General features: G+C 68.6%; 39 protein-coding genes and 1 pseudogene. 16 read left to right on the top strand and 24 right to left on the bottom strand.

Going from position 1 to position 54,334, the window contains the following annotated elements:
• Positions 1 to 137: 137 nt before the first annotated feature.
• Entirely contained in the window at positions 138 to 506 is a 369-nt protein-coding gene (locus IAE24_RS24235) for a YbaN family protein (protein WP_049801494.1), read from the bottom strand.
• Between the two features lie 289 nt (positions 507 to 795).
• On the opposite strand from IAE24_RS24235, the gene def reads away from it, so the two are divergent.
• Positions 796 to 1,335, top strand: a complete 540-nt coding sequence (gene def, locus IAE24_RS24230; RefSeq protein ID WP_199961910.1) for a peptide deformylase — start codon at positions 796 to 798, stop codon at positions 1,333 to 1,335.
• 289 nt (positions 1,336 to 1,624) lie between these two features.
• Entirely contained in the window at positions 1,625 to 3,118 is a 1,494-nt protein-coding gene (locus tag IAE24_RS24225) for a nucleobase:cation symporter-2 family protein (protein WP_012206653.1), read from the top strand.
• A 70-nt stretch (positions 3,119 to 3,188) separates the two neighbouring features.
• Here the strand turns inward: IAE24_RS24225 and IAE24_RS24220 are convergent, their stop codons facing one another.
• A complete protein-coding gene (locus IAE24_RS24220) occupies positions 3,189 to 5,822 on the bottom strand; it encodes a [protein-PII] uridylyltransferase (RefSeq protein ID WP_013801514.1) in 2,634 nt (877 codons plus the stop codon).
• A gap of 89 nt (positions 5,823 to 5,911) precedes the next feature.
• A complete protein-coding gene (gene map, locus IAE24_RS24215) occupies positions 5,912 to 6,727 on the bottom strand; it encodes a type I methionyl aminopeptidase (protein ID WP_034396030.1) in 816 nt (271 codons plus the stop codon).
• Positions 6,728 to 6,904: 177 nt separating this feature from the next.
• On the opposite strand from map, the gene purL reads away from it, so the two are divergent.
• Positions 6,905 to 10,939 carry a phosphoribosylformylglycinamidine synthase gene (purL, locus tag IAE24_RS24210; RefSeq protein WP_013801515.1) on the top strand — a complete coding sequence of 1,345 codons (4,035 nt, stop codon included), beginning with the start codon at positions 6,905 to 6,907 and terminating at the stop codon, positions 10,937 to 10,939.
• A gap of 77 nt (positions 10,940 to 11,016) precedes the next feature.
• Here purL and IAE24_RS24205 read toward each other — a convergent pair whose 3' ends face one another.
• A complete protein-coding gene (locus tag IAE24_RS24205) occupies positions 11,017 to 11,856 on the bottom strand; it encodes a TIGR03915 family putative DNA repair protein (RefSeq protein WP_199961909.1) in 840 nt (279 codons plus the stop codon).
• A gap of 15 nt (positions 11,857 to 11,871) precedes the next feature.
• On the bottom strand, positions 11,872 to 13,191 hold the full coding sequence (locus tag IAE24_RS24200) for a putative DNA modification/repair radical SAM protein (protein ID WP_017404179.1): 1,320 nt from the start codon (positions 13,189 to 13,191) through the stop codon (positions 11,872 to 11,874).
• Between the two features lie 477 nt (positions 13,192 to 13,668).
• Between IAE24_RS24200 and IAE24_RS24195 the strand changes: the two genes are divergently transcribed.
• From IAE24_RS24195 to IAE24_RS24160, 8 genes are all read left to right on the top strand, one after another.
• Positions 13,669 to 15,114 carry an SWIM zinc finger family protein gene (locus IAE24_RS24195; protein ID WP_071956466.1) on the top strand — a complete coding sequence of 482 codons (1,446 nt, stop codon included), beginning with the start codon at positions 13,669 to 13,671 and terminating at the stop codon, positions 15,112 to 15,114.
• Positions 15,111 to 16,883: a DUF5691 domain-containing protein gene (locus tag IAE24_RS24190; protein ID WP_199961908.1), complete on the top strand. Its 1,773-nt coding sequence runs from the start codon at positions 15,111 to 15,113 to the stop codon at positions 16,881 to 16,883. The genes IAE24_RS24195 and IAE24_RS24190 overlap by 4 nt, the downstream gene beginning before the upstream one ends.
• 70 nt (positions 16,884 to 16,953) lie before the next feature.
• Positions 16,954 to 18,036 carry an AAA family ATPase gene (locus tag IAE24_RS24185; protein WP_012206645.1) on the top strand — a complete coding sequence of 361 codons (1,083 nt, stop codon included), beginning with the start codon at positions 16,954 to 16,956 and terminating at the stop codon, positions 18,034 to 18,036.
• Between the two features lie 51 nt (positions 18,037 to 18,087).
• Positions 18,088 to 20,682 carry a DUF5682 family protein gene (locus IAE24_RS24180; RefSeq protein WP_199961907.1) on the top strand — a complete coding sequence of 865 codons (2,595 nt, stop codon included), beginning with the start codon at positions 18,088 to 18,090 and terminating at the stop codon, positions 20,680 to 20,682.
• The gene (locus tag IAE24_RS24175) at positions 20,679 to 21,911 is read left to right on the top strand and encodes a VWA domain-containing protein (protein ID WP_199961906.1); all 1,233 of its coding nucleotides are present in this window, start codon (positions 20,679 to 20,681) and stop codon (positions 21,909 to 21,911) included. The genes IAE24_RS24180 and IAE24_RS24175 overlap by 4 nt, the downstream gene beginning before the upstream one ends.
• Before the next feature lie 128 nt (positions 21,912 to 22,039).
• A complete protein-coding gene (locus IAE24_RS24170; protein ID WP_012206642.1) occupies positions 22,040 to 23,017 on the top strand; it encodes a DUF808 domain-containing protein in 978 nt (325 codons plus the stop codon).
• Between the two features lie 308 nt (positions 23,018 to 23,325).
• Positions 23,326 to 23,934 carry a hypothetical protein gene (locus IAE24_RS24165; RefSeq protein ID WP_065346618.1) on the top strand — a complete coding sequence of 203 codons (609 nt, stop codon included), beginning with the start codon at positions 23,326 to 23,328 and terminating at the stop codon, positions 23,932 to 23,934.
• Between the two features lie 32 nt (positions 23,935 to 23,966).
• On the top strand, positions 23,967 to 24,929 hold the full coding sequence (locus tag IAE24_RS24160; protein ID WP_233626349.1) for a hypothetical protein: 963 nt from the start codon (positions 23,967 to 23,969) through the stop codon (positions 24,927 to 24,929).
• Between the two features lie 750 nt (positions 24,930 to 25,679).
• Here IAE24_RS24160 and IAE24_RS24155 read toward each other — a convergent pair.
• From IAE24_RS24155 to IAE24_RS24135, 5 genes are all read right to left on the bottom strand, one after another.
• A complete protein-coding gene (locus IAE24_RS24155) occupies positions 25,680 to 26,300 on the bottom strand; it encodes a glutathione S-transferase family protein (RefSeq protein WP_034396003.1) in 621 nt (206 codons plus the stop codon).
• 117 nt (positions 26,301 to 26,417) lie between these two features.
• Positions 26,418 to 27,941 (bottom strand): hypothetical protein, encoded by a 1,524-nt coding sequence (locus tag IAE24_RS24150; protein ID WP_199961905.1) that lies wholly within the window; start codon positions 27,939 to 27,941, stop codon positions 26,418 to 26,420.
• A 279-nt stretch (positions 27,942 to 28,220) separates the two neighbouring features.
• Complete coding sequence (locus IAE24_RS24145; protein ID WP_199961904.1) at positions 28,221 to 30,692, bottom strand: TonB-dependent siderophore receptor; 2,472 nt, start codon at positions 30,690 to 30,692, stop codon at positions 28,221 to 28,223.
• Between the two features lie 103 nt (positions 30,693 to 30,795).
• Positions 30,796 to 31,833, bottom strand: a complete 1,038-nt coding sequence (locus tag IAE24_RS24140) for a FecR family protein (RefSeq protein WP_199961903.1) — start codon at positions 31,831 to 31,833, stop codon at positions 30,796 to 30,798.
• Positions 31,830 to 32,345, bottom strand: a complete 516-nt coding sequence (locus IAE24_RS24135; protein WP_199961902.1) for a sigma-70 family RNA polymerase sigma factor — start codon at positions 32,343 to 32,345, stop codon at positions 31,830 to 31,832. The genes IAE24_RS24140 and IAE24_RS24135 overlap by 4 nt, the downstream gene beginning before the upstream one ends.
• Positions 32,346 to 32,575: 230 nt before the next feature.
• Between IAE24_RS24135 and IAE24_RS24130 the strand changes: the two genes are divergently transcribed.
• From IAE24_RS24130 to IAE24_RS24115, 4 genes are all read left to right on the top strand, one after another.
• On the top strand, positions 32,576 to 33,190 hold the full coding sequence (locus IAE24_RS24130) for an OmpW/AlkL family protein (protein WP_013801530.1): 615 nt from the start codon (positions 32,576 to 32,578) through the stop codon (positions 33,188 to 33,190).
• Between the two features lie 388 nt (positions 33,191 to 33,578).
• Positions 33,579 to 34,637 carry an L-histidine N(alpha)-methyltransferase gene (gene egtD, locus IAE24_RS24125; protein WP_013801531.1) on the top strand — a complete coding sequence of 353 codons (1,059 nt, stop codon included), beginning with the start codon at positions 33,579 to 33,581 and terminating at the stop codon, positions 34,635 to 34,637.
• Positions 34,624 to 35,922 carry an ergothioneine biosynthesis protein EgtB gene (gene egtB, locus IAE24_RS24120; RefSeq protein ID WP_097201727.1) on the top strand — a complete coding sequence of 433 codons (1,299 nt, stop codon included), beginning with the start codon at positions 34,624 to 34,626 and terminating at the stop codon, positions 35,920 to 35,922. Before egtD ends, egtB begins: the two co-directional genes overlap by 14 nt.
• An 86-nt stretch (positions 35,923 to 36,008) precedes the next feature.
• The gene (locus IAE24_RS24115; RefSeq protein WP_199961901.1) at positions 36,009 to 37,061 is read left to right on the top strand and encodes a hypothetical protein; all 1,053 of its coding nucleotides are present in this window, start codon (positions 36,009 to 36,011) and stop codon (positions 37,059 to 37,061) included.
• Between the two features lie 63 nt (positions 37,062 to 37,124).
• Here the strand turns inward: IAE24_RS24115 and IAE24_RS24110 are convergent, their stop codons facing one another.
• Entirely contained in the window at positions 37,125 to 38,414 is a 1,290-nt protein-coding gene (locus IAE24_RS24110) for an O-acetylhomoserine aminocarboxypropyltransferase/cysteine synthase family protein (RefSeq protein WP_071956456.1), read from the bottom strand.
• Positions 38,415 to 38,729: 315 nt separating this feature from the next.
• On the opposite strand from IAE24_RS24110, the gene IAE24_RS24105 reads away from it, so the two are divergent.
• Complete coding sequence (locus IAE24_RS24105; protein ID WP_013801535.1) at positions 38,730 to 39,908, top strand: GGDEF domain-containing protein; 1,179 nt, start codon at positions 38,730 to 38,732, stop codon at positions 39,906 to 39,908.
• On the opposite strand, the gene IAE24_RS24100 is transcribed toward IAE24_RS24105, so the two are convergent.
• The 13 genes and pseudogenes from IAE24_RS24100 to IAE24_RS24040 all read right to left on the bottom strand — a co-directional run bounded on the left by IAE24_RS24100 (position 39,905) and on the right by IAE24_RS24040 (position 54,271).
• Positions 39,905 to 40,807: a 3'-5' exonuclease gene (locus IAE24_RS24100; RefSeq protein ID WP_199961900.1), complete on the bottom strand. Its 903-nt coding sequence runs from the start codon at positions 40,805 to 40,807 to the stop codon at positions 39,905 to 39,907. The genes IAE24_RS24105 and IAE24_RS24100 overlap by 4 nt on opposite strands.
• Before the next feature lie 260 nt (positions 40,808 to 41,067).
• Positions 41,068 to 41,880 carry a crotonase/enoyl-CoA hydratase family protein gene (locus IAE24_RS24095; RefSeq protein WP_013801537.1) on the bottom strand — a complete coding sequence of 271 codons (813 nt, stop codon included), beginning with the start codon at positions 41,878 to 41,880 and terminating at the stop codon, positions 41,068 to 41,070.
• A gap of 17 nt (positions 41,881 to 41,897) precedes the next feature.
• Complete coding sequence (locus tag IAE24_RS24090) at positions 41,898 to 42,788, bottom strand: SDR family oxidoreductase (RefSeq protein ID WP_063325883.1); 891 nt, start codon at positions 42,786 to 42,788, stop codon at positions 41,898 to 41,900.
• Between the two features lie 77 nt (positions 42,789 to 42,865).
• On the bottom strand, positions 42,866 to 44,014 hold the full coding sequence (locus IAE24_RS24085) for an acyl-CoA dehydrogenase family protein (RefSeq protein ID WP_017406341.1): 1,149 nt from the start codon (positions 44,012 to 44,014) through the stop codon (positions 42,866 to 42,868).
• Positions 44,015 to 44,042: 28 nt separating this feature from the next.
• Positions 44,043 to 45,602 (bottom strand): annotated as a pseudogene (locus IAE24_RS24080) (long-chain-fatty-acid--CoA ligase); the annotation flags it as partial.
• 9 nt (positions 45,603 to 45,611) lie between these two features.
• Positions 45,612 to 46,694, bottom strand: a complete 1,083-nt coding sequence (locus IAE24_RS24075) for a CaiB/BaiF CoA transferase family protein (protein ID WP_199961899.1) — start codon at positions 46,692 to 46,694, stop codon at positions 45,612 to 45,614.
• 12 nt (positions 46,695 to 46,706) lie between these two features.
• Positions 46,707 to 48,362, bottom strand: a complete 1,656-nt coding sequence (locus tag IAE24_RS24070; RefSeq protein WP_199961898.1) for a long-chain-fatty-acid--CoA ligase — start codon at positions 48,360 to 48,362, stop codon at positions 46,707 to 46,709.
• 35 nt (positions 48,363 to 48,397) lie between these two features.
• Positions 48,398 to 49,606, bottom strand: a complete 1,209-nt coding sequence (locus IAE24_RS24065) for an ABC transporter substrate-binding protein (protein WP_199961897.1) — start codon at positions 49,604 to 49,606, stop codon at positions 48,398 to 48,400.
• A gap of 156 nt (positions 49,607 to 49,762) precedes the next feature.
• On the bottom strand, positions 49,763 to 50,623 hold the full coding sequence (locus IAE24_RS24060) for an enoyl-CoA hydratase-related protein (protein ID WP_199961896.1): 861 nt from the start codon (positions 50,621 to 50,623) through the stop codon (positions 49,763 to 49,765).
• Between the two features lie 30 nt (positions 50,624 to 50,653).
• Positions 50,654 to 51,682: a branched-chain amino acid ABC transporter permease gene (locus tag IAE24_RS24055; RefSeq protein ID WP_199961895.1), complete on the bottom strand. Its 1,029-nt coding sequence runs from the start codon at positions 51,680 to 51,682 to the stop codon at positions 50,654 to 50,656.
• A 177-nt stretch (positions 51,683 to 51,859) separates the two neighbouring features.
• Positions 51,860 to 52,732 (bottom strand): branched-chain amino acid ABC transporter permease, encoded by an 873-nt coding sequence (locus tag IAE24_RS24050; protein ID WP_012206619.1) that lies wholly within the window; start codon positions 52,730 to 52,732, stop codon positions 51,860 to 51,862.
• A gap of 5 nt (positions 52,733 to 52,737) precedes the next feature.
• A complete protein-coding gene (locus IAE24_RS24045; RefSeq protein ID WP_034395959.1) occupies positions 52,738 to 53,463 on the bottom strand; it encodes an ABC transporter ATP-binding protein in 726 nt (241 codons plus the stop codon).
• Positions 53,447 to 54,271 (bottom strand): ABC transporter ATP-binding protein, encoded by an 825-nt coding sequence (locus IAE24_RS24040; RefSeq protein ID WP_199961894.1) that lies wholly within the window; start codon positions 54,269 to 54,271, stop codon positions 53,447 to 53,449. Before IAE24_RS24040 ends, IAE24_RS24045 begins: the two co-directional genes overlap by 17 nt.
• Between the last annotated feature and the right edge of the window lie 63 nt (positions 54,272 to 54,334).

Below are 54,334 nucleotides of genomic sequence, written 5' to 3'. Positions count from 1 at the left end.
GGGACCTACGGATTAACAGTCCGGCGCTCTACCAACTGAGCTATTGAGGAACAAGACCTAGATTATATGACGTAAAAAACACGTCACAGAAAACTCGGGGGAATTTTTTCAGGAAGGCCGGCTGCAGGCCTTCATTCTCACGGCTCGGGCCTGAACCACAGCCACACCAGCACGCAGCCCATGGAGGTCAGCGCCACGGCCTGCACCCAGGCGGGCGGGCGTGTCCACAGCAGTATGACGGCGCACAGGCTCATCATGGCACTGGCGCTCCATTTGGCGCGCCGGCTCACGCAGCCGCCCCGTGCCCAGTTGCGCAGCATGGGGCCGAACAGGCGATGGCGCCACAGCCAGGTGTGCATGCGCTGCGAGCTGCGCGCCGCGGCCCAGCCGGCCATGAGCACGAACACCGTGGTGGGCAATCCTGGAATGAAGATGCCGGCAATGCCCGTAGCCAGGCTCAGGCAGGCAAACAGCTGCAGCGCCCAGCGCAACGGGGCGGCCGGCATGCGGTGCAGGGGAGGGGGGTCATCATCATGGAAGGCCGGCGCCGTGCCTGCCTGCGCAGTGGCCTCTGGCTCCAGGGTCTGTGCCGTGGGTATTTGCTGCGCGCCTGCCTCACGGTCCTCTGGGGACGCGGTGGATGACTCTCTGGCGGTGCTGGGCATGCTGCGATTGTGCCAGCGCGCTGTGGCCATGGCGGCCAAGAGGTAGCCAAGAGGTGGCCAGGGGGCGGCCGGGAGCCGGGCGGCCGCTATGCTTGGCAACCCGCATTTACATGCATAGCCTTGCACTGCCATGACTGTCCGCACCATTTTGAAGATGGGCGATCCGCGCCTGCTGCGCGTCGCCCAGCCCGTGACCGAATTCGACACCGACGATCTGCACCTGCTGCTCAGCGATTTGCTGGACACCATGCATGCAGCCAACGGCGCGGGGCTGGCCGCGCCGCAGATTGGCGTGGACCTGCAGATGGTGGTGTTCGGCTCCGGCCTGCCCAATCCGCGCTACCCCGAAGCGCCCGTGGTGCCGCGCACCGTGCTCATCAACCCGGTCATCACGCCCATGGGCGAGGACGAGCAACTGGACTGGGAAGGCTGCCTGTCCGTACCCGGCATGCGCGGCATGGTGCCGCGCTGGAACCATATCCGCTACACGGGCTTCGATGTGTTTGGCGATGCCATCGACCGCACGGTGGATGGCTTTCATGCGCGCGTGGTCCAGCATGAGTGCGATCACCTCTGGGGAAAGCTCTATCCCATGCGCATGCGTGACTTCAGCCAGTTCGGCTTCACCGATGTGCTGTTCCCCGGCATCAGCGTGGCCGAGGACGACTGAGCGGGCGGGCGCTGCCCGTATTCAAGGATCTTCGGTCAGGTCTTTGTATACAAATCGGTAGACAATTTTTCCATGCTGGCGCCGTACATTGGCACTTCCCGCCAAGGCGGGGATTGTGTGCGTTCGCCCGCCAAGAGCTGCCAAGCAGCCACCGGGCTTCGCGATGCAGGATGCAGGAGAGCGCGGCCTATCGGGTCGGCGGCAAAAGGTGCGCGGGGGCGCGCCTGCCGCCATCCGGCTGCCGCGTACTTGTCCGGCGTTCTGTGAACAAGAGGACAAGGAGACAGCGATGGAAAAAAGTTCTGGCAATGCGCCGGCCCTGGGTACAGACATCCGCCCGGAGGACGAGCAACTCGGCCTCACGGCCAACACCCTCTATGGTTTGCAGCATGTGCTGACCATGTACGGAGGCATCGTGGCCGTGCCCCTGGTCATGGCCAATGCGGCCGGCATGTCGGCGGCCGACACGGGCCTGCTGATCACGGCCTGCCTTTTCATGGGCGGGCTGGCCACGCTGCTGCAGACGCTGGGCATTCCGTTCTTCGGCTCGCGCCTGCCGCTGGTGCAGGGCGTGTCCTTCTCGGGCGTGGCCACCATGGTCAGCATCCTGCACACGGGCGGCGGCATGCAGGGCGTGCTGGGCGCCGTGCTCTTTGCCTCGGTGTTCGGCCTGATCATTGCGCCCATTTTTTCCAAGCTCACCCGGTTTTTTCCGCCGCTGGTCAATGGCTGCGTGATCACCATCATCGGCCTGTCGCTGATGCCGGTGGCGGCCCACTGGGCCATGGGCGGCAATCCCCAGGCGGCCGACTACGGCAGCATGGGCAACATCGGGCTGGCGGGCCTGTCGCTGGTCATCGTGCTGGCGCTGAGCAAGCTGGGCAACGCCATGATCTCGCGCCTGTCCATCCTGCTGGCCATCGTCATCGGCACAGCGGTGGCGGCCATGATCGGCAAGTCCGACTTTTCCGAGGTGGGCAGCGGTGCCTGGTTCGCCGTGCCCATGCCGCTGCACTTCGGCTGGCCGACCTTCAGCCTGGCGGCGACGCTTTCCATGTCCATCGTGATCCTGGTGACGCTGGTGGAAACCTCGGCCGACATCCTGGCCGTGGGCGACATCGTGGGCACCCGCGTGGATTCGCGCCGCCTGGCCGACGGCCTGCGCGCCGACATGCTGTCCAGCGTGGTGGCGCCGTTCTTCGGCTCGTTCACGCAGAGCGCCTTTGCCCAGAACGTGGGCCTGGTCGCGGTCACCGGCATCAAGAGCCGCTATGTGGTGGCCTTCAGCGGCCTGATCCTGATCGCCTTCGGCCTGCTGCCCATCATGGGGCGCATCGTGGCCTGCGTGCCGCCCTCGGTGCTGGGCGGCGCGGGCCTGGTGCTCTTTGGCACGGTGGCGGCCAGCGGCATCCGCACGCTGGCCAAGGTGGACTATCACAACAACATGAACCTGATCATCGTGGCGGCGTCCATCGGCATGGGCGTGCTGCCCATGGTCAAGCCGGACTTCTATCACCACTTCCCGGACTGGTTCGCCACCATGTTCCATTCGGGCATCAGCTCCACGGCGGTGACCGTGCTGCTGTTGAACCTGGTCTTCAACCACTTCAAGCAGGGCAACCCCGAGGAGCCTTCGGTGTTCGGCGCAGGTTCTGAGCGCGTGCTCAGCGAGGCCGTGCTGTCTGCCCTGGCCGATGGCGACCGGGTGGTCGATGGCAAGCTCTATGACCGCGAGGGCAAGGAAGTGGCCACGGTGTCGGCGCCTGCGGCTGCCATGCACTGACGGCCGCACCCGCGCCTGGATGCAAAAGGCCCGCCCTGGTTGACAGGGCGGGCCTTTTTTCGCCGCAAGTTCAGACCGCCAAGGCCTGCAGCAGCTCGGTTTCTATGAGCAGCTGGCGCTGGTTGTTCTGCAGTTCGGCGCCCTCGATCAGAAAGCTGTCTTCCACGCGCTCGCCCAGCGTGCTGACCTTGGCCAATTGCACGCTCAGGTGGTGCTGGGCCAGGATGCGCGCCACGGTGTAGAGCAGGCCGGCGCGGTCCGTGGCCGAGATGGACAGCAGCCAGTGCTGGGCTTTCTCGTCGGGCTGCAGCGTGACGCGCGGCGCAAAGGGGAAGCTTTTGACGCGGCGCGACAGGCGCCGGGGGGATGGCTCGCGCAGCGGCCCGCCCTGCATCAGCGCGGCGACCAGGTCGTTCTCGACCATGTGCATCAGCTCGCGGTACTGCTCCTGCATGGCGGGCGCGACCACCTGGAAGGTGTCCAGCGCATAGCTGTTGTGGGCCGTGTGCACGCGCGCATCCAGAATGGAGAAGGCCGCCCGGTCGAAGTAGCCGCAGATGCGCGCGAACAGATCGGGCTGGTCAGGCGCGTAGACCAGCACCTGCAGCCCCTCGCCGGCCAGGGAGCGGCGCGCGCGCACCACGGGGCGGGTGGTGCCCACATGGCGCGACAGGTGGCGCGTGTGCCAGGCGATGTCGGCCGCCTCGTGGCGCATGAAATAGTCCACGCCCAGCGTGTCCCAGAGCTTCTTGTGCGATTCGAAGGGCTGGGCTGTCAGTGCCAGCTGCACCAGGGCTTCGCGGCGGCGGGCCTCGATTTCGGCGGCTGCATCGGGCGCGCGTCCGCCCATGACGCGCAAGGTCAGGCGATAGGTGTCCTCCAGCAGCTTGCCCTTCCAGGCGCTCCAGACCTTGGGGCTGGTGCCGCGGATGTCGGCCACGGTCAGCAGGTACAGGGCCGTGAGGTTGCGCTCGTTGCCCACGCGCTCGGCAAAGGCCTGGATCACCTCGGGGTCCGACAGATCCTGCTTTTGCGCGACCTGGCTCATGGTCAGGTGCTCGCGCACGAGGAATTCGATCAGCTCGGCGTCGGCGCGCGCAATGCCGTGGGCGCGGCAAAAGCGCTTGGCCTCCACGGCGCCGATGATGGAGTGGTCGCCGCCGCGGCCCTTGCCGATGTCGTGGAACAGCGCGGCCACGTACAGCAGCCAGGGCTTGTCCCAGCCGCTGGCCAGTTGGGAGCAGAACGGGTACTCATGCGCATGCTCGGCCATGAAAAAGCGCCGCACATTGCGCAGCACCATGAGGATGTGCTGGTCCACCGTGTAGACGTGGAACAGGTCATGCTGCATCTGGCCCACGATGCGCCGGAACGGCCACAGGTAGCGCCCCAGCACCGAGGTCTGGTTCATCAGCCGCATGGCGTGCGTGATGCCGCTGGGCTGCTGCAGGATCTTCATGAAGGTGGCGCGGTTGACCGGGTCGCGCCGGAAGGCCGCATCCATCAGGTCCCGCGCGCCGTACAGCGCGCGCAGCGTGCGCGCCGACAGGTCGGTGAGGCCCACATGGGTCTCGTACATCAGGAAGGTTTCGAGGATGGCGTGCGGCTCGCGCTCGTAGAGATCGTCGCTGGCCACCTCGATAGTGCCGGCCTTCTCGTAGAAGCGCGAGTTCAGCCGGATGCGCGGCGTGGGGCGCGGGTTCAGCCGCTCCTCGATGTTCAGCCGCAGGATCTGGCACAGCTGGGTCACGGCCTTGGCCGCCCAGTAGTAGTGGCGCATCAGCGTCTCGCTGGCGCGCATGGCCAGCTTGCGCCCCTCGGCCGAGGTGGAGCGGTAGCCAAAGGCCTCGGCCACGGCGGTCTGCTGGTCGAAGACCAGGCGGTCCTCATGCCGGCCCGCCACCGCATGCAGGCGAGCCCGTATCAGGCTCAGCAGGGCTTCGTTGTCCTCGAGCTGCCGGCGCTCGAAATCGGTGATCAGCCCCTTGCCGGCCAGGGCCTGCCAGCTGCTGCCCAGGCCTGCGGCACGGGCCAGCCAGATCATGGTGTGCAGATCGCGCAGGCCGCCGGGCGATTCCTTGCAGTTGGGCTCCAGCGAGTAGGGCGTGCTCTCGTACTTGTTGTGGCGCTGGCGCATTTCCAGCAGCTTGCCGGACAGAAAGGCGTGCGCATTCATCTGGGCCTGGTAGCGCGTCTGGAACTCGGCGAACAGCGGCTCGCTGCCGCAGATGCGGCGTGATTCGAGCAGGGCGGTCTGCACCGTCAGGTCGCGCTCGGATTCCTCCAGGCATTCGGCCAGCGTGCGCACGCTGGAGCCGATCTCCAGGCCCGCGTCCCAGCAACTGCCGATGAATTTCTCGATGCGCGAGGCCAGCTCGGCATCTGCCGTGCCGGCGGCTGGCAGCAGCACCAGCACGTCGATGTCGGAATAGGGAAACAGCTGGGCGCGCCCGAAGCCGCCCACGGCGGCCAGGCAGGCCTCGGGCGGCATGCCGGCACGATGCCACAGCGCGCGCAGCAGCGTGTCGGCCAGATCGCTCAGGTGCTGCAGCACCAGGCGCACGCCGCGCCGGCCCATGGTGGGCGCCAGCAGCGAGCCTATCCAGCGCCCGCGATCCCGGGCGTACTGCACGCGCAACTGCTCCAGCGAGTCCGGGGCAGAGGGCGCAGCGTGGGAAGGAGTGTGGTCAGTGGTCTGTTTCATGCGCGGCGAGGGCAGGGAAGGCGCCGGGAGCGGGTGCCCCGGACGCCATGCCATTTTGCCTGCGCATCACGCAAGAAACATGCCGAGCCTCAGCAGCTCGTAGTGGTAACGAAGGGGGGCAGCGCGGGCGAGCCGGCCGACAGGGTCATGACTTCGTAGCCGGTCTTGGTCACCACCAGGGTGTGTTCCCACTGGGCCGAGAGGCTGTGGTCCTTGGTCACGATGGTCCAGCCGTCCTTGCCCAGCTCCTTGATCTCGCGCTTGCCCAGGTTGAGCATGGGCTCGACGGTGAAGACCATGCCTTCTTCCAGCACGGTGCCCGTTCCAGGGCGACCGTAGTGCAGGATCTGGGGCTCTTCGTGGAACTTCTGGCCGATGCCGTGGCCGCAGAACTCGCGCACCACCGACAGGCCGTGGCCTTCGGCAAAGGTCTGGATGGCGTTGCCGATGTCGCCCAGCGTGGCGCCGGGCCTGACCTGCTGGATGCCCAGCCACATGGCGTCGAAGGTCAGTGCCGACAGGCGCTTGGCTGCGATGGAGCACTCTCCGATCATGAACATGCGGCTGTTGTCGCCGTACCAGCCGTCCTTGGTGATGACCGTGACGTCCACATTGACGATGTCGCCCTTCTTGAGCGGCTTGTCATTGGGAATGCCGTGGCAGACCACATGGTTGACCGAGGTGCACAGGTGTCCGGGGTAGGGAGGGTAGCCGGGCGGCTGGTAGCCGATGGTGGCGGAGACCGTGCCCTGCTGCGCCATGCATTCGGCGCCCAGGCGGTCGATCTCGGCCGTGGTGATGCCGGGCTTGATGTGGGGGGTGATGTAGTCCAGCACTTCCGAAGCCAGGCGGCAGGCCACGCGCATGGCTGCGATGTCTTCAGCGCTCTTGATGGTGATGCTCATGCCCGCAATTATCCCATTGCGCCTTCGGGCGTGCAGGGGTAAGGGGTGGCTGTCGCCATCGGGACGGCTCAGCCCGGTAAAATAGCGGCCTCACCGATTCAGCGCCTTGCAGCCAGCCCCCGGAGGGCGGGGCCGCAGGGCGCTTTTCACAAGCCTCCTCACCCAACAGGCCGCCACGTGACCTTGCATCTGACACAGTTGGAGGGTGGAAACGCTCTCAGCTCGTTCCGCGCCCAGCAGCTCCTGACCGAACTGGTCTCCATCCATCCCAAAATCACCGGCATTGCCGCGCGCTTCGTGCACCTGGTGGCCACGGACGCCGCACCCACGCCCGCATTGCAAGAGCGCCTCCAGGCGCTCTTGACCTATGGAGACCCCTATGAAGGCCCGGCCGACGGTGCCGCCCTGGTGGTCACTCCGCGCCTGGGAACGATCTCCCCCTGGGCCTCCAAGGCCACGGACATTGCCCGCAACTGCGGCCTGGGCGTGTTCCGCGTGGAGCGCATCACCGAATACCGCATCGCCTTCAAGACCGGCCTGCTGAGCAATGTGCTGGGCAGCGCGCCTGAACTTTCGGCCGAGCAGACTGCACGGATCGCCGCCTTGCTGCACGACCGCATGACCGAGTCGGTCTTCGCCACGCGCGCCGAGGCCGAGCAACTGTTCTCCGCCCTGGACGCCGCTCCCATGGAGTTCGTCGATGTGCTGGGCGGCGGCCGCGCCGCGCTGGAGACTGCCAACCGCCAATGGGGCCTGGCCCTGGCCGACGACGAGATCGACTACCTGGTCGATGCCTTCAAGGGCCTCAAGCGCAATCCCACGGACGTGGAGCTGATGATGTTCGCGCAGGCCAACAGCGAGCACTGCCGCCACAAGATCTTCAACGCCCAGTTCACCATCGACGGCGAGGCCCAGGACAAGAGCCTGTTCGGCATGATCCGCAACACGCACCAGGTCTCGCCCCAGCACACGGTGGTGGCCTACTCGGACAACGCCTCCATCATGGAAGGCCATGAGGTCGAGCGCTTCGTCGCCACCTTCGAGGCGGCCCTGGACAAGATCAAGGCGCCCAGCTACCAGAAGAAGCAGGCCGTCAACCACGTGCTGATGAAGGTGGAGACGCACAACCACCCCACGGCCATCTCCCCTTTCCCCGGCGCATCGACCGGCGCGGGCGGCGAGATCCGCGACGAGGGCGCCACGGGCCGCGGCTCCAAGCCCAAGGCCGGCCTGTCGGGCTTCACGGTCTCCAAGCTGTGGGGCAGCGAAGTGGGCAAGCCCGAGCACATCGCCAGCCCGCTGCAGATCATGATTGAGGGCCCGCTCGGTGGCGCGGCCTTCAACAACGAATTCGGCCGTCCCAACCTGACCGGCTATTTCCGCGAGTACGAGCAGCAGGTCGGCGTCGGTGCCGATGCCGTGATGCGCGGCTACCACAAGCCCATCATGATCGCGGGCGGCCTGGGCGTGATCGACTCCGAGCTGACTCAGAAGATCGAGTTCCCCGCCGGCACCCTGCTGATCCAGCTGGGCGGCCCCGGCATGCGCATCGGCATGGGCGGCGGCGCTGCCAGCTCCATGGCCAGCGGCACGAACGCGGCCGAGCTGGACTTCGACTCCGTGCAGCGCGGCAATCCCGAGATCGAGCGCCGTGCCCAGGAAGTCATCAACCACTGCTGGGCCCAGGGCGACAAGAACCCCATCCTGGCCATCCACGACGTGGGTGCCGGCGGCCTGTCCAATGCCTTCCCCGAGCTGACCAACGATGCGGGCCGTGGCGCGCGCTTTGACCTGCGCGCCGTCAACCTGGAGGAATCCGGCCTGGCGCCCAAGGAAATCTGGTCGAACGAAAGCCAGGAACGCTATGTGATGGCCATCGCTCCCGAATCGCTGGCCGAGTTCACGGCCTTCTGCGAGCGCGAGCGCTGCCCGTTTGCCGTGATCGGCACGGCCACGGAAGAACGCCAGCTGGTGCTGGAGGACACGGCGGTGGCCTCGGGCGACCAGAAGTTCCCCGTGGACATGCCCATGAACGTGCTGCTGGGCAAGCCGCCCAAGATGCACCGCGACGTGGCCACCGTGCAGCGCGAGCTGCCGCCCATGGACCTGACCGGCGTGCCGCTGGAAAAGGCCGTGATCGACGTGCTGGCCCACCCCACCGTGGCCTCCAAGCGCTTCCTGATCACCATTGGCGACCGCGCCGTGGGCGGTCTCACGCACCGCGACCAGATGGTCGGTCCCTGGCAGGTGCCCGTGGCCGACGTGGCCGTGACCCTGGCCGACTACCGTGGCTTCAAGGGTGAGGCCATGGCCATGGGCGAGCGCACGCCGCTGGCCTCCATCAACGCCCCGGCGTCGGGACGCATGGCCGTGGCCGAGGCCATCACCAACATGCTGGCCGCGCCCATCGAGCTGTCCAAGGTCAAGATGTCGGCCAACTGGATGGCCGCCTGCGGCGAGCCCGGCGAAGACGCGGCGCTCTACGCCACCGTCAAGGCCGTGGGCATGGAGCTGTGCCCGCAGCTGGACATCTCGATCCCCGTGGGCAAGGACAGCCTGTCCATGCGCACCCAGTGGAACGAGGGCGGCCAGGTCAAGAAGGTGACCTCGCCCGTCAGCCTGATCATCACGGGCTTCGCCTCCATCGACGATGTGCGCGGCACGCTCACGCCCCAGCTGGACGCCTCGGAAGACGACAGCACCCTGGTCCTGGTGGACCTGGGCCGCGGCAAGATGCGCATGGGCGGCTCCATCCTGGGCCAGGTGCTGGGCCAGTCCGGCAATGAAACCCCTGACCTCGATGACGCCAAGGACCTGATCGCCCTGGTCGATGCCGTCAACGACCTGCGCGCCAAGGGCCAGATCCTGGCCTACCACGACAAGGGCGACGGCGGCCTGCTGGCCACCGTGGCCGAGATGGCCTTCGCCGGCCATGTGGGCGTGGCCATCAACGTGGACATGCTGGTCACCGAAGGCGACGGCATCAGCGACAGCCGCATGGACTCGGGCGAAGGCAAGAACTGGGCCTCCCAGATCAGCGGCCGCCGCGATGACATGACGCTGCGCGCGCTGTTCAACGAAGAGCTGGGCGCCGTGCTGCAGATCCGCACCGCCGACCGCGCCGCCGTGCTGCAGACCCTGCGCGAGCATGGCCTGTCCACCTGCAGCCACATCATCGGCAAGACGCGCCCCGTCTCGTCCAAGGTCGATGCGGGCAAGGGCGAGCTGCAGGTCTGGCGCGATGCCAAGTCCGTCTTCGGCGCCTCGCTCAGCGACCTGCACCAGGTCTGGGATGCCGTCAGCTGGAAGATTGCCCAGCAGCGCGACAACCCGGCCTGCGCCGACAGCGAGCACGCCGCAGCCGGCGAGCCTGCCGACCCGGGCATGCACCTGCACCTGACGTTCGACCCGGCCGAGAACCCCGCCGCACCCTTCCTGAACCTGGGCGCGCGCCCCCGCGTGGCCGTGCTGCGCGAGCAGGGCGTGAACTCCCATGTGGAAATGGCCTACGCCTTCACCGAGGCCGGCTTCGACGCGGTGGACGTGCACATGACCGACCTGCAAAGCGGCCGCGCGCAGTTGCAGGACTTCGCCGGAGTGGTGGCCTGCGGCGGCTTCAGCTACGGCGACACGCTGGGCGCCGGCATCGGCTGGGCGCGCTCCATCACCTTCAACGACAGCCTGTCCGCGCAGTTCCAGCAGTTCTTCGGCCGCAGCGATACCTTCGGCCTGGGCGTGTGCAACGGCTGCCAGATGTTTGCCGAGCTGGCTGACATCATTCCCGGTGCCCAGGACTGGCCGCGTTTCACGCAGAACCAGAGCAACCGCTTCGAGGCGCGCCTGTCCATGGTGGAAGTGCTGGAGTCGCCCAGCCTGTTCCTGCAGGGCATGGCCGGCAGCCGCCTGCCCATCGCCGTGGCCCACGGCGAAGGCTTTGCCAACTTCCGCTTCCGCGGCAATGCGGACAAGGCCATCGCCTCCATGCGCTATGTGGACAACCACGGCAAGGCCACCGAGCAGTACCCGTTCAATCCCAATGGATCGGCCGGCGGCCTGACGGCAGTGACCACGGCCGACGGCCGCTTCACGGCCATGATGCCCCACCCCGAGCGCGTGTTCCGCAACGTGCAGATGAGCTGGACCAACGGCGACAAGTCGGAATTCAGCCCCTGGATGCGCGTGTGGCGCAACGCCCGCAAGTGGCTGGGTTGATGCACTGAGCGACGCTGCAAAGCAGACAAAGGCCCTTCGGGGCCTTTTCTTTTTCTGTTTCTTTTTGGCGGCTGCCGTTACGGCGCCAGCATCTGCGCCGTTCGTGCGCGGGCCTGCTGGACCAGGGTGGAGATCAGCACCGTCTCGGGCAGGTTGTGCCAGTAGCGGCGTGGCATCTCGCGCAGCATGGCCTGCTCCTTCAGGCGTGCCGGGTTGAAGGTGCTGGCGTAGTAGGTCAGCCACAGGGCCTCGCCCGCGTCGGCTGGCGGGGCATCGCTGCGGCGCGCGCCGGGCGCCAGGCGCAGCGCATGGCCGTCCCAGTGCGCGCTGCATTGCGGCGTGAGGATGGCCCAGTGCATGTTGGCAAAGCGCTTGCAGAAGAAGGGCGCTGCCGCGCGCACGATGTGGTGCTCGGGCTCGAACCAGGCAATGTGCAGCTCGGGCTGGTCCGGTCGCTGCGTGGTCCGAAAGCGCACAAAGGCGTGCATCTTGTGGATCTCGCGCGAGACGGGGCGGGCCAGGGCCTCGATGGCGCGCCAGTCCGCATCCAGCGCATCCAGCCGCAGTTCGGGCCGGGCCTGCATGCGCGCCAGCCATCGGTGGCATAGCTCGAAGCGGCCCGCCGCGCGGTGCATGCAGGCATGGCGCAGCGCGGACATCTGGGTGTCCGACAGGGACAGCCCTGCCTCGCCGGGGCCGGCCAGCCCGGCGAGTGCCGAGGCGGGCATGGCCTGCTGCGGCGCGCTGGAAAACAGGTCCACCCCCGCGCCGAGTGGCTGCGCACCCCGCGTGTCGGGCCACCGCCAGCGCACCAGGGCGGGGTCGGCGCCATGGGCCAGCAGCGCCCTGCAGGCTGCGCGAAAGCCGGGCCAGTCGTCGGGGCTGTCGAGTTCGATGGTGAGGGCCTGTCCGTGCATGGCGTGCTCCAGGTTCTAGAACAGGCTGGCCTGCAGTGCGCTTTGCACGCGCATGCCGCTGTGCCGCGCCTGGGCCTGGCTGGCCTGCGACTGCGCGATCAGCCGCGTGCGCAGCGCGGCCGAGTCGGTCTCGCCCAGCAGGGGGCGGTGGCCGTCGATCAGCACGAAGGGCAGGGCCTTTTGCACGGGGGCGCGCAGCCGCAGCAGGTCGTCCAGCCGCAGCCTGCGCACGCGGCGCGCCGCCAGCAGGCGGTCCACCGTCTGCGTGCCCAGGCCCGGCACACGCAGCAGCAGGCTGCGCGGCGCACGGTTGAGGTCCACGGGGAACTGCTGTCGGTTGGCCAGTGCCCAGGCCAGCTTGGGGTCGATCTCCAGGTCCAGCATGCCGTGGCGGCTGGCCGCCGCGATCTCGCCCGCCCCGTAGCCGTAAAAGCGCATCAGCCAGTCGGCCTGGTAGAGCCGGTGCTCGCGCATGAGGGGCGGCGCCTGCGGCGGTAGATCGCGCGAGGCATCGGGAATGGGGCTGAAGGCCGAGTAGTACACGCGGCGCAGGCCGTAGCCCGCATACAGCGTGTGGCTGGATTCGAGGATGTCGGCATCGGTTGCGCGGTCGGCGCCCACGATCATCTGCGTGCTCTGCCCGCCCGGCGCAAAGCGCGGCACGGCGGCGCGCTGCGCGGGCGCGCCGGGCAGGGACTGCGCCTGGCGCTGCTCGCGCGTGGCCGCGCGCCAGGCCTGCACATGCCGGTCCACGCCCTGCATGGCCTGGCGTATGCGCTGCCCATCCTTTTCAGGCGCGAACTGCGCCAGGCCGCTGGCCGTGGGCAGTTCCACATTGATGCTCAGGCGGTCGGCATGGCGGCCTGCCTGGGCCAGCAATTCGGGCGCGGCATCCGGGATGGTCTTGAGGTGGATGTAGCCGCGAAAGTCATGCTCCTCGCGCAGGCGGCGCGCCACTTCCACCAGTTGCTCCATGGTGTAGTCGCTGGAACGGATGATGCCGCTGGACAGGAACAGCCCCTCGATGCAGTTGCGCCGGTAGAAGTCCAGCGTCAGCTGCACCACCTCGGCCACCGTGAAGCGGGCGCGCTGCACGTTGGAGCTCTTGCGGTTGATGCAGTAGCGGCAGTCGAAGATGCAGACATTGGTCAGCAGGATCTTGAGCAGCGAGATGCAGCGCCCGTCGGGCGCATAGCTGTGGCAGATGCCCATGCCGGTGACCGAGCCCATGCCCTTGCCGTCCAGCGAGTCGCGCCCCTGCGATCCGCTGGAGGCGCAGCTGGCGTCGTACTTGGCGGCGTCGGCGAGGATGAAAAGTTTGCGTTGCAGCTCCATGGCTGTATAAATATACAGTATATTTGCCTGGCACGTCCGGTTTCCTGAGAGCCCATCCCCCAGCCAGGGTCTGGTCCGGCCTTGCCTGGCTGCGGGTCGAGCGCACCGTCGGGATATCGCAATGGCCAGCGGATTGCAATGGATGCCAGTGCAATGGAATGAAACCGTTTTCAGTGCGGAATGAGTGCTTGCTTTCAATGGGTGGCGATGTGCATCGCAGGAAATGGTGAATGCGTGTTTTCTGCGTCTTTCGCAATGCGTGAAGGCTGGCATGGCTTGGTGCCATCAATGCACACGCTGATATAGCGCCGCTGACTGCGCGCCATGGGGTTCCCCATTCATGGGAGAGAGGTTGGGTGTTGTTGTGAATTGTTTCAAATTGCCGATAACTATTGCTGATAGGCTTTCGGGTTTGCCGGGCAGTGCCGTTTCATTCAATGCGCCCGGCGATGACAAACACTTGGAGAGGGAGCTTCGGTGTCGCGTGTATTAGGAACAGAGAGCGAAGTGCTGGCGCTGTCGCCGGACGCCTCATCCAGCAAGGCCGCCAAGGGCCTTCAATCGCCCGCCAAATGGCCCGCCATGGGCGCCAATGATGTGGCGGTCTGGGGTGAATGCCAGGGCAGTGGCAGCAAGCCCTACCAGACCCAGGTGGACCTGTCGGGGCCTTCCTTCAAATGCTCTTGCCCCAGCCGCAAATTCCCCTGCAAGCACGGGCTTGCGCTGATGCTGATGCGTGCCGGCGGGCAAGTCCCCGAAGGCGTTGATCCGCCCGCCTGGGTGCAGACCTGGCTGGACAGCCGCCAGGAAAAGGCCGAGAAGAAAGAGGCCAAGGCTGCCGCCGCAGCGGCCGAGCCGCCACCCGATCCCGAGGTCGCGGCCAAACAGCAGGCCAGGCGCGAGGACAAGCGCTGGGACAAGGTCGAAGCCGGCCTGCAGGAGCTGTCGCTGTGGATGCAGGACATGGTGCGTGCGGGCCTGGCCAACCAGGCCAGCGACACGCAGATGCGCCAGCGCTGGAACAACATGGCCGCGCGCATGGTCGATGCGCAGGCCACCGGCATGGCGGCGCGCATCAAGGATTGCAGGGATCTGGTGGACAGCCACCGCGACTGGCCGCGCGACATGCTGGTGCAGCTGGGCCACTGGCAGTTGATCATCGACGCGGTTCGCCGCCGCGAATCGCTCAGCCCCGAGGTCAAGGCCGACGTGATGGCCGCGCTGGGCTGGCCCATGGACAAGGCCGAGGTGCAGGCCAGGGGCCAGCTGGTCGAGGACGAATGGCTGGTGGCCGGCCTGCGCATGATCGAGCGCGAAGGCCGGCTCATGGAGCGGCGCGTCTGGCTGCAGGGCCAGCGCACCGGGCGCATGGCCCTGGTGCTGGACTATGCGCAGGGCGGGCGCGGCTTTGAATCGGCCTGGGTGCCGGGCCATCGCTACGGCTGCGCGCTGAATTTCTATCCGGGCCATGCGCCGCTGCGCGCCATTGCGGCCAATGGCAACGGGCCTGCGCTGCCTGCCGATGGCGCCAGCCCGCTGGCCACATCGGCAGTGGGCGACGTCCTGCAACTGCTGGGCCAGCGCATTGCCGCCAACCCGCTGCAGGCCACGCAGCCGCTGTGCCAGGACCGGCTGCGGCTGGTGCCCGCCCAGGGCCAGTGGTTCGCGGCCTGGCCCCAGGCGCCGGATGCATCGCCGGTCGCCCCTGGCACGGCGGCGCCAGTGCAGCCCGTTCCCGTGGCGATTGACGATGCCGAGGCCTGGCGCCTGCTGGCGCTCAGCGGCGGTGCGCCCATGCAGCTGTTTGGCGAATGGGAGCCCGGCCCGGCCGTGGGCCGCTGGCGGCTGCTGAGTGCCTGGCAGGCCCGCGAGGGCGAAACCGCCCAGCAATGTATCTGGCAGAACCAGGGTGATCCGGTATGAGCAACGCACAACTTTGGGCTGCGCTGCAGCAATCGGCCATGGTCGGCTCGGACCGGCTGGCCGTGCCGCCTGCGCTGGCTTCGGGCGTGGACCCGTCCGCAAGCGGGTCGCAGCAGGCCGTGCAGGCCGCGCTGCTGCCCCGCACTGACGTGGCCGGTGACTCGCCTGCCCAGCAACTGCTGCGGGCCAGCGCCGTGGCGGCCGTGTTCGAGCGGGCCGGCTGGCAGCCTGGCGCGCAGGTGCGCCTGACGGCACCGCTGGCCGTGCCGGCCGCAGCGCCTGCGGAGTCGCGCACCGCGCCTGCCGATGCGCGCCTGCACACCCTGATGGGCGACGTGCTCAAGGACGGCCCGTTCGAGCTGCAGGCCTCCATGCTGCGCACCCTGGACCAGGCCGGCCAGCGCCTGCCCCATGACCTGCTGGTGCCTGCGCTGGAGCAGGGCCGCCAGTCCGTGGAGCTGCGCCAGTGGCTGGCCCCCGTGCTGGGCGAGCGCGGGCGCTGGCTGGGCACGCTCAACCCGCAATGGGGCTATGCCAGCGGCGTGGAGGAAACCGCCGACCCCGAACTGGTCTGGCAGGAGGGCTCGGTGGAGCAGCGCGTGGCCCTGCTGCGCAGCGAGCGCGCAACCGATGCCGCCAAGGCCCGCACGCGACTGGAAGGCAGCCTGAAGGAGCTGGGCGCCAAGGAGCGCCTGCCCCTGGTCCAGGCCCTGGCCGTGGGGCTGGGCATGGACGATGAGCCGCTGCTCGAAAAACTGCTGTCCGACCGCAGCAAGGAGATCCGCGAGAACGCCGCGCAAATGCTCTCGTGCCTGCCGGACAGCGCGCACAGCCAGCGCGTCATGGGCTGGATGCAGTCCATGCTGCAGCAGGACGACAAGGGCCAGTGGATCGTGGAGCCTCCCGAAGAAGGCCTCAAGGAATGGGAGCGCGACGGCATCACGCTCAAGCCCGACGCCTACCACCGTGGCGGCAAGAAGGCCTGGCTGCTGGAGCAGATGGTGCAGCTCACGCCCGTGTCCTTCTGGACCCGCGCCCTGGGCCTGACGCCACTGGAAGTGATGGAGTGGAGCCGGCGCAGCGACTGGAAGTCCTCGCTGCGCCAGGGCTGGGTGCAGGCCCTGCAGTACCAGCTGGACGTGGAATGGATCGATGCCGCCCAGACCATGGGCCGCGACATGCGCCACGACGCGCTCCTGCCCGCCCTCATGGCCCGACTGTCCCGCGAGGAACGCGAGTCCCGCTGGATTGCCCAGTTCGAGCGCGACAGGCACAAGCTCATCGATGCCATCGAGGGCATGTCCCAGTCGCTGGGCGGTGCCGAACTGCTCTCGCCCGCGCTGTCGGCGCGGCTGACCGAGGCACTGCACGTGGCCGTGGGCGGCAAGCAGATCACGGGCAACTGGCACAGCTACCGCGCCGACCAGGCCCTGCTGTCCTGTGCGCGCATGCTGGACGTGACCGCGCTGGAGCGCTTTGCCGAACTGTGGCGCAAGCCCTCGGTGCTGGATGCGCAGCCCGAGCCTGAGCCCGAGCCGCAAACCGAACCTGCGGCAGCTGCGGCAGCAGTCACGGCCACCGCTGCCGCCACAGCCGCTGCAGTTGCCGCACCGGCAAGCATTCCCCTCACGCCCCAGCAGCAGGCGCGCCTCGAACGCAGCCGCGTGCGGCCCTGGGACGAGGAGCGCATGCGCGGCCATCTGGAGCGCATCGTCGATCTGCGCCTGGGCCTGCACCAGGCCTTTGTTGCCCTGCGCGGCCCGGCCTGAGCCGCGCCCGTCCTGCCGCATACCCCGAACCGAACCGAATCCAACCCTTACCCCTTCCCGGAAGCACACCATGAGCCAAGTCCTGCGCCAGCATGCCGAACAGCAATTCGCCGAAGAACTCGAAGCCCTGCGCAAGGTGGACGACCGTCCGCGTCCGCCCAACTGGAAGCTCTCGCCCTGGGCCGTGCTCCAGTACCTGATGGGCGGCAAGCTCGGCAACGGCTTCGAGGTCAGCCCCAAGTACATCGGCAATCCGCGCCTGATGGAAATCGCCGTCTCCACCCTGGCCACAGACCGCGCCCTGCTGCTGTACGGCGTGCCGGGCACGGCCAAGTCCTGGGTGTCCGAGCACCTGTCGGCCGCCGTCAGCGGCGACTCCACCATGCTGGTGCAGGGCACGGCCGGCACCAGCGAGGAGCAGCTGCGCTACGGCTGGAACTACGCCCAACTGCTGGCCCACGGCCCGTCCGAGAAGGCGCTGATCCCCAGCCCCCTGGTCAATGCCATGAAGCTGGGCAAGATCGCCCGCATCGAAGAGCTGACCCGCATCCCGGCTGACGTGCAGGACACGCTGATCACCGTGCTGTCCGAAAAGACCCTGCCCGTGCCCGAGCTGGGCAGCGAGGTGCAGGCCGTGCAGGGCTTCTCGGTCATCGCCACGGCCAACAACCGCGACAAGGGCGTGAACGAGTTGTCCAGCGCGCTCAAGCGCCGCTTCAACACCGTCATCCTGCCCGTGCCGGCCTCGCAGGACGAAGAGGTGCAGATCGTCACCAAGCGCGTGGCCGAGCAGGGCCGCGCCCTGGCCCTGCCCGCCGAGCCGCCGGCCCTGCAGGAAGTGCGCCGCGTGGTGCAGATCTTCCGCGAGCTGCGCAACGGCCAGACCGAAGACGGCAAGACCGTGCGCGTCAAGTCGCCCAGCAGCACGCTGTCCACGGCCGAGGCCATCTCGGTCATCAACAGCGGCATGGCGCTGGCCGGGCATTTCGGCGACGGCGTGCTGCGTGCGGGCGATGTGGCCTCGGGCCTGCTGGGCGCCGTGATCAAGGACCCGGTGCAGGACAGCGTGGTCTGGAAGGAATACCTGGAGACCGTGGTCAAGGAACGCAGCGACTGGAAGGACCTGTACCGCGCCTGCCGCGAGCAGCTCTGAAGCCCCCAGTCCCGCACCGCTGACCGACCGCACCCTCTGCGCATCCCCTGTATGGCCACCTCTGCCAATCCGCTTCATTTCTTCGGCATCCGCCACCATGGCCCGGGCTGCGCGCGCAGCCTGCTGCAGGCCCTGGAGCAGCTGCAGCCCGACTGCCTGCTGGTGGAGGGACCGCCCGAGGGCGAGTCCCTGCTGCCCATGCTGCAGCATGCCGACCTGCAGCCGCCCGTGGCCATGCTGGTCTATGTGCAGGACAGTCCGGCCCATGCCGCCTTCTATCCCTATGCCGAGTTCTCGCCCGAATGGCAGGCCCTGCAATGGGCGGCGCGCCAGGGCGTGGCCACGCGTTTCATCGACCTGCCCCAGACCCACCGCATGGCGCTGGACATGGCCGAGCAGGAGCGGCGCCGGGCCGAGGCGGCGGCAGCAGATGCAGCTGATGCAGGCGCGGATGCGGCCGATGAAGGCCAGGATGCAGATGCCGACACCGGCTCCGGCTCCGATTCCGTCGCCGCTGCGGCAGACGGAAGCCAGCTCCAGAGCAATGCCGCCGAGGCCCTGGACCGCGACGACACCACGCAGTCCGTGCCGGCTGCCGACCTGGCCGTCGATCCCTCGGCACCGTCCCCGCAGGACTGGCACGATCCGCTGGACCTGCTGGCCGAGGCCGCTGGCTACCCCGACGGCGAAAGCTGGTGGAACCGCATGGTCGAGGAACGCGGCGACGGTGCCACCCTGTTCGAGGGCATTGCCGAAGCCATGACCGTGGTGCGCGCCGAGCTGCCCAACGAAGTGCGCGGAGAACGCCATGACCAGCGCGAGGCGTTGCGCGAAGCCTGGATGCGCCAGTGCATGCGCGAGGCCGTCAAGGCCGGCCACCAGCGCATTGCCGTGGTCTGCGGCGCATGGCATGTGCCTGCCCTGCAGGCCCAGGTCACCGCCAAGGCCGATGCCGCCGCGCTCAAGGGCCTGCCCAAGGCCAAGGTCCAGGCCACCTGGGCTCCCTGGACCTACCGCAACCTGTGCGCGTCCAGCGGCTATGGCGCGGGCGTGGATTCGCCGGGCTGGTATGAACATCTGTGGCGCTGCTCCGAGCCTGTGCCCGAGTCCTTGTCTCAGTCCGCACCTGCTGCCGACCCGGCACGCGCCAGCACCCAGCGCACCGTCGGCTGGCTGGCGCGCGTGGCCCATCTGCTGCGCTCCAAGGACCTGGACTGCTCCAGCGCCCACATCATCGAGGCCACGCGCCTGGCCGAAAGCCTGGCGGCCCTGCGCGGCCACGCCAGCCCCGGCCTGCCCGAGCTGGACGAGGCCATCGTCACCGTCATCAGCATGGGCGAGCGCACGCCGCTGCGCCTGATCGAGCGCGAACTCAGCGTGGGCGACCGCATCGGCGGCGTGCCTGCCGACGTGCCCCAGGTGCCGCTGCAGCGCGACATCGAGCAGCAGCAAAAAAGCCTGCGCCTCAAGCCCGAGGCGGCCGCCAAGGTCCTGGCCCTGGACCTGCGCAAGGACACGGACCGCGAACGCAGCCACTTCCTGCACCGCCTGCGCCTGCTGGGCATAGAGTGGGGCAGCGTCACCACCGACCAGCAGCGCAACCGCGGCACCTTCCGCGAAAGCTGGCAGCTGCAGTGGGAGCCCGAGCTGGCCGTGCGCATCATCGAGGCCAGCCGCTACGGCGGCACCCTGGTGCAGGCCGCTGCCGCCAAGGTACGCCAGGCGCTGACGCCCGAGACCCCGCTGCCCGAGCTGGCCAGGACCATCGACGACGCCTTGCTGGCCGACCTGCCGCACCTGGTCGATGCCCTCATGCACGACCTGGCCGACCGCTCGGCCAGCACCGGCGATGTTTCCCAGCTCATGCAGGCGCTGCCGCCGCTGGCCAATGTGCTGCGCTACGGCAGCGTGCGCCAGACCGACACCCAGGCCCTGGCCACGGTGATCGACAGCATGGCGCTGCGCGCCGCCATCGGCCTGCCCCTGGCCTGCATGGCGCTGGACGAAGACGCCGCAAGACACATGCAGGCCACGGTGCTGCAGGCCCACGAGGCCCTGCGCCTGCGCGATGCCGAGGAGCCGCGCGAAGCCTGGTTCGGCGCCCTGCGCAGCATTGCCATGGGCGACGCGGGCGCCGCCTTGCTGCGCGGCGCGGCCTGCCGCCTGCTGCTCGATGCCCACCGCCTGGACAGCGAGGCCGTGGCCACGCAACTGGGCCGCAATCTCTCGCTGGGCGTGCCGCCGCTGGACGCTGCCGCCTGGCTGGACGGCTTTCTCAACCGCCAGGCCCTGGTGCTGCTGCACGACGACGCCATCTGGGGCGCCGTCGATGCCTGGCTGGCGCAGCTGGGCGAGACCCAGTTCACCCAGATCCTGCCCCTGGTGCGCCGCAGCTTCTCGGCCTTCTCCAACCATGACCGCCAGAGCCTGGGCGAAAAGGCCCGGCGCGGGCAGGGCAGTGCGGCCGTGGCGGCTGCATCCGCAGGTGCCGCGGGTGCCACGGGTGCCGCAGGCGCGGCAGGCGATGGGGACGACGGCGCCTGGAACGAGGCGCGTGCCGTGCTCGCCATTCCCGTACTCGATCAACTGCTGGGCCTGAACCTGCCCGTGCAACTGCTGTCCAGCCCGCAGGAGGCCCAGCCATGAACACCGCTGCCACCGTGAACGACGCATCCCTTGCCGGCGCCGACCCGCAGGAGACCGCCCTCCAGCCCACCACCCGCCTGCAACGCTGGCGCCTGGTGCTGGGCCAGCCGTCCGAGGCCAGCTGCGGCGGGCTGGGCCCCAAGGGCAGCTCCATCGACGAGATGGACAAGGCCCTGGCCGCGCTCTACGAAGAGGACAACAAGGACGGCGGCCTCTCGCGCCGCGGCGGGCGGGGCAACTCCTCGCCCAGCGTGGCGCGCTGGCTGGGCGACATCCGCAAGTACTTTCCCAGCCAGGTCGTGCAGGTCATGCAGCGCGACGCCATGGAGCGCCTGAACCTGCGCGAACTCATGCTCCAGCCCGAAATGCTGGAGCATGTGCAGCCCGACGTGCACATGGTGGCCGACCTCATCTCCCTGGGCTCCGTCATCCCGCAGAACACCAAGGAGACCGCGCGCATCGTCGTGCGCAAGGTGGTGGACGACCTCATGAGCCGCCTGGAAGAGCCCATGCGCAGCGCCGTCTCGGGCGCGCTGGACCGCAGCCAGCGCAACCGCCGTCCGCGCCATTCCGAGATCGACTGGAACCGCACCATCCGCGCCAACCTGCGCCACTGGCAGCCCGACTACCGCACCATCGTGCCCGAGACCCTGGTCGGCTACGGTCGCAAGGTGCGCCGCCCGCAGCGCGAAGTCATCCTGTGCATAGACCAGAGCGGCTCCATGGCCAACTCCGTCGTCTACTCCAGCATCTTCGGTGCCGTCATGGCCAGCCTGCCGGCCGTCAGTACCAAGCTGGTGGTCTTCGACACGGCGGTGGTGGACCTGACCGACAAGCTCTCCGATCCCGTGGACGTGCTGTTCGGCGTGCAGCTGGGCGGCGGCACCGACATCAACCGTGCCGTGGGCTACTGCCAGGGCCTGATCAGCGAGCCGCGCAACGCCATCGTCGTGCTCATCTCCGACCTCTATGAAGGCGGTGTGGAAAGCGGCCTGCTGCGCCGCGCCTCCGAACTGGTGGAGTCGGGCGTGCAGTTCATCACCCTGCTGGCGCTCAGCGACGAAGGCGCCCCTGCCTACGACGCGCAACTGGCCGCCAAGCTGGCCGCGCTGGGCGTGCCCTCGTTCGCCTGCACGCCGGATGCCTTCCCGCAGCTCATGGCCGCCGCCATCCGCCGCGACGACGTGGCGGCCTGGGCGGCAGGGCAGGGCTTCAAGACCAGCAAGTGACGCACGGCCGGTCGGCCCCGTGACCGGGCTGGCCGCCGGGCATCTCCTACATGGGCAGGACATGCCCAGGCCCCATGATGGCGCCCAGGCAAAAAGAAGTTCCCCGAACAATTCACTGGAGTAATGCGATGGCTGGTGCTGGTTTGCTGATGCTGCTGGACGATATTGCAGCGATCCTGGACGACGTGGCCCTCATGACCAAGGTGGCGGCACGCAAGAGCGTGGCCATGGCCGACGATGTGTCCGTCATGACCAAGGTGGCCGCGCAGAAGACGGCCGGCGTGCTGGGCGATGACCTGGCCCTGAACGCCCAGCAGGTCACGGGCGTGCGGGCCGAGCGCGAGATTCCCGTGGTCTGGGCCGTGGCCAAGGGCTCGCTGATCAACAAGGCCATCCTCGTGCCGGCGGCGCTGCTGATCAGCGCCTTCATTCCCTGGGCTGTCACGCCGCTGCTCATGGTGGGCGGTGCCTTTCTGTGCTTTGAGGGTTGCGAGAAGCTGGCCCACAAATTCCTGCATTCGCCCGAGGAAGATGCCGTGGAGCGCGAGCGCCTCACCCAGGCCAATGCCGACGCGGGCGTCGATCTCGTCGCCATGGAAAAGGACAAGATCAAGGGCGCCGTGCGCACCGACTTCATCCTCTCGGCCGAGATCATCGCCATCACGCTGGGCACCGTGGCCTCGGCGCCGTTCGGGCAGCAGGTCGCCGTGCTGGCGGGCATTGCCCTCATCATGACCGTGGGCGTCTATGGCCTGGTGGCCGGCATCGTCAAGCTCGATGACCTGGGACTGTGGCTGGGCCAGCGTGCCAGCGCCGCGGCCCGCGCGCTGGGCCGGGGCATCGTCGCCGCCGCGCCCTGGCTGATGAAGGGGCTGTCCGTTGCGGGCACGGCCGCCATGTTCCTGGTGGGTGGTGGCATCCTCGTGCACGGCGTGCCTGCGCTGCACCACGCCGTGGAAGGCCTGGGCGAGGCCGTGGCCCAGGGTGCGCTGGGCGGCCTGTGGCGCGTGCTGGCGGTGAATGTGCTCAACGCGGTGGCCGGCATCGTGGCCGGCGCCATCGTGCTGGCGGCTGTCGAAGGCATCAAGCGCCTGCGCCGCCGCTGAGTCGCGGCAAACATCGCCGGCCGGCCCTGGAGTCGGCAAGGCACGCCACGGGGGGCCGGACGGCCCCCGTTTGCATGGAATTTTCGCTTCGGCGCATCGCATTTGACTGTGGGCGCAAGCACGTGCATTTCCCCTGGAACTCCGCAAGGCCAGGCGTCCTCCTGTCCCTTGGCGGCGGCGCAATGCGTTTGCGCCTGCCGGCCGCCGAGGCTCCGGGAACGGCCCATTGCCGCAGCGGAGCCGTTGTCGGGATCGGGCGGCTGAATTCGCATCCGCACCGGTCCCTGGGTGTTCATCAGGGGGACTCCATGATTTCCAACCTCACCAAGGCCAGCGTGCTGCGGTCCGTCATCGCCGGCTGCACGCTCGCGCAAGCGGGCAGGGCCGAGAAACTCAGCACCGAGCGCGCGCGCACGGCGCTCAACCGCATCTGCGAGCTGCTGCATCTGCCCAACGACCTGGCCGCCATCCACGCGGAGCCGCAGCTGTACCTCGAATCCCTGGCCCACTTCGAGAGCCTGCCCCAGTTCGAGCTGCGCACGCCGCTGGTGGCCAAGCTCAAGCAGGTGCTGGGCCTGCGCTCGTCCAGGCAACTGACGCCGGCCGTGCTCGCGCAGGTCAGCGCGTCACAGCTCATCAACCAGGGCGTCTCCATCATCGCCCTGGCCGATCTGCAGGAGTGGCTGCTCAAGCATGACCTGTCGCTGATGCATGGCCCGCCCATCACGGACATCGACTTCAGGGAGGCCAGAAAGGCCATTGCCTTGCTCGACGCCTTCGACTTCGACACCGAATCGCTGGAATGGCAAATGAATCACCTGGCCCGCAAGCGCGGCCGGGCCAGGAGCCGGCCTGCCCCGCCTGCCTGCGCAGTGGAATCCCTGCCTGCCGTCAGCACCACAGGGGCTGCGCCCTAATATCGGGGCTTCCCAACAAGGCCCGATACACCATGAAGTTCTCCTTGCTTGCTGCCGCGGCTGTGGCATTGCAACTGCTGGCGCCGGCGCCAGCCCTGGCGGCCGACGACATCGTGTTCAAGGACAGCGCCGGCCGCGTGCTCAGGCGCAGCGACCTGGACAAGGCCGATGGCCGCTTCAGTTGGGAGCTGCCCTCCGCCACACCCGTCAGCCAGGCCGCGCGCGATGCCCATGCCTTGGGCCGCGCTGCAGGGCAGAACGGCGATTACCGCACCGCCCTGGCTCATTTCGAGACCGCCTCGAAGCTGGCGCCCCGCTGGCCCTATCCCGTCTACGACGCTGCATTCACCTACCTGCTGCAAAAGGACTTTGACGCGGCCTATCGGCATTACCGGCGCGTGGATGCACTGGCGCCCAGGGGCTTCTTCACCGCCAAGACGGCCGTGCACAGCCTGCGCATGGAGCGTGACGGCAAGCTCCCCCAAGGCACCTACCTGCGCTACCTTGCCCTGGAGTGGGAAACCGACCGCGACAAGGCGCGCCAGGCCGCGCTGGCCATGACCCGCGAGACGCCCGGCTTCGCTCCCGCCTGGAAGACCGCCGCCCATCTGGAGGACGACCCCGCAAAAAGTCTCGCCCTGCTGGACAGCGGCCTGAAGGCCGGCCCCGATGCCGAGACCCGCGGCTTTCTGCTCCTGAACAAGGCCATGGTGCTGCGCGAACGCAACCAGATCCCAGAGGCCATGGTGATGCTGGGAGAGCTTGCGTTAGACCCGCAGTCCCCGCTGGATGTCGAGGCCCTGGCGCAGCACACGCTGGCGCAGTGGGCGCGGCCTGACGCTGGCACCTGCACATTCCGCCCTGCAGCCCGCTCAGCGCAGGGCGAGCTCCACGGCCTCCGCAGACAACCCGTAGGCCTCGACAAAGACCTCGATGCGGTCCTGCGTCTGCGCGTTCACAAACGTCTCCATGCCCACGCTGTCCATCTCCCCTGACAGCATCTGGCCCGTATTCACGGGGCGGGTATCGATCTGCTGCGCCAGCACGCAGCTGTCCTCTCCCTCCGGCTGCAGGCCGATGAGCCCCGTCTGGTTGTTGATGGCAATCACCCTGGCTTGTCTTTGCATGCTCCACCCTGTCGTCTGAATCCGTCGTTTCTGGAATGGCGAGAAGGCGTCGCCTTGTGCAACGCCCCTGCCTGTCCTGGCGACTGTAGGCAAGGCTTGGGGACGGCGGTAGAGGCCCGGGGCTTGGTGGACTGCCAAGAAGAATTTACGAATGGTTTTCGGGGGTGCTGGGTTTTCTGTTGAATGTGGCGGATGTGCCGAGGCGGTTGCAAGGCGCTTTGACCCGGCGACCTGGAGTGGATGCACTCGACGCGGCATCTGCTGTGCGATGGCCATGCATGGCGAGGAAGGCATGAAACCTTCCGAAGCGCTGGCTTTGAACCGTACCGGGATTCGCCATGTGGTCAAGTCCCACCGTGCGACCCTGATGGATGAGGCCGCCATCCAGGAGGAACTGCAGCGCCTGCTGGGCATGTCGGTCGATGGGCTGACGCCCAGTGCCTTGCCGGAGGCCTTCCGCAGCCAGGTGCTGGCCGAGGCGCTGCCGATGTGGGCAAGGCATTGCGCGCCAGCGTTCCTTCCTGATGAATCGGCAAGTGAACGGCATCTGCCGCAAACCTGCGATAGATACCTGACCCAAGCACCTTCATTGCGGGTATCGCGGGCAGCCTCCCCCTCTCAGCTCCCCAGCGCCCCGCGCACGGCAGCGCGCTCGCCCATGCGCTTGAAATGCGCCTGCACCTTGGGGAAGCCGGCGATGTCCACGCCGTCGCCCTCCAGCCAGCCGGCAATGGTGAACAGATAGGCGTCGGCCACGGAATAGTCCGAGCCCAGCACCCAGGGGGCATCGCCCAGGTAATGGCGCTCGATCACGCCAAAGCATTCGGCCATGTTGGCTGCCACCTTGCGCTGCATGGAGGCAATGGCCGCTTCGTCATCGGCCCAGCGGCCTGCGCGGCGGCCGTGGGCGTGGGCCACGTGCACGGTGGAGGACAGGTAGCTGTGGAAATCCTGCATATGGGCAAAGGCATACGCATCGTCGAGCGGGGCGAGCCGGGCCTCGGGGAAGCGGCGCGCAACGTAGGCCAGCAGGGCCGGCGTTTCGGTGAGCACGCCGCGCTCGGTCACCAGGGCGGGCACGCGGCCCTTGGGATTGATGGCCAGGTATTCGGGGCTGCGCTGCTCGCCCTTGGGGAAGTCGAGCTTGATGACTTCGTGCGGCGCATTGGCTTCGATCAGGGCGATGCGGGTGGCCAGGGCGCAGGTGCCGGGCGCGTAGTAGAGCTTGAGGGTGGTCATGAAAGAGACGGGCAGGAATGGGATACGTGCAGATTCTGCAGCCGGCGCCGATGGCCGGGCCGGCCCTCCAACTTAGTGCGTATCGCACGGCCGTGCAAGCGGCATCTGCGTCTTTGCTTATGCCTGCTCGGCATTCCAACGCACGGTGCGTGCGGGCAGGTCAATGTGGATGGTGTGGCGGCCGCCGTCATGCAGTAGCAGGTCCAGCTTCCCGTCCTGGCCATCCACGAACGTGATGCCTTCAATCATGGGTGCGTCGATCAGGTCGTTGCAGTCGAGCGCGATCCAGGCATCGGTCTGCAGATCCAGCAGGCGCAGAGTGGGGAAGTCGGGGTCCTCGCCATATTCGACGCAGGCCACCATGGCCCAGGGTCTGGAGACGGCCACGGCCGTGAGGGTGCTATCCGGGCTCTGCGCGCAGGCGCGCGCCTGCAGGGCATAGAGCAGCGTGGGCGCGTCGTCCAGCATGTGTGCGTAGGGAGACTCGGGTGGCACGGTGCGCACCGGCTGGGTGGCGGCCTTGGCGCGTTTGGCGCTTTTGGCGCGTTTGGCAGGCTCTGCCGTTTGGGTGCTGCGCCTGCGGCCCGCTGGCGGAAGGTGCTGGATTTTGCCGCCCGCAATGCCCAGAAAGACACCGCATTCGCTCACGCTCAGATGCCTGTAGTTGCGGCTGCTGCACGGGGTTTCCCAAAGCGGGGTGCCGGCGTCCGGGTCCACGGCGACAAGATAGGCCCGCTCCATGCCGTCCTCGTGCCTGTCCTGTATTCCATAGAGGACGCCGGCATGGCATTGCGGCGCGCTGACATGGGTAGGCGACAGGCACGGTCCGAAACGGTTGCTGCGAATGTCATAGCCATACATGCCCTGGCGTGCAAAGCAGAAATAGACCACGCCGTCACGATGCGCTGCCCGCTGGGCATGCACATGCCGGCGCTCATCGTCAGGTTGAACGGGAGGTGTGATGGCCAGGACTTCGCCGCTGCAAGGATGGATGCGAAGCCAGGGTGCATCGATGTCCACGTGGTCTCTGCTGCCGGGGCCGAACACGGCCCACGCGCCTGCAATGGCGGGCGAGTACAGGTTGCGCGCACTGTCCACCCACAGCACATGCTCGCTGTGCCCGTCGGTTTCATGCCAGCGCCGCAGCTCCGAGCGCTCAGGGTGGACGATCCAGCCGTAGACCGCCCCCTCCAGCACAAACACACCCTGCAGGCCCAGCGCCAGCGTGCTGCCCTGCCAGTTGCGACGGTCCAGCAGCAGATAGCGGCCCTCGGGACTGCTCTCTTCCATCGCGACGAGCCAGCGATGCGCGTCCAGCTCCACGGGAACGGGCCAATGCCTGGCCTGCATGCCCGGCACGGCATGGAAGTCGAACAGGCATTCGCCGGTGCGGGCATCAAGCACCTGGTCGCAAAGCATCAGATGTCGCTCGTCCACGAACCACGACATGCCCTCGCTCTCGCGCATGCGGTGGTCCCAGAGCACGTTGCCGGTGGCCACATCAACGGCGCGCAGAAAAGACGTTGTGCTGTCCCCCTTGTTGCAGTACTCGTAGTAGAGCCGGCCATCGACCACGCTCATGGCGGTGTCGATGATGAAGATGCTCTTGTCTCCAATGGCCTGGGATTTGCCGTAGTGCATGCGCGCCTTTCAAAGACCTGATTGTCGCCAGCAGAGCGCGGTGTGGACTGGGCGAAATGTCAAGTCGATGGCGTCGTGCGCGCCTGAACCAATGCAGCTGCGGCGGCGCAACGCCATCCGATCCAGACGAGCAGGTCCGCGATGCGCTGTGCCGGATGGAAGCTGCACCGAGCGTGCTGCAGATGCATGCCGAGTGGGCTGTCTGTTGCTGTCCGCCAGGCGTTGTTCCAAGAGCGGGGCCTGCATTGCTCCCGCCCTGGCGGGCAGCAATGGCGGCACTCAGAACCGATAGGCCGCAGCCACACGCACCTCACGCCCGAAGCCCAGCGCGCAGAATTGCGCGCCGCCACGGAAGGTGTTGCATTGCGTGCGGTACTGCCTGTCGGTGAGGTTGCTGAGGTTGACCGAGAAGCGCCACGGGCCGGTGGTGTAGGCGGCCATGGCGTCCCACAGCGTGTAGGCGTCGTTCATGGGGGTCTTCACGCCGTCCATGGGCAGCTCGCCAGGCGTGGCGCTGATGTGGCGCAGGCCCAGGCCCAGCTCCAGGGCGCCGCGCTGGTACTTGCCCCACAGCGATGCGGCATGGCGCGGCGTGGCGCCGGGGCGCGCGCCGATCTCGATGGCGTTGTTGCTGCGCGTGACCCTGGAGTCGAGGTAGGTATAGGCCGCAATGGCCGAGAAGCCGCCGCCGATCTCGCCCTGGGCCTGCAGCTCCAGCCCCCGGTTGCGCACTTCGCCGGTCTGCACGTCGAAGCGAGGGTTGAGTGTGGATGGCGTGCGCACATTGCGCTTGCGCAGGTCGAACACGGCGGCGCTGAGCGTGTAGCCGGCCGATGGAGGCGCGTAGCGCAGGCCGGCCTCGAACTGGCGCGCGGTCTCGGGCTCGTAGGGCCTGCCGTTGGCGTCGGTGGCCGTGACCGTGGTCAGCGGCGGCTGGAAGGAGTTGTTGAAGGACACATAGGGAGCCAGGCCGCTGGGCGCCAGGTAGATCAGGCCCAGTCGCCCGGTGACTGCGCTGTCGGTGCGGCGCACGGTGGTGATGGCGAATGGCGCGTTGGCTGCGGCGCGCGCGTCGTAGTCGGTGTCTATGCGTGCGCTGTCGCGGCGCAGGCCGGCACTGAGCACCCAGCGCTCGCCGAACTTGATCTGGTCCTGCACGTACAGACCTGCCTGGTGCGTGCGGGCCAGCGCGCGGTCGCTGAGGTAGTTGTCATTCCAGTTCGGCGCGATGTGGATGGGGTTGACCAGGTCCAGCGGCGCCACGGCGCCGTTGAGCGAGTAGATGCGCCAGTCGAGCCTGGATCGGTAGTAGTCGAAGCCCACGGCCCACTGGTGCGAGACGGCACCCGTCCGGTGGCGGCCTTCGATCTGCGTGTCCATGACCCAGGTCTGTTCGGCGTCGGGCCGCACCATGGCCAGGCGTGCCATGCCGCGCTGGTCGGCCGTCAGGCCCCGGTTGCGCATCTCGCGCCGGTCGTTGCGGCCGTCCAGGTAGCGCAGGTTGTTGCGCAGCGTGAGCTGGTCGTTCAGGCGGTGCTCCAGCAGCCAGCCCACGCTGGCATTGCGCTTGTGGTGGCCAGATCCCGGTCCGCTGACGTTGATGTCCGTGGCCGACCAGCCCGCAGGCGTCTGGCGGTAGTAGGGGATGACGAAGCCGGTTTCGTCCTCCTGGTACTGCGCCAGCAGGGTGAGGCTGGTGCGCTCGCCCAGCAATGTGAAGGAGGGGGCGATGTAGCTGCGATCGGCGCGCAGGCCATTCCACTGCGTGCCCGATTCGCGCTTGAGCACGGTCAGCCGCGCCAGTGCCGTGCCCTGTTCATTGATGGCGCCACCGATGTCGGCCGTGAGCTGGCGCCGGTCGTGGCTGCCGAATTCCACGCCCACTTCGCGCTGCATGCCGGCGCGCGGGCGCTTGGTGACGGCATTGATCAGGCCACCGGGCGCGGACTGGCCGTACAGCACCGAGGCCGGGCCGTGCACGACTTCCAGCCGCTCCAGCCCATATGGCTCCAGGTTGGTCATGAAGCCGTTGTGGACCATGCGCATGCCGTCGCGGTACAGGCCCGTGCCGGTCAGATAGAAACCGCGCACGGCCACGTCGTCATCGGTGACGCCGTAGTCCATGGGACGCACGCCCGCGCTGTAGCGCACGGCCTCGGCCACGCTGGAGATGGCCTGGTCGCGGATCTGGGCCTCGCCGATGATGCTGACCTGCTGCGGCGTCTCCAGCAGCGGCACATCCATCTTCATGGCCGAGGCGCTGCGGCGTGGCGCGTAGCCGGGCACGGCGCCCCAGGCGCTTTCATGCTCGGCATCGGCCAGCACGTTCACGGTAGGCAGTGCATGCTCGGCCGCGGCCCCGGGCCGCGCACGGTGCACGGCCCAGCCGCCTTCGGCCGTGCGCGTGGCCTGCAGCTGGTGCGGGGCGAGCAGGGCGGCAAGCCCTTCTTGCACGCCGCGCGTGCCGCTCAGCGCCGCCGACTGTCGGCCCTGGACCAGGGCTGGATCGAACGAGAGGGTGATGCCTGCCTGGCGCGCAAGGCTGTGCAGGCTGGTCTCCAGATCACCGGCCGGCAGGTCGAACCGGATGGACCTGGCATCCGGGGCGGAGCTCGGGCTCTGGGCCAGAGCGGTCGCTGGCAGGCCCAGCGTGATCAACAGGCCCAGCGCCAAGGCCTGCGTGGCCAGGGCCGTGGGGCGTGTGCAGGAGGGCGGATGGGCGGCGTGGCGGGTACTGGGCAGGCTGGGCATGGAGGCAGTCCTTGAGAAGCGGCAAAGGAAAAAGCGATGTCTTTGCTCCTATGCCGAACGGGCGGTGTGAAACCCGTAATGACTGCCTGAAAAAAATTCCGGATCAGGCTTTGACCAGGCGCATGGCGCTGTGGGCACCGCTGGCTGCTCCTTGTCCGCGCTCCACACGCACGGGCAGCGTGCGGGCAATGGCGGCCAGCGCACGACCCGCCGGATCCGGCCCGTCGAGCTGGAATACGCCTGAAACATGCAGGGCAGCCACGTCGTCGGCGCATTCCATGGGAATGCCGGTCTGGCGTGACAGCTCGGTCATGAAGGCGTCCAGGCGCATGCGGCGGGCGACAAGCACGCCGTCGGTCCATGAGTCGGGCACCAGGCCTTCGTCGGGCAGGCGAACAGGGCGGTGCTGGCCGGCGTGCAGCACATGGGTTTCGCCGGAGGTGGCGACGATGGCGTCCAGGGGGCCTGGCGCAGTGCCGTCCAGCGCCCTGACATGGATGGCCACGCGGCCCTCGGTGACGTACAGGCGCGTGGCCGTGTCCGGGTGTTTTTCGTGGCGCACGCCGAAGCTGGTGCCCAGGGCCTCGAAGCGGGCCAGCGGCGTTTCCACCCAGAAGGAGCGTCGGCCCGCGAGGGAGCGCGGGTCGCTGCCGGTGTCGATGAAGATCTCGCCGCGTGCCAGGCGGACCACGCGGCGCAGCAAGGTGAAATCCACCTGCACCAGCGTGTCCGGTGCCAGGTGCAGGCGGCTGCCGTCGGCCAGCAGGGTGCTGCGGCGCTCACCGATGGCCGTGCCCAGCGCGATCTGCTCGCGCGGTGCAGCCCAACGCCATGCCATGGATCCCAGCAGCAGGGCCGCGGGGCCCAGGAACAGCAGCCGCTGCAGGCTTGCGCGCCGGCCTCGCGCCGGACCTGGACCTGCGGACCGCAGCACGCCGTGGGCCAGTCCCGCCTGGCCGGCGGGCAGGGCGAACTGGGCCTCCACCGCCTGGACCTGTTGCCAGGCCTGTTCGTGCGCGGCGTGGCTGCTGCGCCATGCCTGGCAGGCGGCGCGGTCGGCATCGGTGGCCGTGCCGGAGGCCAGCCGCACGGCCCAGGCAATGGCCTGTTCCAGCGCCTGGGGGGCCTGGTCTGTGCTCACGCCGTCAGTTCCTTGCGCAGGGCAAGGCAGTGGCGTATGGCGGTGGCCATGTATTTCTCGACCGAGCTCAGGCACACGCCCAGCCGCAGGGCGATTTCCGGGTAGCTCAGGCCTTCCAGGCGAGAGAGCAGAAAGGCGCTGCGGGCCTTGGGCGGCAGGCCGGCCAGCAGGTTGTCCATGCGCACCAGGGATTCGATCAGCAGATGGCGCTCCTCGGCCGAGGGCGCCAGCGGCTCGGGCAGGCTGGCGATGGCGTCCAGGCAGGCGCGCTCCAGCGCGGCGCGGCGGGTGTGGTCCACGACCAGGCCGTGGGCGATGGTGGTGAGCCAGGCGCGGGGCTCGCGCACGCCATGCAGGGACTGGGGCTTGCCCAGCACGCGAACGAAGGTGTCCTGGGCCAGGTCGGCCGCATCGCAGGGATTGCCCAGCCTGCGCCTGAGCCAGCCCACCAGCCAGCCGTGGTGGTCGCTGTAGAGCAGGGCGATGTCGGGGTGCGAAGGCGCGGCGGCCATGGGGCGGGTTCCTGGGAATGCGGATTTGATAATGATTCGCATTCTATTTGAGCAATGGCTGCAGCCTGCCCGCAACTGGCCCGCCGCGCAATGCGTTGCATGCATCCAACGCGATCCGGCCATGCGGGGCTGCGCACCTTCGGGTTTGAGCTAGGACAAGATCGGCCACGTCCGCCCCTGATGCAATACAGCTACGGGATTTGCCCCGGGCTACTCCAAGACTCTCCATCATGAAAAGAACTCTGCTCGCCGTTGCTGCCGTTTGCGCCCTGTCGTCGGGTGCCGCGTTTGCGCAGCAGGCCGAAGGCCCCTGGATGGTGCGCGTGCGCGCCGTGAATCTGGACAGCGCCAACAAGGACAGCACGGGTCTGGGTCTGTCGATCAACAACAAGTGGATGCCCGAACTGGACGTGTCCTACTTCTTCACGCCCAACATCGCGGCCGAGCTGGTGCTGACCTACCCGCAAAAGCACGACCTGCGTGCCAACGGCCTGGGCCAGATCGGCAGCCTCAAGCACCTGCCGCCCACGCTGCTGGCGCAATACCACTTCACCAATTTCGGCGCCTTCAAGCCCTACGTCGGCGCCGGTGTGAACTACACCCGCTTTTCGAGCGTGAGCTTCAACCCTGCCGTGCAGGCCGCGCTGAACCCCTCGATCAAGAAGAACAGTTTCGGCGGCGCGCTGCAGATCGGTTTCGACTACGCGCTGGACAAGAACTGGTCGCTGAATTTCGACGTGAAGAAGGTCTTCATTGAAACGGACGTGAGCTCCGCCGGCACCAAGGTGGGCACCTTCAAGGTGAACCCGGTGCTGGTCGGTGTGGGACTGGGCTATCGCTTCTGATCTCCGGATCATGAGTGAGGCACGCGCTGCTTCATCCGGCAGCGCGTAGTGAGGCAAGGATGGGTACTTGGTCCGGTATGCCGTTCGCGGCATACCGGATTTTTTTCGTCCGGACTGGTGCTTTCGCCTGCTGCGGACATGCTGCGGCGCACCACCGGACAGGTCACGAAAAAATCACGCGCGGGGGAAACTGTCCTACCCGCATGCCATGGGCAGGCGCCTAGGCTGGTGCCTCGGCCTGCCGGTGCGAGTCTTGCGAGGCTCGCTTGCCGTTTGCAGGCGTCAGTCACCATTGGCTGTCCGCCCCGTGGCGACCGCGCCCTGCTGCAAGCCGGGATGCGGCATTCACCATGCTGCGGCGGGCGGCGCACAACGCGAGGCCCCCACCATGCTGTCTGCCCACGACTCGACCGTGTCTTCCTCTGCCCTGGCATCGCGCGCCCAGCGCGTGCCGCTGCCTTTGCCTTCGGCGCCGCGTGCGCCCGCCCAGGGCGGCAGGCGCGAGGCGGCCCCGGAATGGGCGGACCACGCACTGCGCGCGACCCGCGCCGAACTGCAGCACGGGCTGATGCAGCCCCAGGCCCAGGTCTCTCCCAAATACCTCTACGACGCGCGCGGCTGCGACCTGTTCGAGCAGATCACGCGGCTGCCCGAGTACTACCCCACGCGCACCGAGGCCGCCATCCTGGCCGACTCTGGCGCCGCCATGGCCGAGGCCCTGCGCGGCAGCGAGGTGCTGATCGAGCTGGGCGCCGGCAATTGCGAGAAGGTGCGCGCCCTGTGCCGCAGCCTGCGGCCACGGCATTTCGTGGGCGTGGACATTGCGGGCGCGTTCCTGCGCCAGTCCGTGCGCCGGCTGGCCGAGGAATTTCCGCAGCTGCAGGCCCATGCCGTCACGGCCGACATCACCGAGCCGCTGACCCTGCCGCCCCATATCCCGCAGGCCGGGCGGCTGCTGTTCTACCCGGGCTCTTCCATCGGCAATTTCGACCCGGTACAGGCCCAGCGCATGCTGGGCCAGATGCGTGCCATGGTCAACGACGACGGCGGCCTGCTGATCGGCATAGACCTGCCCAAGTCCACGCAATGGCTGGAGCCCGCCTATGACGATGCCCAGGGCGTGACGGCGCGCTTCAACCTGAACCTGCTCAGCCACGTCAACAGCCTGCTGGGCAGCGACTTCAACCCGGACGACTGGGAGCATGTGGCCTTCTTCAACGCCGAGCATTCGCGCATCGAGATGCACCTGCGCGCGCGCCGCCCGCTGATCGTGGGCTGGCCGCAGGGGCTGCGGCATTTCTCGGCCGGCGAGACCATCCACACCGAAAACAGCTACAAATACCCGCTGCCCGAATTCCTGGGCATGCTGGCCTGCGCGGGCTTCGGCCCCTGCCAGGTCTGGACGGATGAGCGCCAGTGGTTTGCCGTGATCCATGCCCATGCGTGAAATGCCCGCCGTCTTCCGCTGGGTGCAGCGCTACGAGGCCGTGCGCCAGAGCACCGTACTGCTGGCCGCGCCCCTGTCGGCCGAGGATGCCTGCGTGCAGTCCATGCCAGACGCCAGCCCGGCCAAATGGCATCTGGCGCATACCACCTGGTTCTTCGAGACCTTTGTGCTGGCCGAGCACGCGCCCGGCGTGCCGCCCTTCGATGCCGACTTTCGCGTGCTGTTCAACTCCTACTACCAGCAGGTGGGCGAGCGGCATCCGCGTGCGCAGCGCGGGCTGCTGACGCGCCCCTCGCTGGCGCGGGTGCTGGCCTACCGCGAGGCCGTGGACCAGCGCATGCTGCAGATGTTCGAGGACTGGGGCACGCAGCCGCCTGCGCGGCTGGCCGCGTTGCTGGAGCTGGGCCTGCAGCATGAGCAGCAGCACCAGGAGCTGCTGCTGACCGACATCAAGCACCTGCTGTCCTGCCACCCGCTGTGGCCTGCGTACCGGGCGCAGGAAGAGGGCGTGCCTGCGCCGCAAGAGCCCGATGGATTGCCCCCGCCGCTGCAGTGGCTGACCGTGCCGCGCGGCATGCATGCCGTGGGCCATGCGGGCGAGGGCTTTGCCTTCGACAACGAGCGCCCGCGCCACGAGGTGTTCCTGCAGGGCTGCGAGATGGCGCAGCGGCCCGTGAGCAATGCCGAGTTCCTGCGCTTCGTCAAGGATGGCGGCTATGCCCAGCCGCAGTGGTGGCTGGCCGAAGGCTGGGACTGGCGCTGCGCGCAGCAGCTGGAGCACCCGTGGTACTGGCGGCGCCAGGCCGGCGGCGTGATGGACGGCATGTGGCAGGAATTCAGCCTGCATGGCGCGCTGGCCCTGGACGGGCGCAGGCCCGTCTGCCACCTCTCTTACTTCGAGGCCGATGCCTATGCGCGCTGGGCCGGCGCACGCCTGCCCACCGAGGCGGAATGGGAGGCGGCCCTTGCCGCGCAGATGGCGCAGCGCCCGCAGCACGGCGAGCCGCCCGGCCCCGTGCACCCGCGCGCCATGCAGTCCGGCAGCCATGCGCTGGGCGAGGTCTGGGAGTGGACCCAGTCGGCCTACACCGCCTACCCGGGCTTTGTGGTGGCCGAGGGCGCGGTGGGTGAATACAACGGCAAGTTCATGGTCAACCAGTACGTGCTGCGTGGCGGATCCTGCCTCACGCCGCCCGGCCATGCGCGCGCCAGCTACCGCAATTTCTTCCCCACCCAGGCGCGCTGGCAGATGACCGGCCTGCGGCTGGCAAGGGATCTGGCCTGAGCCTGCCCGTGCCGCGTTGCCTGGCATTGCATCGCGCGCCGGCGCATGCAGTAGCATCGTCGGCCTCAATGATCCGAGGGAGTTCCATGTTGTTGCGTTCGCTTGTTCTTGCCATGCCGCTGTCCCTGGTCCTTGCCGGCTGTGCCACTGCGCCGCCCCAGGCACCGGCGCCCAGCCAGCCACAGGATCAGCCCCGGCCCGAGGTGCCCGCCAAGACCCCGGCCGATGCGCCGCACGCCGAACCCGAGGTCGCCAACCTCACGCCCCTGCCCAGCCTGCTGCTGATCGGCGAAGACGCTGCCGGCCGCTACTACTCCATGGTGGCCAAGGCCACGTTCACCATCGAGGCCGATGGCCACCTGAGCCTGGCCGACCAGGGCGGCGGCCACGGCGGCGAGCCTATGGCGCCCCAGGCCGACATGCAGGACCAGAGCATGTCCACCGAATGCAAGCCCTATGGCGCCGTGGCCAACCAGCGCACCACCTGGTTCCCGTACACGGGCGTGTTCGTGCGCGGCGGCACGCTGGTTGGCGCCAGGGCCGACGGTGCGGACGTGGCCGCCAAGGCGCTCACCGAGCATGAAGGTGCCCAGATGCTCTACACGGGCAAGGATGCTGATGCCACCGAGTACTACTACGCGCCCTGCGTGGGTGCGCAGCGTGTATCCACGGGCTGGCGGCTGGACCGCTACCTGCCCGACGGCGGGCAGCTGCGCGTGCGCGCCGATGCGCGCGGCGGCAAGGGCCAGACACTGGAGCTGAAGATTCCCAAGCCCTTTGCGCCCTTCGTGCTGGTGCGCTACCAGTCGGGCGCCATGATTCCCGTGCCCATGCGCGCCGTGCTGGCCACGGTGGACCTGGCCGAGCGCCGCGTGGTGATGCAGTACCAGGGCACCTATGCCGTGGAGCCTGCCATCCGCAAGATGGAGCTGCGCCTCATCGTGCCCGGCAGCCGCCCGTCCGAAGGCGAGACCGCCGCGCGCCACGCCGAACGCACCCAGGCCCAGCTGCGCGACCTGGCCCGCTGCGCCCCGCCCAAGGGCCATGCCATCGAGCCCTGCGCCAACCCGCAACGCACGCCCGATCCACTGATCTTCTACTCCTCGCAGCAAGTGCGGGAGCGCGCCAAGCGGCGCTGACAGGCCAGTGCCTGCCTGCAAGGGCCGGGCCGCCGCGCAGTCCGGCCAGCCCTTGCGCGGGAATCAGACCTTGGCCAGCGCCTGCTCCAGGTCGGCCAGCAGGTCGCTGATGTGCTCGATGCCCACGGACAGGCGCACCATGCCTTCGGTCACGCCGGCCTTGGCAAGCTCCTCGGCGTCGAGCTGGCGGTGCGTGGTCGATGCCGGGTGCGTGGCCAGGGACTTGGCGTCGCCGATGTTGACCAGGCGCGTAAACAGCTGCAGCGCATCCAGGAAGCGCGCACCGGCGGCGCGCGTGTCGCTGTCGCCGCTGCCGTTCTTGAGGCTGAAGGAGAGGATGCCCGAGGCGCGGCCGCCCAGCTGCTTCTTCACCAGGGCGTGGTCGGGGTGGTCCTGCAGGCCGGCGTAGCGCACCCATTCGATCTTGGGATGCTTTTGCAGCGTCTCGGCGATCTTCTGGGTGTTCTCGCAGATGCGGTCCATGCGCAGGGCCAGCGTCTCGATGCCCTGCAGGATGAGGAAGGCGTTGTGCGGCGACAGGGCGGCGCCGGTATTGCGCAGCGGCACCACGCGCACGCGGCCGATGTAGGCGGCCTCGCCCAGGGCCTCGGTGTAGACCACGCCGTGGTAGCTGACATCGGGCTCGTTCAGGCGCTTGAAGCGTGTCTTGTGCTCGGCCCAGGGGAACTTGCCGCTGTCCACGACGGCACCGCCCACGCTGTTGCCGTGGCCGCCGAGGTACTTGGTCAGCGAGTGCACGACGATGTCGGCGCCGTGCTCGATGGGGCGCAGCAGATAGGGGCTGGGCACCGTGTTGTCCACGATCAGCGGCACGCCATGGGCATGAGCCACGTCGGCCAGCGCGCGGATGTCGGTGACATTGCCCAGCGGGTTGCCGATGGACTCGATGAAGATGGCCTTGGTCTTCTCGTCGATGTACTGGGCGAAGCTGGCCGGGTCGCGCGGATCGGCAAAGCGCACGGTGATGCCCTGCTGCGGGAAGGTGTGGGCGAACAGGTTGTAGGTGCCGCCGTAGAGCGTGCTGGCCGAGACGATGTTGTCGCCGGCCTCGGCAATCGCCTGGATGGCATAGGTGATGGCGGCCATGCCCGAGGCCACGGCCACGGCGGCAATGCCGCCTTCCAGCGCCGCGACGCGCTTTTCCAGCACGTCGGTGGTGGGGTTCATGATGCGCGTGTAGATGTTGCCGGCCACCTTGAGGTCGAACAGGTCGGCGCCATGCTGGGCACTGTCGAAGGCGTAGGCCACGGTCTGGTAGATGGGCACGGCGGCCGACTTGGTGGTGGGGTCGGGCGAGTAGCCGGCGTGGACGGCCAGGGTTTCGATGCGCATGGAAGATTGCCTTTCTGGTGACGGCTTACGCAAGAGGGGCACGGGCGGGCCATTTGCCATGGGGAGCGGCGCGTTCCCGCATCCTGTTTGCGTAAGTCCTGAGGTTTTACTAGCGGAGGACGGTTGGCATTGTGGCGTGCCGGCCTCCGGTGCCCAACGATGCGTTGGTTACGAACATATACGCCGCAGCCCGGTTGCTCCTCTGCCACGCGCAGATATGCCTGGCCTGCCATCGCCAGAACCGTGAGTGAATGTGTATTTTTGTTAACGACGTGTTGTAACGTGACCTGATCGCTAGACTCCATCAGGGAGTTGATGGTGACGTTGACAGCAAGACATCTTCTGGCGCTGGCGGTGCCCCTGTGCACCTTGCTGCTGGCCGGCTGTTTCTATGTCTGCTGGCGGCATCTGCGTGCCCGGCGCGAGTTGCGCAGCATGTCCTTCGCCTTCACCGGCTTCAGCCTGGCGCTGCTGCTGCAGATCCTGGAGCGGCCTGCGGCCGTTCCCGTCAATGCGTTGACGACGGCCGCGCTGCAACTGTGCGCGGCCTGGTTCATCACCGAGGCCATGGCCATACGCCAGGGCGTGCGCCCGGATGCACCGCTGGCGGCCGGCTTTGGCGGCGCGGTGCTGGTGGTGCTGGGCTACTACGCCTGGGCCGTGCCCGATGCCCAGGCGCGCCAGCATGTGCTCAATTTCGGCCTGGGCCTGCAACTGGCCCTGCCGCTGTGGCGGCTGCCACGCAGGCATCCCTGCACAGGCTGGGACCGGCTGCTGCTGTGGGTGTTCGTGGTCTTTGCGCTGAGCTTTTTCGTCCGCACGCTGTGGGTGACGCCGCGTGCTGCTTCGGTATCGGCCAGCGCAGCCGGGGAATGGCTGGGCATTTCTTCCTCGTGGATGGCGCTGCAGCTGAGCCTGCTGGTGTTCGGCCTGCTGTTTGCCATGCTCTTCCTGGCCGCAGCGGTGCGCGACACCGTGCAGGAGCTGCACGAGGAGCGCGACCGCGATCCGCTGACCGGGCTGCTGAACCGGCGCGCCTTCAAGGAGGCCGTGCAGCGCCGGCTGGCCGAGCAGCCGCAGCTGTCGGCCGCCGTGCTGGTGTGCGACCTGGACCATTTCAAGCGGGTCAACGACGGCTGGGGCCATGCGGCGGGCGACGAGGTGCTGCAGCGCTTTGCGCGCCTGCTGCTGCGCAGTACGCGCCAGCAGGACCTGGTTGCACGCTTTGGCGGGGAGGAGTTCGTGGCCCTGCTGCCGCACGCCGACCCGCTGGCCGCGCAATGGATCACCCGGCGCATCCAGACCCAGCTGCGCCTGATGGGCTTCAGCGCGCTGCCCGACGACATACGCATCACGGCCAGCTTTGGCGTGGCCTGGATGGCCCAGGGCCAGACGCTGGAGCAGGCGCTGGCGCGTGCCGACGCCATGCTCTACGAGGCCAAGCGCGCAGGCCGCGACCGGGTGCGGCTGGTGCCGCAAGAGGAAGAGGCCTAGCCGGGGCTTGGCTTGCCCGGCGTGACCGGCGCCTGCAGCAGGCGTGGGGTGCGGGACGGGCGTGGCGATGAGCGCGGGGCGCTGGACTCGCGCGGTACATGTGGCTCATGTGGCTCATGCGGCTTGTGCTGCTCGTGCGACACATGCTGCTCGTGCGACACATGCGGCTCGCGCGGTGCATCCTGCTCGCGTGGCGCGTGGGGCCTGCGTGGTCCCCGCGGGCCGCTGGAGCTGCCGGGGCCGCGGGGTTCAGGCGCAGGCCTGGCGGGCCTGGCCGGGCGTTCGGCCACGGCCGGCTGGCGCTGTTCCCAGGCGGGCAGGGCGGCATGCACCATGGCGGCGCCGTGGGCGTCGTTGGCCGCGTAGTGGCGCTGGGCCAGGCTCAGCTGCGGTGCAGCCCAGTTGGAGGTGGAGATCTTCTTGGACTTGTGGAAGTTCTGCCCCAGCACCAGGGCCACGGCCGCGCGCACGCCTACCGAGCTGGCATAGCCGTGACGCTTGAACACGCGGTCCAGGTCGATCACGTTGTGCAGCGCAACGCCCAGGCGCGCGGGCAGCGCGCTGCGGTCATGGTCCAGGCCGAAACCGGCCTTGCAGATGGACTCGCTGGCCAGCACGTCGGCCGCAAGCGCGCGTGCCTGCGCATGGTGCAGCTGCAGCAGCCAGGCCTGGTCGCAGGTGGCCAACTGCACCACATGGGGGCCGGTGTCGGTCTGGTGGGCGTGGAACAGCGGCTTGCTCTCGGTGTCGAAACCGAGCACGGGAGCCGCCATCAGCGCGGCGCGTGCGGCCGCGAATTCGGCGTCGGTGGCGGGCACGAGGATGCAGCGCTCAGGCAGGGCGGCAAAAGGCGGCAGCAGGCGGCTGTCATCCTTGCTGGGAGCGTGCAGGCGGGGCATGGGAAAAGAGGGGGAAGCCGAGGCAAGCCGTCAAGTATGCCTGCACTTGCATGCCCCTCAGGCACCGGGTTTTTATCCCCGGTGCGTGTGGACGGAGTTGTGGAAAACTCCGGGTGTAACTTGCCGAATCCGCGCCCTGCAAGGCTTTCCACGGAATGCCTAAAAAATCAGCGCAGTGGCGAAAGGGCGTCGAATAAGGGTATTTGCGGATGGCTGCGCCGGACCCCGATGCAGGGTCCGGCGGCTGTTTCAAAAGGTGTCTAAAGGCCTTGATCGTTGAAGACCGGCACCCGCTTTTCCAGGCCGGCGCGCACGGCCTCGGCCTGGTTGGAGCTGCCCAGCAGGGCCTGCTGCTCCTGCGCCTCGGCCAGCAGGATGTCTGCGGGAGAAGCGGTTTCGCTGAGCTGCATCAGCCGCTTGGACGCGCGTATGGCGTGCGGGCTGCTGGCCGCGATCTGGCGGGCCAGGTGGCGCGCTTCCTCCAGCGGCGCAGCGCTCACGCGCGTGGCCAGGCCCAGGGCCACGGCCTCGGGGCCGGGCACGATGCGGCCGGTGTAGACCAGTTCGCGCAGCACATCGCCGCGCACCAGCGGCGCGGCCAGCGCGCAGCCGGCCATGTCGGGCACCAGTCCCCATTTGATTTCCATGATGGACAGCCGCGCATCATCGGCCACCAGGCGGATGTCCGCACCCAGCGCCAACTGCAGGCCGCCGCCGTAGGCCACGCCGTGCACGGCGGCGATCACGGGCACGGGCAGTTCGCGCCAGCCCCAGCAGATCTGCTGGAAGCGGTTGGCCATGCCGTGCGTGCGCGCGGCCAGGTCCGTCATGTCCGCCGTCTGCTGGCCGTCGGCAATGCCGGCCATGCTGCCCATGTCCAGGCCCGCGCAGAAGGCGCGTCCTTCGCCATGCAGCACCACGGCGCGCAACCCGGGCGTGTCCCGCAGCCGCGCCAATGCGTCGATCAGGGCGTCGAACATGGCGGGGTCCAGCGCATTCATCTTGTCGGGCCGGGCCAGGGTCACCTCGGCCACGCCGTGGTCCACCGATATGCGCACGCGTTCTTGGCTCATGGCTTGTCTCCTTGTGTCTATGCGGTTCTTTGCTGGCGGTCGGCCGCGTTGCGCGATTCGATGGCGCTGCGCGCATTCGCCCAGTCCTGGTCGCTCCAACTGGCCAGCCCGGCGAAGTTGCCGCCCGTCGCCTGGTATTGTCCGCCGTCTATGGCGATGGTCTGTCCCGTCAGGTACTCGGCCTGGCGGCTCATGAGGAAGACGGCCAGGTTGGCCAGCTCGGGCATGCGGCCGTTGCGGCCCATGGGGTTGTCGGCGCGTACATGCTCGCCGCCCTGCGGATTCAGCCGCGCGCTCATGCCTTCGGTGGGGAACAGGCCCGGCGCGATGGCGTTGAAGCGTATGCCCCGGTTGCCCCATTCCACGGCCAGCGACTGCGTCATGGCATGCACGCCCGACTTGGCCATGGCCGAGGGCACGGTGAAGGCCGAGCCGTTCCAGACCCAGGTGGTGAGGATGGACAGCACGCTGGCCTTGCGGCCCTCGGCCAGCCAGCGGCGGCCGCACTCCAGCGTGAGGTTGAAGCTGCCGCGCATGACGATGTTGGCCACGGCGTCGAAGGCGCGCATGGACAGGTCCTCGGTGCGGCTGACGAAGTTGCCGGCCGCGTTGTTGACCAGGCCCGTGAGCGCGCCGCCGTCGGCCCAGATGGCCTCGATCATCTGCTCTACGGCCTCGGGCTGGCGCACGTCGCAGGCATGGCCCACGGCCCGGCCGCCGTGCTGCTGCATCAGCTCCTGCGCTGTCTGCTCGACCACGGCGCCGCGCCGGCCGCACAGGTAGATGTCGGCGCCCATCATGAGAAAGGCCTCGGCCATGACGCGGCCCAGGCCGGTGCCACCGCCAGTGACGAGGATGCGTTCGCCCTTGAGCAGGCCGGGCTTGTAGATGAGGTCGTCGAGGGTCATGGCTGCTGTCTCCTGTGCTGCCGGGGAAGGGATAGGGGGACTGCGGCAGCGCTAGGTGCCGCCAGGGGATCAGAGCGTCAGAGCGCGCGCGATATCACTTCCTTCATGATTTCGCTGGTGCCGCCGTAGATGCGCTGCACGCGCGCATCGGCGTACATGCGGGTGACCATGTATTCGTTCATGTAGCCGTAGCCGCCATGCAGTTGCACGAGTTCGTCAAGCACGCGGCCCTGCGCTTCCGAGCCCCAGAGCTTGGCCATGGAGGCCGTGGCCGTGTCCAGCGTGCCGGCCACCAGCTGCTCCACGCAGCGGTCGATGAAGGCGCGGCCCACGGTCAGCGTGGTGGCCACCTCGGCGAGCTTGAACCGGGTGTTCTGCATGTCGGCAATGGCCTGGCCGAAGGCGCGGCGCTCGCGCACGTAGGCCAGCGTGGCCTCGTAGGCGCCTTCCATGCAGGCCAGGGCAGCCAGGCCGATGATCAGGCGCTCGTAGGGCAGGTCGCCCATGAGCTGGTAGAAGCCCTGGCCTTCGCGCCCGCCCAGCAGCGCGTCCTGCGGCACGGCCACGTCGTCGAAGAAAAGCTCCGAGGTGTCCTGGGCCTTCATGCCCATCTTGTCGAGCACGCGGCCCACGCGAAAGCCCGCGCAGTCCCGGGTCTCCACGATGAGGATGGAGGTGCCGCGCGCTCCCTGGGCCGGGTCGGTCTTGCAGACCACGAGGATCAGGCCGGCCAGCAGGCCGTTGGTGATGAAGGTCTTGCTGCCGTTGATGCGGTAGCGGCCGTCCCTGAGTTCTGCGCGCGTGCGCACGCCCTGCAGGTCCGAGCCCGCGCCGGGCTCGGTCATGGCGATGGCGCCCACCAGCTCGCCGCGCGCCATGGCGGGCAGGTACTTGCGCTTTTGCGCCTCGGTGCCATGGTTGAGCAGGTAGTGGGCCACGATGGAGTGCACGGAGTTGCTCATGCCCGAGAGGGCGCGGCGCGCCATCTCCTCGTGGATCACGGCCTCGTGGCGGAAGTCGCCGCCGCCGCCGCCGTAGTCCTCGGGGATGTCGGTGCACAGCAGGCCCAGCTCGCCGGCGCGGCGCCAGATGGCATGGCCCACGTTGCCGCGCTGGCGCGCGGCCTCGTCCTGGGGCTGCATTTCGGTTTCCAGAAAGCGCACGGCGGTGGCGCGCAGGCTTTCCAGCTCGGGGGTGCTCCAGGAGCGTGTCAGTTGCAGTGGCATGGCTTGGACCGGTGGATTGAGGGGTCCAGTTGATGCGGCGTTCGCGGCCCTGCCAGTAGGGTTCGCGCAGCTGGAATTTCTGCAGCTTGCCGGCGGCCGACAGTGGCAGCTCGGCGCGGAACTCCACCGAGCGTGGGCACTTGTAGCCCGCGATGCGTTCGCGGCAGTGGGCGATGACCTCGGCCTCGGTCAGCGGCTGGCCCTCGCGCGCGACGATCACGGCGTGCACGCGCTCGCCCCAGCGTTCGTCAGGCACGCCGATGACGGCGCACATGGCGACCTGGGGCAGCTGGGCGATGGCGTTCTCGACCTCGGCCGAGTACACGTTCTCGCCGCCGCTGACGATCATGTCCTTGAGCCGGTCCACGACGAAGAGGTAGCCGTCGGCATCCAGCCGGCCCATGTCGCCCGTGTGCATCCAGCCGTCCTTGAGCGCGGCGGCCGTCTCGGCGGGCCTGTTCCAGTAGCCCTGCATGACCATGGGGCCGCGCGCCGTGATCTCGCCCACCTCGCCAGGCGGCAGTTCGCGGCCCTCGCCATCGACGATGCGCACCTCGGCAATGGTCACGGGCCGGCCGGCCGCGCGCAGCAGGCGCTCGCGCTGCGGGCCGGGGCGGTGCTCGGCCGGGCCCATGGACACGAGGGTGGGCGACAGCTCGGTCATGCCGTAGGCCTGGGCGAAGTCGGCGCCGGGCAGCGCCTGCATGGCGCGCTCCAGCAGGCTGGCGTCTATGGGCGCCGCGCCATAGAGCATGAGGCGCAGGCTGGACAGGTCGAATTCGGCCAGGCGCGGATGCTCGATCAGCCGGCGGATCATGGTGGGCACCAGGAACAGCTCGTTCACGCCGTGCTGCTGGATGCCGGCGAGGATGGCCAGCTCGTCGAAGGCCGGCACGATGACCTGGGGCACCAGGCGCTGGGCCATGAGCAGGGCCAGGCCGCAGCCGGCCACATGGAACATGGGAGTGACCACCATGCCCACCTTCACATGCTGGCGCGGCACGTTGCTGGCATTGGACAGGGCGTTGATGAACAGGTTGTCGTGGCTGAGCATCACCCCCTTGGGCCGGCCCGTGGTGCCGCCCGTATACATCACGGCGGCCAGGTCGTTGCCGCTGCGCAGCGCGTCGGCGCAGGGCGTGGCAGCGGCCAGCAATTGCTCGTAGTGCAGAGCGCCTTCGGGCGCGGCGCCCGTGCCGCAGAACACCACGGTGCGCAGGCTGGAGGACAGCTCGCGCAGCCGGGGCACCAGGGGCGCGAAGGCATCGTCCACGAAGAGCACGCGCGTGTCGCAGTCGTCCAGCGAGTAGGCCACCTCGTGCGCGCTCCAGCGGATGTTGACGGGGTTGACCGCGGCGCCTGCCCACCAGCAGCCATAGAAGTATTCAAGGTAGCGGATGGAGTTCAGGCCCATCATGCCGACGCGGTCGCCGGGCGCCACGTCCAGCGCCCGCAGCAGGCCGGCACAGCGTTCGATGCGCTGCGCCAGCTGCGACCAGTTGGCCTGCTCTGCGCCGCAGATGGCCGCCGTGGCGCCGGCCTTTTCGCGGCGGCCCTTGTGGATGGCCTGGGTGAGATACATGGGCATGGGGTTTCCTCAGGAGCGGGCGTTCCAGGCGGCCAGCGTGTCTTGCAGGCTGGCGGCGCGCGGGGGGCGGGGCTGCTCGGGCACGCTGCGCGAAAAGCGCGGCGCCGGCGCGGGCTGGAGTACGCCGCCGGCCTCGGTGAACGTGGCGCGCGCGCGGTTGTGGGCATGCTGGGGCGCCTCGTCCCAGTCGAGCACGGGGGCGAAGCAGGCATCGCTGCCTTCCAGCAGCTCGCACCATTGCTGGCGCGTGCGCGTGCGGAACACGTCGGCCAGGCGCAGCTTGAGCAGGGGCCAGCGCGCGGCGTCCAGCTGCGCGTCGAACAGCGGGTCCTGTATGCCGCAGCGCTGGCGCAGCTCGGCGTAGAACTGCGGCTCTATCGCGCCTATGGCGATGTATTTGCCGTCGGCGCAGGCATAGGTGTCATAGAAGTGCGCGCCGCCGTCCAGCAGGTTCTCTCCGCGCTGGTTGCTCCACTGGCCCTTGGCCTTGAAGCCGTACATGAAGGCCGACAGCAGGGCCGTGCCATCGGTCATGGCCGCGTCGATGACCTGGCCCCGGCCGCTGCGCCCGGCCTCGTGCAGGGCGGCCAGCAGGCCCACGGCCAGCAGCATGCCGCCGCCGCCGAAGTCGCCCACGTAGTTGAGCGGCGGCACGGGCGCCTCCCCCGCGCGGCCGATGGCGTGCAACGCGCCGGAGATGGCGATGTAGTTGATGTCATGCCCCGCCGCATTCGCCAGCGGCCCGTGCTGGCCCCAGCCCGTCATGCGGCCGTAGACCAGGCGCGGGTTGTGCGCCAGGCAGGGCTCGGGGCCCAGGCCCAGGCGCTCCATCACGCCGGGCCGAAAGCCCTCGATGAGCAGATCGGCACGTGCGATCAGCGCCAGGGCCGAGGCCTGGCCTTCCTCGCCGCGCAGGTCGATCTCGACCTGGCTGCGGCTGCGCGTGGTGATGTCCTGTGCATCGACCGGCGTGCCGGGCCGCGCGATGCGCAGCACCTCGGCACCCATGTCGGCCAGCAGCATGGCGCAGAACGGCCCCGGGCCCAGGCCCGCGAACTCGACAACGCGCACGCCTTCAAGCGGTCCTGGCATGGAGGTCTCCTTTCAGGCCGTGGGCAGTGGATGGTTCTTGTACTGCTCGCGCAGCTTGGTCTTCAGCAGTTTTCCCGTGGCCGTGTGCGGCAGCTCGGCCACCTGCAGCACGTCGTCGGGCAGCCACCATTTGGCGATGCGCGTGGACAGGAAGTCGAGCATGGACTCGCGGCTGACGCTGTGGCCTGCGCGCGGCACCACCAGCAGCAGCGGCCGCTCCTGCCACTTGGGATGGGCCACGCCGATGATGGCGGCCTCGGCCACGCCGGGATGGCCCATGGCGGCGTTCTCCACGTCGATGGAGGAGATCCACTCGCCGCCCGACTTGATCACGTCCTTGGCGCGGTCCACCAGCTGCAGGAAGCCGTCGGCATCGATGGTGGCCACGTCGCCCGTGGTGAAGAAGCCTTCCTCATCGACGGGCGAGCCGCCTTCGCCCTTGAAGTAGCCGCTGGCGATCCAGGGGCCGCGCACGCGCAGGTGTCCCCGGGCCTGGCCGTCCCAGGGCTGGGGCCGGCCGTCGTCGTCCACGATCTTGAGGTCCACGCCCCAGACGCCGCGCCCCTGCTTGAGCTTGACCTTGACCAGTTCCTCGCCCGACAGCGCGTCGTGCCGGGGCAGCAGCTTGCTGACCACGCCGATGGGGCTGGTCTCGGTCATGCCCCAGCCCTGCACGACCTGGGCGCCGAACTGGTTCTCGAAGCGCTCCAGCATGGCGCGCGGCACGGCCGCGCCGCCGATGCCTATGCTCTTGACGCCCAGTGCGCGCGGGTCGATGTCGGGATGCGCATCCAGGTACTGGAACAGCATCAGCCACACGGTGGGCACGCCCTGCGAGAAGGTGACCTTCTCGTCGCGCATGAGCTCGTAGACGCTCTGGCCGTCCAGGTGGGGGCCGGGCAGCACCAGCCGTGCGCCGGCCATGGCCGCCGCATAGGGCGTGCCCCAGGCGTTGGCATGGAACATGGGCACGATGAGCATCACGGTCTCGCTCGCGTTCAGGCCGAAGGTGTCGGGCGCCAGCTCCATCAGCGTGTGCAGCACGGTGGAGCGGTGCGAGTACAGCACGCCCTTGGGGTGGCCCGTGGTGCCCGAGGTGTAGCACAGCGACGAGGCCGTGCGCTCGTCGAACTCGGGCCAGTCGAAGTCCTCGCTCTGGTTGCCCACCAGTTCGTCCCAGCAGTGCAGGTCGGGCAGGTCCAGCGCGGGCATGTGCACGCGCGAACTCATGCAGACATAGGTGGTCACGGTCTTCAGATGCGGTGCGAGCTTTTCCACCAGCGGCGCGAAGGTCACGTCGAAGAACAGCACCCGGTCCTCGGCATGGTTGGCGATGTATTCGATCTGCTCGGGAAACAGGCGCGGGTTGATGGTGTGCAGCACCGCGCCGCTGCCCGAGACGCCGAAGTACAGCGCCAGGTGGCGCCAGCTGTTCCAGGCCAGCGTGCCCACGCGTTCGCCAGGCTGCACGCCCAGCGACTGCAGGGCGTTGGCCACCTGGCAGGAGGCGCGGCGCATGCCGGCCCAGTCGGTGCGGTGCAGGCCACCGTCCCGGGATTCCGGCAGACGCGAGACGATCTCGGTGTGCGGGTGAAATCGCGCCGCATGCTCGATCAGCGACGAGATCATGAGCGGGCGGTCCTGCATCAGTCCTTGCAAGGCGGGCATGGGGGTGTCTCCTGTCGTTGTCCTGAAGGCCGGGGTCATTGCACGGGCGCGTAGCGGCTGCCGTCGAAGCGCACGAGCTGCATCTTCTTGATGGGGAAGAAATCGTCCCCACCGGTCTGCAGGCTGATGCCCGGGTAGAGCATGGGCAGGTCCATCTTCAGGCTGGCGGCCTGCTTCATGATGTTGGCGCGCGTGAGCTCGTCGCCGGCCTGCCTGAGCACCTGCACCAGGGTCTGGGCCTGGGAGTAGCCGATGACGTTAAGCGAATCGTTGGGGTCGCCCGCCGGGTAGAACTGCTTCATGAAGGCCAGGTAGCCGGCCAGCTCGGGCGTGCCCTGGTTGGTGGGGTCCGAGGGCTCGCGCAGGTAGCTGGCCGTCATCACGCCGCGCGCGTTGTCCAGGCCCGCAGGCTTGAGCACCGAGCTGATGGACAGCGAGACGCTGACCAGGTAGTGCGCAGGCTTCCAGCCGATGTCGGCGGCCTTGCGTATGGACTGGGCCGCGAACTTGGGCGTGCTGATGTTGATGAAGGTGTCCGCCCCCGATCCCTTGAGCGCCACCATCTGGCTGTCCACCGTGGGGTCGCCGACCTCGTAGGTCTGCTGCACGACGATGCGCTGCTTGGCCTGCTCGCCAAAGCCGTCGAGCACGCCCTTGAGGTAGTCCTTGCCGAAGTCGTCGTTCTGCATCAGGACGGCCACCTTGGCCTGGGGCCGCGTGGCCAGGATGTGCTGGGCGAAGGTGCGGCCTTCGAGCTGGTAGGTGGGCTGCCAGCCCATGGTCCAGGGGAAGTTCTTCGGATCGCCCCAGCGTGTGGCGCCCGTGGAGACGAACAGCTGGGGCACCTTGCGCTGGTTCATGTAGCGATGCACGGCCTGGTTGTGCGAGGTGCCCAGCGCGCCGAACATCAGCAGCACGCCGTCGCGCTCGACCAGCTTGCGCGTCTGCTCCACGCTCTGGGCGGGGTTGTAGGCGTCGTCGGCCGAGAGGTAGGTGATCTTGCGGCCGTTGATGCCGCCCTCGGCATTGATCTTGGCGAAGTAGGCCGCATGGGCCTTGCCGATGGTGCCGTAGGCCGACACCGGGCCCGAGTAGGGCACGAAGTTGCCGATGCGGATCTCGGTGTCGCTGGCGCCGGTGTCGTACTTCTTCTGGGCCTGGGCTGGCACCTGGGTGATGGCCGGCAGGGCCAGCGCCAGGCAGGCGATCAGGGCCCAGGGGCCCCGGGCGATGGTGTTGCGCATGGTTGTCTCCTGGCTTGCGGGCGCCGTGCCCGCTTTTCTTGTGGTGGCCGGTCCATGGTAGGAACCGGCCCGGCGCGCGCCCATCGTCGATTCCGACGAATGCATGTGCGGGCGCAGCAAGGTGCTTCGGGACGGCGTGGAAGGACGGCGCGGCGGTCAGCCCGGCTGGCGGGGCGCGAACACGGGCTCGCGCTTTTGCATGAAGGCCTGCACGCCTTCCATGAAGGCCGGCGCGCCCACCAGCTCGCGCTGGCGTTCGGCCTCGTAGTGAAGCTGCTGCTCCAGCGTGGAAGCGGCTGCGTGGTCCAGCGCGCGGCGGGCTTCCAGCACGGCGCCGGCCGGCAGCCGCGCCAGGCGTGCGGCCGTGGCCAGGGCCTGCTCGCGCAGGGCCTCGTCGTCCACGCAGGCCCAGACCAGGCCCCAGTCGGCGGCCTGCTGCGCGCCCAGCCTGTCGCCCAGCAGGGACAGGCCCAGGGCGCGCGCACGGCCCAGCCGGCGCTCGATGAACCAGGTGGTGCCCAGGTCCGGCACGATGCCCAGGCGCGGCAGGAAAGGCAGGTAGAAGTAGGCCGAGCGCGCCGCCAGCGCCACGTCGCCGGCCAGGGCCAGGCCCACGCCGGCCCCGGCTGCCGCGCCGTTGATGGCGCAGACCACGGGCACGGGCAGCTGCTGCAGGTCCAGGATGATGCGGTTGGACAACTGCTGCATGTTGTCGGCCGTCTGCGCGCCCAGCGTGCGGCCATCGGCCTGGGCCCCGCCTTGTGCCCCGCCTTGCGCCCCGCCTTGCGCGCCGCCCATGGACGACAGGTCCGCGCCCACGCAAAAGCCCCGGCCCTCGGCGATGAGCACCAGGGCGCGTAGGGAGGTGTCCTCGCGCACCTCGGCCAGCAGTTCGCGCAGACGCAGCTGCAAGGGCCTGCCCAGCGGATTCATGCGGGCGCTGTCCTGGAGGACGATGAGGGCGATCTCGCCGTTGTTGCCGTGGCGTTCCATGCGGACGGCCGGACTGGAATTCATGGGGGGACTCCTGTGGGTGGGGATGGAAAGTCAGGCACGCGGCCGCTGCCGGGGCAGGTGCAGGCCCGGCCGGCCCAGCCGGTGCAGCAGGCCCATCACGCCGCCGGGCATGGCGAACATGAAGACGATGAGCACGGTGCCGTAGACGGCCCAGGGCGCGGCCTTGGACACCTGCTCGGCCAGCCCCGGGATGAACATGATGAACAGGGCGCCGAACAGCGCGCCCCACAGCGTTCCCACGCCACCCACCACCACGCCCACCAGCAGCGAAATGGACAGGAACATGGTGAAGGAGTCGGGCGCCACGAACTGCACGGCAATGGCCGACAGCGCGCCGCCTACGCCCGTGTAGCCGGCCGAAATCGCAAAGGCCATGGACTTGCAGTGCGCGTTGTCCACGCCCATGGCCTCGGCCGCCATGGCGTGGTCGCGGATGGCGCGCAGCGCCAGGCCGCTGCCGCTGTCTATGAGGTTGCGCGCCATCCAGAACAGCAGCGCCGCCACGGCCAATGCATAGAGGTAGAACCACTGGTCGGCATCCAGCGGCAGGCCCCAGGGCGCCTCGGGCTTGGTCAGCACGATGCCGCCCACGCCGCCGGTCCAGGCCTCCAGGTGGCGGTACTTGAGCAGCTGGGGCATGGCCACGCCCAGCGCAAAGGTGGCCAGCGCCAGGTACAGCCCTTCCAGCCTGAGCGCGGGCCGCCCGAACAGGTAGCCCGCCGCCAGGCTCACCAGGCCCGCTGCAGGCACGGCCAGCCAGTAGGCCAGGCCCGCGCGGTCCATCAGGATGCCGGCCGCATAGGCGCCTATGGCGAAGAAGGCGCCATGGCCCAGCGAGATCTGGCCGCTGTAGCCCGTGAGGATGTTCAGCCCCACCAGGGCCACGGCATAGGCCAGCACCATGGTGGCCTGGAACAGCTGGTAGCCCTTGGCCACGAAGACCAGCGAGCAGGCCGCCAGCGCCAGCGCCGCGATCAGTACCGCGCCCAGGGGCAGGGGGCGGCGCGCGCTGGTGGCGGCGGCCAGTGCGTCAGACGAGGAGGCGGATCGTGTGGACATCATTGTTCTCCAGGGCGTTTGGCACAAAACTGGCGTGGCCCAAAAGCGAGGGACACCGAGCAAGGGCCTACGCCGGCCGCGCCGCCCCGCCGCGAGGGTGTCGTCCCCCTCCCGCGTAGCGAGAGAGGGGGCGCCGTGCAACGGGAAGCGGCGTAGCCGCTCAGGGGGGGGCATTGTTCAAACCCTCCTGACGACTTTGCGGCCCATCAGCCCGGCGGGCCGCACGATGAGCACGCCCACGATCAGCACCAGGGCCACAGAAAGCTTGAGTTCGGTGCCGACCACGTAGCTGCCCACCAGGTTTTCAAGCACGCCCACGATGAAGCCGCCCAGCACGGCGCCCGCGGGGCTATCGATGCCGCCCAGCAGCGCGCCCGCAAAGGCATACAGCAGCACGCCGCTCATCATGTGCGGATCGAGGAAGACCACGGGCGCCACCATCATCCCGGCCACCGCGCCGATGGCGCCGGCCAGGCCCCAGCCCAGCATCAGCATGCGCCCCACGGAGATGCCCACCAGGCGCGAGGAGGCCGGGTTCTGCGCGGCCGCGCGCATGGCCAGCCCCAGCGGCGTGAGCCGGAAGAAGGCAAACAGCAGGGCCACGATGGCCAGCGCCACGAAGATGGTGCCCACCTCGTGGGCCGACATCAGGGCGCTGCCGTACCAGGCGTCGGCCGGGAACGGGCTGGGAAACTCCTTGATGGTGTAGCCGAAGATCCAGCCGGCCAGGCTGTGGAAGACGATCAGCAGGCCGATGAAGACCACCACCTGGGCCAGGTCCGCCGCCTTGTGCATGGGGCGGATGATGGCGAACTCCACCGCCGCGCCCAGCACGAAGGACAGCGCCACCGTGGCCAGGAAGGCCCACCAGTACGGCAGCCCCGCCTGCAGCAGCGCCCAGGCGATGAAGGTGGAGAACATGGCCATCTCGCCCTGCGCGAAATTGATGTGGTGCGTGGCCTGGTAGATCATGACCAGGGCCAGCGCCACGGTGGCGTAGATGCCGCCCGTGGCCAGGCCGGCCAGCAATTGGTGGATGAAGGCGTCCATGGCCGCTACTCCCCGAGATAGGCCTGGCGCACCGCGTCGTTGCGGCGCATGGCTTCGCTGGGGCCGTGCAGCACGATGCGGCCGGTCTCCAGCAGGTAGGCGCTGTGCGCCAGCTCCAGCGCCAGGCGCGCGTTCTGCTCCACCAGCAGGATGGTCGTGCCCTGCTCGGCGTTGATGCGCCGCAGGATGCCGAAGATGTCGCGCACCACCAGCGGCGCCAGCCCGAAGGAGGGCTCGTCAAGCAGCAGCAGGCGCGGGCGGCCCATGAGGGCACGGGCAATGGCCAGCATCTGCTGCTCGCCGCCCGACAGCGTGCCGGCCTGCTGGGTGCGGCGCTCGCGCAGGCGGGGGAAGTAGCCGAACATGCGCTCCATATCGCTGCCCACGTCGGCACGGGCCGCACGCGTGGGCCGGGCCTGCGCCCCCAGGCGCAGGTTGTCCTCGGCGCTGAGCTGGGCGAAGGTGCCGCGCCCGTCGGGCACATGGCCCACGCCCTGGCGCGCGATGCGCTCGGTGCTGTGCCGGTCTATGCGTTCGCCGGCCAGGCGCACCTCGCCGCGTGTGTCCACCAGGTGGCGGCAGATGGCGCGCAGCGTGGTGGTCTTGCCCGCGCCATTGGCGCCCAGCAGGGCCGTGACGCGGCCTTCGGCCAGGTCCATGTCGATGCCGTCCAGCACGCGCACCGACCCGTAGGCCGCATGCAGTCCGCGGATTTCAAGCAGTGCCGGCATGCGCCACCTCCCTGTCCTGATCCTGCGGCTGCATGTCCGAACCCAGGTAGGCGCGGATGACTTCGGCATGGGCGCGAACCTCGCCCGGCGTGCCTTCGGCGATCTTGCGGCCGAAGTTCAGCGCCACGACCTTGTCGCTCACGCGCATGACCAGGCCCATGTGGTGCTCCACCAGCAGCACGGTCAGCCCCAGCCGGTCGCGCAGCGACAGGATCAGGTCGCCCAGGCCGGCCAGCTCCTCATGGTTGAGGCCGCAGGCCGGCTCGTCCAGCAGCAGCAACTGCGGGCGGCAGGCCAGGGCGCGCGCCAGCTCCACGCGCTTTTGCGTGCCGAAGGGCAAGTCGGCCACACGGCGCTCTGCCACGCCCGTCAGCTCCAGCAGGGCCATCAGCGACTGCGCCTGGGCGCGGGCTTCTTCCTCGCGCCGGCGCACGCCGGCCAGGCGCAGGGCGTCGCGCACAAAGCCGGCGTGCTGGTGGCTGTGCGTGCCCAGGCGCACGTTGTCTGCCACCGTCATGCTGGAAAACAGGGCCAGGTTCTGGAAGGTGCGGCCCATGCCCAGCGCGGCCATGCGGTGGCGCGCCAGCGTGGCCAGCGGCTGGCCGCGAAAGCGGATGTGGCCGGCCTGCCAGGCATACAGCCGCGACAGGCAGTTGAACAGGCTGCTCTTGCCTGCGCCGTTGGGGCCGATGAGGCCGCAGATCTGGCCTGCCGCAACATCGAAACTCACGCCGTCCAGCGCGACGATGCCGCCGAAGCGCAGCGAAACGCCTTCGATGCGCAGCAGGGGCTGCGAGTCCTGGCTCATGGCTTTCCCTCCCCCCGATGGTGGGGGGGGGGGGGGGGGGGGGGCGGGGGGGGGGGGGGGGGG

This window comes from Delftia sp. S65 (genome assembly GCF_016516495.1).
Lineage (GTDB): Bacteria > Pseudomonadota > Gammaproteobacteria > Burkholderiales > Burkholderiaceae_C > Comamonas > Comamonas acidovorans.
The sequence above is the reverse complement of the archived record's forward strand: the minus strand, read 5'-3'. Positions and strand labels throughout refer to the sequence as shown.

Excerpts from the sequence above, each read along its gene's own strand:
- IAE24_RS24235 (WP_049801494.1), bottom strand. The coding sequence starts at position 506 with ATGCCGGCCGCCCCGTTGCGCTGGGCGCTGCAGCTGTTTGCCTGCCTG.
- def (WP_199961910.1), top strand. The coding sequence starts at position 796 with ATGACTGTCCGCACCATTTTGAAGATGGGCGATCCGCGCCTGCTGCGC.
- IAE24_RS24225 (WP_012206653.1), top strand. The coding sequence starts at position 1,625 with ATGGAAAAAAGTTCTGGCAATGCGCCGGCCCTGGGTACAGACATCCGC.
- IAE24_RS24220 (WP_013801514.1), bottom strand. The coding sequence starts at position 5,822 with ATGAAACAGACCACTGACCACACTCCTTCCCACGCTGCGCCCTCTGCC.
- map (WP_034396030.1), bottom strand. The coding sequence starts at position 6,727 with ATGAGCATCACCATCAAGAGCGCTGAAGACATCGCAGCCATGCGCGTG.
- IAE24_RS24205 (WP_199961909.1), bottom strand. The coding sequence starts at position 11,856 with ATGCACGGACAGGCCCTCACCATCGAACTCGACAGCCCCGACGACTGG.
- IAE24_RS24200 (WP_017404179.1), bottom strand. The coding sequence starts at position 13,191 with ATGGAGCTGCAACGCAAACTTTTCATCCTCGCCGACGCCGCCAAGTAC.
- IAE24_RS24190 (WP_199961908.1), top strand. The coding sequence starts at position 15,111 with ATGAGCAACGCACAACTTTGGGCTGCGCTGCAGCAATCGGCCATGGTC.
- IAE24_RS24185 (WP_012206645.1), top strand. The coding sequence starts at position 16,954 with ATGAGCCAAGTCCTGCGCCAGCATGCCGAACAGCAATTCGCCGAAGAA.
- IAE24_RS24180 (WP_199961907.1), top strand. The coding sequence starts at position 18,088 with ATGGCCACCTCTGCCAATCCGCTTCATTTCTTCGGCATCCGCCACCAT.
- IAE24_RS24175 (WP_199961906.1), top strand. The coding sequence starts at position 20,679 with ATGAACACCGCTGCCACCGTGAACGACGCATCCCTTGCCGGCGCCGAC.
- IAE24_RS24170 (WP_012206642.1), top strand. The coding sequence starts at position 22,040 with ATGGCTGGTGCTGGTTTGCTGATGCTGCTGGACGATATTGCAGCGATC.
- IAE24_RS24165 (WP_065346618.1), top strand. The coding sequence starts at position 23,326 with ATGATTTCCAACCTCACCAAGGCCAGCGTGCTGCGGTCCGTCATCGCC.
- IAE24_RS24160 (WP_233626349.1), top strand. The coding sequence starts at position 23,967 with ATGAAGTTCTCCTTGCTTGCTGCCGCGGCTGTGGCATTGCAACTGCTG.
- IAE24_RS24155 (WP_034396003.1), bottom strand. The coding sequence starts at position 26,300 with ATGACCACCCTCAAGCTCTACTACGCGCCCGGCACCTGCGCCCTGGCC.
- IAE24_RS24150 (WP_199961905.1), bottom strand. The coding sequence starts at position 27,941 with ATGCACTACGGCAAATCCCAGGCCATTGGAGACAAGAGCATCTTCATC.
- IAE24_RS24145 (WP_199961904.1), bottom strand. The coding sequence starts at position 30,692 with ATGCCCAGCCTGCCCAGTACCCGCCACGCCGCCCATCCGCCCTCCTGC.
- IAE24_RS24135 (WP_199961902.1), bottom strand. The coding sequence starts at position 32,345 with ATGGCCGCCGCGCCTTCGCACCCCGACATCGCCCTGCTCTACAGCGAC.
- IAE24_RS24130 (WP_013801530.1), top strand. The coding sequence starts at position 32,576 with ATGAAAAGAACTCTGCTCGCCGTTGCTGCCGTTTGCGCCCTGTCGTCG.
- egtD (WP_013801531.1), top strand. The coding sequence starts at position 33,579 with ATGCTGTCTGCCCACGACTCGACCGTGTCTTCCTCTGCCCTGGCATCG.
- egtB (WP_097201727.1), top strand. The coding sequence starts at position 34,624 with ATGCCCATGCGTGAAATGCCCGCCGTCTTCCGCTGGGTGCAGCGCTAC.
- IAE24_RS24115 (WP_199961901.1), top strand. The coding sequence starts at position 36,009 with ATGTTGTTGCGTTCGCTTGTTCTTGCCATGCCGCTGTCCCTGGTCCTT.
- IAE24_RS24110 (WP_071956456.1), bottom strand. The coding sequence starts at position 38,414 with ATGCGCATCGAAACCCTGGCCGTCCACGCCGGCTACTCGCCCGACCCC.
- IAE24_RS24105 (WP_013801535.1), top strand. The coding sequence starts at position 38,730 with ATGGTGACGTTGACAGCAAGACATCTTCTGGCGCTGGCGGTGCCCCTG.
- IAE24_RS24100 (WP_199961900.1), bottom strand. The coding sequence starts at position 40,807 with ATGCCCCGCCTGCACGCTCCCAGCAAGGATGACAGCCGCCTGCTGCCG.
- IAE24_RS24095 (WP_013801537.1), bottom strand. The coding sequence starts at position 41,880 with ATGAGCCAAGAACGCGTGCGCATATCGGTGGACCACGGCGTGGCCGAG.
- IAE24_RS24090 (WP_063325883.1), bottom strand. The coding sequence starts at position 42,788 with ATGACCCTCGACGACCTCATCTACAAGCCCGGCCTGCTCAAGGGCGAA.
- IAE24_RS24085 (WP_017406341.1), bottom strand. The coding sequence starts at position 44,014 with ATGCCACTGCAACTGACACGCTCCTGGAGCACCCCCGAGCTGGAAAGC.
- IAE24_RS24075 (WP_199961899.1), bottom strand. The coding sequence starts at position 46,694 with ATGCCAGGACCGCTTGAAGGCGTGCGCGTTGTCGAGTTCGCGGGCCTG.
- IAE24_RS24070 (WP_199961898.1), bottom strand. The coding sequence starts at position 48,362 with ATGCCCGCCTTGCAAGGACTGATGCAGGACCGCCCGCTCATGATCTCG.
- IAE24_RS24065 (WP_199961897.1), bottom strand. The coding sequence starts at position 49,606 with ATGCGCAACACCATCGCCCGGGGCCCCTGGGCCCTGATCGCCTGCCTG.
- IAE24_RS24060 (WP_199961896.1), bottom strand. The coding sequence starts at position 50,623 with ATGAATTCCAGTCCGGCCGTCCGCATGGAACGCCACGGCAACAACGGC.
- IAE24_RS24055 (WP_199961895.1), bottom strand. The coding sequence starts at position 51,682 with ATGTCCACACGATCCGCCTCCTCGTCTGACGCACTGGCCGCCGCCACC.
- IAE24_RS24050 (WP_012206619.1), bottom strand. The coding sequence starts at position 52,732 with ATGGACGCCTTCATCCACCAATTGCTGGCCGGCCTGGCCACGGGCGGC.
- IAE24_RS24045 (WP_034395959.1), bottom strand. The coding sequence starts at position 53,463 with ATGCCGGCACTGCTTGAAATCCGCGGACTGCATGCGGCCTACGGGTCG.
- IAE24_RS24040 (WP_199961894.1), bottom strand. The coding sequence starts at position 54,271 with ATGAGCCAGGACTCGCAGCCCCTGCTGCGCATCGAAGGCGTTTCGCTG.